At 67.7% G+C, this 47,514-nt stretch carries 45 protein-coding genes and 1 tRNA gene; 20 read left to right on the top strand and 26 right to left on the bottom strand.

The window, feature by feature from the left end:
• From SD626R_RS04535 to SD626R_RS04525, 3 genes are all read left to right on the top strand, one after another.
• The coding region (locus SD626R_RS04535) for an aconitase family protein (RefSeq protein WP_255310060.1) at window positions 1–968 on the top strand (968 nt) is incomplete at its 5' end.
• A gap of 626 nt (window positions 969–1,594) precedes the next feature.
• A complete protein-coding gene (locus SD626R_RS04530; protein WP_092564098.1) occupies window positions 1,595–2,059 on the top strand; it encodes a universal stress protein in 465 nt (154 codons plus the stop codon).
• A 77-nt stretch (window positions 2,060–2,136) separates the two neighbouring features.
• Window positions 2,137–3,417, top strand: coding sequence for a DHH family phosphoesterase (locus tag SD626R_RS04525; RefSeq protein WP_092564095.1), 1,281 nt, complete (start codon window positions 2,137–2,139; stop codon window positions 3,415–3,417).
• Between the two features lie 32 nt (window positions 3,418–3,449).
• On the opposite strand, the gene SD626R_RS04520 is transcribed toward SD626R_RS04525, so the two are convergent.
• Both SD626R_RS04520 and SD626R_RS04515 read right to left on the bottom strand, forming a co-directional pair.
• Entirely contained in the window at window positions 3,450–4,043 is a 594-nt protein-coding gene (locus tag SD626R_RS04520) for a DUF7411 family protein (protein WP_092564092.1), read from the bottom strand.
• Window positions 4,044–4,397, bottom strand: a complete 354-nt coding sequence (locus SD626R_RS04515) for a DNA-binding protein (protein ID WP_092564089.1) — start codon at window positions 4,395–4,397, stop codon at window positions 4,044–4,046.
• Window positions 4,398–4,521: 124 nt separating this feature from the next.
• On the opposite strand from SD626R_RS04515, the gene SD626R_RS04510 reads away from it, so the two are divergent.
• Window positions 4,522–5,628 (top strand): 60S ribosomal export protein NMD3, encoded by a 1,107-nt coding sequence (locus SD626R_RS04510; protein ID WP_092564086.1) that lies wholly within the window; start codon window positions 4,522–4,524, stop codon window positions 5,626–5,628.
• A 623-nt stretch (window positions 5,629–6,251) separates the two neighbouring features.
• Here the strand turns inward: SD626R_RS04510 and SD626R_RS04505 are convergent.
• Entirely contained in the window at window positions 6,252–6,443 is a 192-nt protein-coding gene (locus tag SD626R_RS04505; RefSeq protein ID WP_092564083.1) for a DUF7317 family protein, read from the bottom strand.
• A gap of 285 nt (window positions 6,444–6,728) precedes the next feature.
• Entirely contained in the window at window positions 6,729–8,675 is a 1,947-nt protein-coding gene (locus tag SD626R_RS04500) for a helicase C-terminal domain-containing protein (protein ID WP_092564080.1), read from the bottom strand.
• A gap of 105 nt (window positions 8,676–8,780) precedes the next feature.
• Here SD626R_RS04500 and SD626R_RS04495 point away from each other — a divergent pair, with 105 nt between their 5' ends.
• Window positions 8,781–10,835 (top strand): AMP-dependent synthetase/ligase, encoded by a 2,055-nt coding sequence (locus SD626R_RS04495; protein ID WP_092564077.1) that lies wholly within the window; start codon window positions 8,781–8,783, stop codon window positions 10,833–10,835.
• 39 nt (window positions 10,836–10,874) lie between these two features.
• Here SD626R_RS04495 and SD626R_RS04490 read toward each other — a convergent pair whose 3' ends face one another.
• The 5 genes from SD626R_RS04490 to sucC form a co-directional block, all read right to left on the bottom strand.
• Window positions 10,875–12,185, bottom strand: coding sequence for a tRNA (N(6)-L-threonylcarbamoyladenosine(37)-C(2))-methylthiotransferase (locus tag SD626R_RS04490; RefSeq protein WP_092564074.1), 1,311 nt, complete (start codon window positions 12,183–12,185; stop codon window positions 10,875–10,877).
• A 77-nt stretch (window positions 12,186–12,262) separates the two neighbouring features.
• Window positions 12,263–12,580 (bottom strand): helix-turn-helix domain-containing protein, encoded by a 318-nt coding sequence (locus SD626R_RS04485; RefSeq protein WP_092564071.1) that lies wholly within the window; start codon window positions 12,578–12,580, stop codon window positions 12,263–12,265.
• A gap of 111 nt (window positions 12,581–12,691) precedes the next feature.
• Window positions 12,692–15,385 carry a GAF domain-containing protein gene (locus SD626R_RS04480; protein WP_092564068.1) on the bottom strand — a complete coding sequence of 898 codons (2,694 nt, stop codon included), beginning with the start codon at window positions 15,383–15,385 and terminating at the stop codon, window positions 12,692–12,694.
• Between the two features lie 98 nt (window positions 15,386–15,483).
• Window positions 15,484–16,353, bottom strand: coding sequence for a succinate--CoA ligase subunit alpha (gene sucD, locus SD626R_RS04475; RefSeq protein WP_092564066.1), 870 nt, complete (start codon window positions 16,351–16,353; stop codon window positions 15,484–15,486).
• Window positions 16,350–17,495, bottom strand: a complete 1,146-nt coding sequence (gene sucC / locus SD626R_RS04470; RefSeq protein WP_092564063.1) for an ADP-forming succinate--CoA ligase subunit beta — start codon at window positions 17,493–17,495, stop codon at window positions 16,350–16,352. The genes sucD and sucC overlap by 4 nt, the downstream gene beginning before the upstream one ends.
• Window positions 17,496–17,694: 199 nt before the next feature.
• Here sucC and SD626R_RS04465 point away from each other — a divergent pair.
• Window positions 17,695–17,769 (top strand) — tRNA-Val (locus SD626R_RS04465).
• Between the two features lie 338 nt (window positions 17,770–18,107).
• Window positions 18,108–18,392, top strand: coding sequence for a hypothetical protein (locus SD626R_RS04460; RefSeq protein ID WP_092564060.1), 285 nt, complete (start codon window positions 18,108–18,110; stop codon window positions 18,390–18,392).
• 8 nt (window positions 18,393–18,400) lie between these two features.
• On the opposite strand, the gene SD626R_RS16330 is transcribed toward SD626R_RS04460, so the two are convergent.
• From SD626R_RS16330 to SD626R_RS04395, 16 genes are all read right to left on the bottom strand, one after another.
• Window positions 18,401–18,721: a hypothetical protein gene (locus SD626R_RS16330; protein ID WP_137782588.1), complete on the bottom strand. Its 321-nt coding sequence runs from the start codon at window positions 18,719–18,721 to the stop codon at window positions 18,401–18,403.
• A gap of 99 nt (window positions 18,722–18,820) precedes the next feature.
• On the bottom strand, window positions 18,821–19,120 hold the full coding sequence (locus SD626R_RS04455; RefSeq protein WP_092564057.1) for an Lrp/AsnC family transcriptional regulator: 300 nt from the start codon (window positions 19,118–19,120) through the stop codon (window positions 18,821–18,823).
• 1,157 nt (window positions 19,121–20,277) lie between these two features.
• Window positions 20,278–20,574 carry a hypothetical protein gene (locus tag SD626R_RS17025; protein WP_218054129.1) on the bottom strand — a complete coding sequence of 99 codons (297 nt, stop codon included), beginning with the start codon at window positions 20,572–20,574 and terminating at the stop codon, window positions 20,278–20,280.
• Between the two features lie 321 nt (window positions 20,575–20,895).
• Window positions 20,896–21,039, bottom strand: coding sequence for a hypothetical protein (locus SD626R_RS16705; RefSeq protein WP_158298348.1), 144 nt, complete (start codon window positions 21,037–21,039; stop codon window positions 20,896–20,898).
• Between the two features lie 1,101 nt (window positions 21,040–22,140).
• Window positions 22,141–23,154 (bottom strand): tyrosine-type recombinase/integrase, encoded by a 1,014-nt coding sequence (locus SD626R_RS04450; protein WP_137782587.1) that lies wholly within the window; start codon window positions 23,152–23,154, stop codon window positions 22,141–22,143.
• 192 nt (window positions 23,155–23,346) lie between these two features.
• A complete protein-coding gene (locus tag SD626R_RS04445) occupies window positions 23,347–24,051 on the bottom strand; it encodes an ABC transporter ATP-binding protein (protein ID WP_092564054.1) in 705 nt (234 codons plus the stop codon).
• Window positions 24,048–24,884, bottom strand: coding sequence for an ABC transporter ATP-binding protein (locus SD626R_RS04440; RefSeq protein WP_092564051.1), 837 nt, complete (start codon window positions 24,882–24,884; stop codon window positions 24,048–24,050). Before SD626R_RS04440 ends, SD626R_RS04445 begins: the two co-directional genes overlap by 4 nt.
• Entirely contained in the window at window positions 24,877–26,136 is a 1,260-nt protein-coding gene (locus SD626R_RS04435) for a branched-chain amino acid ABC transporter permease (RefSeq protein WP_092564048.1), read from the bottom strand. The genes SD626R_RS04440 and SD626R_RS04435 overlap by 8 nt, the downstream gene beginning before the upstream one ends.
• Complete coding sequence (locus SD626R_RS04430; protein WP_092564045.1) at window positions 26,136–27,332, bottom strand: branched-chain amino acid ABC transporter permease; 1,197 nt, start codon at window positions 27,330–27,332, stop codon at window positions 26,136–26,138. Before SD626R_RS04430 ends, SD626R_RS04435 begins: the two co-directional genes overlap by 1 nt.
• Before the next feature lie 51 nt (window positions 27,333–27,383).
• Complete coding sequence (locus SD626R_RS04425) at window positions 27,384–28,535, bottom strand: MFS transporter (protein WP_176697269.1); 1,152 nt, start codon at window positions 28,533–28,535, stop codon at window positions 27,384–27,386.
• On the bottom strand, window positions 28,532–30,271 hold the full coding sequence (locus SD626R_RS04420; RefSeq protein WP_092564042.1) for a hydantoinase B/oxoprolinase family protein: 1,740 nt from the start codon (window positions 30,269–30,271) through the stop codon (window positions 28,532–28,534). The genes SD626R_RS04425 and SD626R_RS04420 overlap by 4 nt, the downstream gene beginning before the upstream one ends.
• Window positions 30,268–32,319, bottom strand: coding sequence for a hydantoinase/oxoprolinase family protein (locus SD626R_RS04415; protein WP_092564039.1), 2,052 nt, complete (start codon window positions 32,317–32,319; stop codon window positions 30,268–30,270). The genes SD626R_RS04420 and SD626R_RS04415 overlap by 4 nt, the downstream gene beginning before the upstream one ends.
• A 154-nt stretch (window positions 32,320–32,473) precedes the next feature.
• The gene (locus tag SD626R_RS04410) at window positions 32,474–33,829 is read right to left on the bottom strand and encodes an ABC transporter substrate-binding protein (RefSeq protein ID WP_241996677.1); all 1,356 of its coding nucleotides are present in this window, start codon (window positions 33,827–33,829) and stop codon (window positions 32,474–32,476) included.
• Window positions 33,830–33,969: 140 nt separating this feature from the next.
• On the bottom strand, window positions 33,970–34,524 hold the full coding sequence (locus tag SD626R_RS04405; RefSeq protein WP_176697268.1) for a ribbon-helix-helix protein, CopG family: 555 nt from the start codon (window positions 34,522–34,524) through the stop codon (window positions 33,970–33,972).
• Between the two features lie 138 nt (window positions 34,525–34,662).
• A complete protein-coding gene (locus tag SD626R_RS04400; RefSeq protein WP_092564036.1) occupies window positions 34,663–35,379 on the bottom strand; it encodes an SDR family NAD(P)-dependent oxidoreductase in 717 nt (238 codons plus the stop codon).
• Between the two features lie 64 nt (window positions 35,380–35,443).
• A complete protein-coding gene (locus SD626R_RS04395; RefSeq protein ID WP_241996676.1) occupies window positions 35,444–35,806 on the bottom strand; it encodes a hypothetical protein in 363 nt (120 codons plus the stop codon).
• A gap of 101 nt (window positions 35,807–35,907) precedes the next feature.
• Between SD626R_RS04395 and SD626R_RS04390 the strand changes: the two genes are divergently transcribed.
• The 13 genes from SD626R_RS04390 (at window position 35,908) to SD626R_RS17140 (ending at window position 46,736) form a co-directional block, all read left to right on the top strand.
• Complete coding sequence (locus SD626R_RS04390; RefSeq protein ID WP_092564104.1) at window positions 35,908–36,858, top strand: carbohydrate kinase family protein; 951 nt, start codon at window positions 35,908–35,910, stop codon at window positions 36,856–36,858.
• Window positions 36,859–36,926: 68 nt separating this feature from the next.
• The gene (locus SD626R_RS04385; protein ID WP_092564033.1) at window positions 36,927–37,211 is read left to right on the top strand and encodes a DUF5789 family protein; all 285 of its coding nucleotides are present in this window, start codon (window positions 36,927–36,929) and stop codon (window positions 37,209–37,211) included.
• A gap of 227 nt (window positions 37,212–37,438) precedes the next feature.
• Complete coding sequence (gene phoU / locus SD626R_RS04380; RefSeq protein ID WP_092564029.1) at window positions 37,439–38,113, top strand: phosphate signaling complex protein PhoU; 675 nt, start codon at window positions 37,439–37,441, stop codon at window positions 38,111–38,113.
• Between the two features lie 86 nt (window positions 38,114–38,199).
• Window positions 38,200–38,598: an acyl-CoA thioesterase gene (locus tag SD626R_RS04375; RefSeq protein ID WP_342766127.1), complete on the top strand. Its 399-nt coding sequence runs from the start codon at window positions 38,200–38,202 to the stop codon at window positions 38,596–38,598.
• Window positions 38,599–38,682: 84 nt separating this feature from the next.
• Window positions 38,683–38,922, top strand: a complete 240-nt coding sequence (locus tag SD626R_RS04370) for a glutaredoxin family protein (RefSeq protein ID WP_092564026.1) — start codon at window positions 38,683–38,685, stop codon at window positions 38,920–38,922.
• On the top strand, window positions 38,919–39,455 hold the full coding sequence (locus SD626R_RS04365; protein ID WP_092564023.1) for a cob(I)yrinic acid a,c-diamide adenosyltransferase: 537 nt from the start codon (window positions 38,919–38,921) through the stop codon (window positions 39,453–39,455). The genes SD626R_RS04370 and SD626R_RS04365 overlap by 4 nt, the downstream gene beginning before the upstream one ends.
• A 131-nt stretch (window positions 39,456–39,586) precedes the next feature.
• Window positions 39,587–39,862 carry a DUF7553 family protein gene (locus SD626R_RS04360; protein WP_092564020.1) on the top strand — a complete coding sequence of 92 codons (276 nt, stop codon included), beginning with the start codon at window positions 39,587–39,589 and terminating at the stop codon, window positions 39,860–39,862.
• A 136-nt stretch (window positions 39,863–39,998) separates the two neighbouring features.
• Complete coding sequence (locus SD626R_RS04355; protein WP_092564017.1) at window positions 39,999–40,493, top strand: CBS domain-containing protein; 495 nt, start codon at window positions 39,999–40,001, stop codon at window positions 40,491–40,493.
• Window positions 40,494–40,687: 194 nt separating this feature from the next.
• Window positions 40,688–42,373 (top strand): ABC transporter substrate-binding protein, encoded by a 1,686-nt coding sequence (locus tag SD626R_RS04350; protein WP_092564015.1) that lies wholly within the window; start codon window positions 40,688–40,690, stop codon window positions 42,371–42,373.
• On the top strand, window positions 42,373–43,329 hold the full coding sequence (locus tag SD626R_RS04345) for an ABC transporter permease (protein WP_092564012.1): 957 nt from the start codon (window positions 42,373–42,375) through the stop codon (window positions 43,327–43,329). Before SD626R_RS04350 ends, SD626R_RS04345 begins: the two co-directional genes overlap by 1 nt.
• Complete coding sequence (locus SD626R_RS04340) at window positions 43,326–44,321, top strand: ABC transporter permease (protein ID WP_092564009.1); 996 nt, start codon at window positions 43,326–43,328, stop codon at window positions 44,319–44,321. Before SD626R_RS04345 ends, SD626R_RS04340 begins: the two co-directional genes overlap by 4 nt.
• Before the next feature lies 1 nt (window position 44,322).
• Complete coding sequence (locus tag SD626R_RS17145) at window positions 44,323–45,360, top strand: ABC transporter ATP-binding protein (RefSeq protein WP_092564006.1); 1,038 nt, start codon at window positions 44,323–44,325, stop codon at window positions 45,358–45,360.
• Complete coding sequence (locus SD626R_RS17140; RefSeq protein ID WP_092564003.1) at window positions 45,357–46,736, top strand: ABC transporter ATP-binding protein; 1,380 nt, start codon at window positions 45,357–45,359, stop codon at window positions 46,734–46,736. The genes SD626R_RS17145 and SD626R_RS17140 overlap by 4 nt, the downstream gene beginning before the upstream one ends.
• A gap of 49 nt (window positions 46,737–46,785) precedes the next feature.
• Here SD626R_RS17140 and SD626R_RS04325 read toward each other — a convergent pair.
• Window positions 46,786–47,514: zinc-dependent metalloprotease (locus SD626R_RS04325; RefSeq protein WP_141651421.1), on the bottom strand; the 729-nt coding region annotated here is incomplete at its 5' end.

Below are 47,514 nucleotides of genomic sequence, written 5' to 3'. Positions count from 1 at the left end.
GCTGGACCGCGGAGATGATGGCGGCCGGCGTCAACTTCTCCGAGGCGACCTGCGGCGCGTGTATCGGTATCGGTCACGTGCCCGCCTCCGACTCCGTCTCGCTGCGCACCTTCAACCGCAACTTCGAGGGCCGCTCCGGCATCGAGGACGACTCCGTCTTCCTCTGCTCGCCGGAGGTCGCCACCGCGGCGGCCATCACCGGCGAGATCGTCGACCCCCGCGACCTCGCGGACGACCTCGGCGACCTCGAAGCGCCCGGCCTGGAGATGGGGACGAAGTACGGGCCCGGCATGGGCGAGTCCGACTCCGACATCATCTCGCCCGACGAGGCGATCGACGACGGCCTCGTCAAGGGCCCGAACATCGGTGACGTCCCGCTGAAAGACGACATCGACGTGGACGGCGGTGAAGCCCTCCTCAAGATGGAGGACAACATCACCACCGACCACATCATCCCGGCGACGGCGGACATCCTCAAGTTCCGCTCGAACATCGAGAAGCTCTCCGAGTTCACACTCTCGCGCGTCGACGACACCTTCGCGCAGCGCGCCCTCGACGCCGACGGCGGCGTCCTCGTGGCCGGCGAGAACTACGGGCAGGGCTCCTCGCGCGAGCACGCCGCCCTCTGTCCGATGTACCTCGGTATCGAGGCGGTCTTCGCGCAGAGCTTCGCCCGCATCCACAAGGCGAACCTGTTCAACTTCGGTATCGTCCCGCTCGCGATCGACGCGGAGACGTACGAGAAGATCGAGCAGGGTGACGACCTTGCGATCGTCGACGACGTGCCCGCGGGCGTCGCCTCCGGCCAGGAGGAGTTCACCGTGAGCGTCAACGGCGAGTGGGAGTTCACCGCCGACCTCGACGCCTCCGAGCGCGAGCGCGACATCCTCGCGGCCGGCGGCAAGCTCTCGTGGGTCAAACAGCAGCACGCCGACGGCGGCTCCGGCGCGGCGCCGGCCGACGACTGAGCGCGCTGTTCCGCGACCGACGAGCGGTTCGATTTCTCGCATTTTTCGACGCATCCTTCTCGTAGCTGTGGTTGTGCGGATCGCCGGAGTGCCGCCGATATCGATGTGAGCGAGAGCCGGAGTGGGTATCGTACGGTGGCTGAGGAGTCATTTATATGCGATCGAGTGGTGTTGCCGTCAGCTGGTTATACGTGATCGACACTCTCGCGGTAAACACCTCCAAAGCCCCAGCCGCTTGGCGATACGTTGTTGATATCGGCTCTGCGACGAACATTTCCAAAGCCCCAGCCGCGAGGACGAGTTACGCTCGCTGCGCTCCTCGGTCGGTCGCTTTCGCTCCCTCCCTGTGGTGCTTTCGTCGCCTAACTCGTCCTCGCGGCTGCCCCTTTGAGTCCCGCCCGACCGCACCGCACACGCACCTCACACCTCCCCAGCCTCGCGGCTCCCTACGGTCGCCGCGTCCCTCGCGCGTGCGACTCGCAGCCTGACGGCTGCTCGTCGGCACGCGCCACCGCACCTGCCTCGATCAGTAATAAATGCGGTCGTCGCTCCGCTTTCGGTTCACATCGTCGCATCGCTGCAACCGACCGCCTGTTTTTAACTATCGCCTCGGCGAACGGAGGAGTATGTTCGATACGATCGTGGTCGCGACCGACGGCTCGGAGAGCGTGCGCCGAGCGGTCGATGTCGCGGTCGACGTCGCCGCGCGCTTCGACGCCGAGGTCCACGCCGTCTACGTCGTCGACAGCGGCGAGGTCGAGTCCACGCCCGACGAGGTCCGCGACGACCTCCGCGACGCCCTCGACGACCACGGCGAGTCGGCGCTCGAACAGGTCTCCGACGCCGCGGCGACGCGCGACCCGAGGCTGAACGTGACGGCCGAGGTGCGCGAGGGTCGGCCGGCCGCCGAGATTTCCGACTACGCCCAGGACATCGGCGCCGGCATCGTGGCGATGGGGACGCGCGGGCGACACGGAGAAAATCGGTTCCTCATCGGCTCCGTCGCGGAGCGCGTCGTGCGCACCTGTCCCGTCCCCGTACTCACCGTCCGCCAGCTCACCGACGAGGACCCGCGACGGACGACGGTCTGAGGGCTCGCGACGCGGGGTCGCGCCGTTCGACCGCCCGAGAACGGCGGAGTTTTCCCGCTCCCGCTCGGCCCGACGGTATGGACGACGACCTCATCGACGAGGCGGGGATCCCCCGCTCGCGGTACACGCGGCTGCCCGGCAAGGGCTTCTTCTACCCGGACTCGCTGGACGAGGAGCGCGCCGAACGGCGGGCGAAGGAGGCGATCGAGGGGAGCGAGGCGGTCGTGATCGCCGACGGCGACGCCGACGGCCTCGCCTGCGCGGCGATGGTCCGCGAGGCGTACGACGCCGCCCTCGACGTCGCCGACTTCGAGGCGGCCATCGCGGCGCGGCTCGCGGAGGGCGATGCCGAGAGCGACACGGAAGACGGGGGGGACGACGCGAAGGAGTTCGAAGACACTGACGCGGACGACCCCACCGCCGACGCCCACGCGCGCTCGCCGGTCGGACTGGTCTCGGCGGGCCCGTACTCGCTCGACACCTCGCTCGAACGCGTGCTCGCGTACGCCGACGACGACGTCGACCTGTTCGTCTGTGACCTCTGTCCCGACGACTACGAGTGGATCGCGGAGCCGTTAGAGGCGCTCGCGGAGGAAGCCGGCTCGATCCGCTGGTTCGACCACCACCAGTGGGACGAGGAGACGGCGGCGGCGGTCCGGGAGCTCGGCGTCGACCTCGTGGTCGGCGAGTCCGACGGGGAGTGCACCGCCGACGTGACGCTGCGCTCGCTCGACCACGCGTTCGACGACCGGTGGGCCGAGCTGGCGGCCGTGACGCGCGACCACGACCTCTGGATCAAGGAGGACCCGCGCTCGGACGACCTCGCCGACTACTCCTACTGGGCCGGCGGCGAGGAGTACGCGACGGTCGTTGGCGCGCACGGCGCCGACCTCCCGGAAACCGTCGAGGCGTTCGTCGCCGACCGCCGCGTCGAGAAGGAGGCACGGGTCGACGCCGCCGTCGACCGCGCGGTGACCCACGAGGTCGGCGCGTGGACCGTCGCGGTGACGTACGGCCGGTGCTCGCAGAACGAGGTCGCGGAGGCGCTCCGCGAGGCCGGCGCCGACGCCGCGGTGATCGTCAAGCCCGCCGGTTCGGCGTCGATCCGCGGCTCGGAGGAGTTCCAGTACGCCCACGAGGTCGCCGGACGGGTCAACGGCGGCGGTCACCCGCAGGCCGCCGGTTGCAAGCCGGAGATCTACGACGACATGCTCGACTACGCGCAGCACTGGACGACCGAGGGGCAGGCCTGCAAGCGGGTCATCCTCGCCGCCTTCGAGGCGGTCGCCGAGGAGGTCGCGGCCGCGGACGACGGCGACGAGGAGACGGACGGGAGCGACGAAAAGACGGACGACTGAGCGTCGGCGGGCGAGGCGGAGCGGGCGCCCGCCTAATCGTTCCGGCCGTGGACGTACGTCTGGTCGTGGGCCGGGAACACGTCGTCGACGGTCGCCGCGCCGTGCTCCTCGGCGATGAGCGTCCGGAGCTCGTCCTCGTAGTCGGCCTTCGGCACCTCCTCGCTCGGACCCTGCTGGACGTCGAACGTCTCCTCGACGAGGCGGTCGACGGCGTGGCGCCCGAACCCCGACAGCGGGGAGATGTAGTCGACGCCGTGGCGGTCCTCCAGGCTCTGCGCCTGCGCCCGCGAGACCGTCGGCACCCGGTCGTCCCGGCGGGTGCCGTCGGCGACCGCGTCGACCTCCCGCTCCGCGATCGCCTCTAACGCGTGCTCGTGGACGCGCTGGATCCCGTTTCGGGGGTAGCCGTCGGCGAGCATCGTCTCCGCCGCCTCCTCGGCGACCTCGGGGTCGAGCTCGACGCGCTCGAAGGGGAATCCGAGCTCCGCGGCCGCCCGCTCGGCGTGTTCCCAGTCGTCGGTGAGCCCGAAGCTCCCGGTGACGCAGCGCACGTCGTAGAACCGGTCGAGCAGGTGGGCGGCGAGCGAGGAGTCTTTCCCCCCGCTGTACAGCAGCGCGAGCTCCATCTATCGCCGCTGGATGTCGAAGCTCTGCTGGTCGGGCTGGAGTTCCTTCAGGAGGTCGCGCATCTGGTCCTCGTCGATCTGTCCCTGGATCCGACCGCTCTGCGCGAGCGCCGCGACCTGCTGTTTCACCTTCTCGCCGAACTCCGGCTTCGACATCGCGACCGCGTTGAGCCGCTGGCGCGCGCCGTCCGTGAGGTACTGTTTGAGCACGGCCTCCTGCTGGGCGTCGGCGCGCTCCTGCGCCTCGCGCTGGGCCTCCGCGTCGCCGCCGCCGCCCTGCTGGCGCTCGCGGAGCTCCTCCATCTTCTTCTCTCGCAGTTCCTCCAGCCGTTCGTCGTCGGGGTTCTCGCTCATACGAGGTCCTTCACGGTCCGCGCGAAAAACGATTTCGGAGGGATCGGGCCGGAAGCGCCCCCGGCGGGGTGCGATCGAGGCCGGTCCGCGCCGCTTAAACGGCTCCTAGGCGTAGCGGCCTGCAATGAGCGAGTCGCGGGAGTTCTGTCCGCGGTGCGGCGGTTCGGTTCCGGAGCGGCGCGAGCCGCTCCCCGGCGAGCCGCGCGGACGGGACGCGCTGCTTTGCGACGACTGCTACTTCGAGGACTTCGATCTCGTCGACGCGCCCGACCGGATCGAGGTGCTGGTCTGTTCCGGCTGCGGCGCGGTCCGGCGCGGCGAGTCGTGGCGCGACGTCGGCGCGCGCGACTACACCGACGTCGCCGTCGACGAGGTGGCCGAGGCGCTCGGCGTCCACGTCGACGCCGAGGAGGTCGAGTGGGGCGTCAAGCCCGAGCAGGTCGACGAGAACAACGTCCGGATGCACTGCCGGTTCTCCGGCGTCGTCCGCGGGACGCTCCGCTCCGCCGAGGTCACCGTCCCGGTCAAAATCTCGCGGGGGACCTGCGACCGCTGCGGGCGGATCGCCGGCGGCTACTACGCCGGGACGGTCCAAGTGCGCGCCGACGAGCGCGATCTGACGGCCGCGGAGCGCGCCGAGGCGCTCGACATCGCCGAGTCGTACGTCGCGGCCCAGGAGGCCGACGGCGACCGCGAGGCGTTCGTCACGGAGGTGAAAGAGACCGACGACGGCCCCGACATCAAGCTCTCCTCGAACCGGCTCGCGCAGAACGTCGCGACGCGGATCACCGACGCGCTCGGCGGGAGCTTCGAGTCGTACCCGACGCTCGTCACCGAGGACGGCGACGGCAACGAGGTGTACCGGGTGACGTTCGCGGTCCGGCTCCCCCGGTACGCCGAGGGCGAGATCATCGACCCCGAGGACGGCGACGGCCCCGTCTTGGTCACGGGCGTTTCCGGACGCCTGCGGGGCGTCCGGCTCGCGACGGGCGAGGCGTACGTCTCCGAGTTCTCGGAGGCGGAGGCGCCCGACGCGACCCGGCTCGGCACCCGGGACGACGCCGCGGAGACGACGGTCGTGACGGTGGAGGACGAGAACGCAATCCAGGTGCTCGACCCGGTCACATACGAGGCGAAGACGGTGCCGAACCCCGACTTCGTCGACGGCGACGCCGACAGCGTCCTCGCGTTCGAGCACGGCGGCGAGGTCCACCTCGTCCCCGAGAAGTAGTCCGGCGGCGTCGCTCACTCACTGACGCAACCGTGGGAGGCGATAGCCAGTGAAAAAGCCGCGCGGTGGCGCGTGCCGACGAGCGGCCATCGGCCGCGAAGTCGCACGCGCGAGGGAGCCCGCGGTCGCCCCCGGCGACCGCGGCGAGGTTGGGGAGGTGAGAGGTGCCGCGCGGAGCGGTGCGGGGTGGGACTCAAACGGGCAGTCGCGATTCCCGGGAGCGGAGCAAGCGGGAAGACGAGAGACGAGGTCTCTCGGAAGGACGACGCTTGGCGACGCAAGCAGCGTGGCGCTACGCGCCACGAGCAGCCGGCGGCGAAGTCGCCGGCGACACTGGAAGGAACGGGCGTCGCGAGCGACTGAAGCGCGCAGCGAGCCACGCGAGTCATCGCGACTGGGGCTTTGGCGGTGTTCACCGCAGAGCCGCCGATCGCTTGTAAATTACAGACCGCGACACTTCGATCCGGCGTCTAAACGACCAAGCAACCGTGCTGACACGCGTACCGCGCTCTCGATCGAGGCGCATCGTTCTGTGGCCGACGTCTCAGCGAGGATAGTTCTATGGAACGGCAGAAAATCAGATTCGAAAAATCAAGCTCCGCGATTCCGTGCGTCGCCGTCGATCAGTCGGCGCGAGCGGTCGACTCGTTCCCGAGCGCGGCGGCGCGCTCCGACTCGGTCACTTCGATGCCGCGGCGCTCCAACTGGTCGATGAACTCGGCTTCGCTAAGCCCCGCCTGTGCGGCCGCCTGAGAGAGTGTCAGCGTTCGCGCACCGTACAGCGTCAGCGCACTCGAGAGGCCCTTCGTTGCCATACATCCAGTAGACGCGTGAAGGTTTATGAAGGTTACTAATTGATCGAGGTTCCTGATACACCTTATACGATATATATTGACGATCGATCAGTCGAGCGGTGTATAACCACTACCGGCGACGGCCCGCAGGAATTATGCTGCTCTGTGGCGCACGGGAGGTATGAACAGACAACAGATCTTCGCGCTGTTCTTCGCGTTCCTCATGGTGAGCTCCATGGCCGCCTGGGGAATCACGCTGCTGTAGGCGCCGATAGCACGATCCGGCGCCCCGTGTGGCGCGCCGTCTCAGCCGTCGCCCCAGACGTCGGAGAGCGGGTGGTCCTCCCGCTTCTCGGCGTCGGCCTCCGAGCGCGTCCGCGTCTCTCCGGTGCCGCCGCCGGACTCGGTGCCGCCGCCGGACTCGGTGCCGCCGCCGGACTCGGTCCCGCCGCTCGATCCCGTCGCGTCGGTCCGACCGCTCGCGGAGCCCGCGGATTTCGACGAGGCGGAGCCGCCGCGCTCGCCGCGCCCGGATCCGCCCGCGCGCCCCCGTCCCGCTCGTGAGGGACCGGACGGGTCGGCGTCGATCCCGGCGAGCGCGGCAGCGGGGTCGAAGTCGGGGAGGTCGGGCGTCGTCATCGCGTCGATCTGATCCCGGAACCACGGCGGCGTATCGGCCTGCGCCCTGTCGAAGAGGTCCAGCAGGGAGTCGTCCGCGAGGTACGTCGCCCCGTAGTCGTCGGGCGACCGGACGACGCGGCCGCACGCCTGGATCACGGTTCGCAGCGCGGTCCGGTGGTACCAGGCCCACTGGTCGTCGGCGAGGCGCCGGGCGACGCGGGAGTCGTTGGTGTTACGATACGGCGCCTTACACACGACCTGCCAGCGGCAGAGGCCGCCCTTCAGGTCCAGCGCCTCCTCCATCTTCACGGAGACGAACACCTCCGGGTCGTCGCTCGCCTTCCACGCCGAGAGCTCCGCGTCGCGGTTCTCCCGGTCGTGACGCCGGACGCGCGCGGCGACGCCGAACTCGCCCAGCAGCTCCGTGAGCCGCCCGGCGATGTCGTACGAGTGCGCGTGAATCAATCCCTTCTCGTCCGGGTGTTCGGCCATCAGCCGGACGATCAGGCGGGCGATCTCCGGCACCGTCTCGTCGCGGTCCTCGTACGTCATCGATCCGCGCGTCACGTCGTACAGCGGGCGGTGCTCCAGCGGGAACGTGTGCTCGACGTCGACGAGCGCGACGGTCGACGGGTCGAGGCCGATCCCGCGGCAGAACGCCTCCTTCGAGAGGATGGTGGCCGACAGCAGCGCGAACCGGTTCCCGCGGTCCCACACCGTGTGCCGGAGGTAGCGGGCCGGGTCCAGCGGCTTGATCGCGATCGGTGACCCCTCTCCGCCGGACTGGTCGACGACCCACGTCGTGGGCGAGTCGAGGTCGCGGTAGTCCTCTAGGAACCACCCGAGCTCGCTGGTCAGCTCTTGGAGGCGGTCGCGGCGCGCCACCTCTTCGCGGTCGAGTTCGGGGCGACCCGTCAGCTCGTCTTTCGCCCGCTTCGCGACGTCGCGGAGGGAGGCGACGAAGCGGGCGGTGCGGTCGAGCGCGTCCTCCTCCGGGCCGGCGTCGGCCTCGACATCGGGGACGCTCACGTCCTCCCAGACGGGGACGCGCTCGGGCGAGAGCTCGATCGTCGCGTACATCTCCGCCCACTCGGCGAGCCCGTGCGCCTCGTCGATCACGACGACGTCGCGCTTGCGGAACACCTCCGACCCGGCGGTGCGCATGAAGTACGCCAGGGTCATCGCGGCGTAGCGGTTCCCGGAGGCGATGGCGCGATCGGAGAAGTACGGACACCGGTGTTTCACCGAGCAGTCGAACCCCTGCTGGCGGACGCAGGGCGCGCGGTTGACCGGCGTGTCGTGCTCGCCCGGGAGGATGCAGTCGTAGTTCGACTTCCCCCGAATGACCGCCAGGTCGTCGAGGAGGTCGTCGGCCTCGACATCGTCGATCTGCGACACCTGCGGGGTCGTGTAGTAGGCGCCCGTCGCCTCGCTCGGCGCCGTCTCGTCGACCGTCGCGGCCGCGCCCATCACCGCCCGCGCGAGCAGCGACTTCCCGCTCCCGGTCGGCGCGCGCACCAGCACCACGTCGTTGCCGGTGGCGAACGCATCGCGGACGTCCGCGAGCGCGCGCTCCTGCGCGCCGCGGAAGCTCGGGGCGGGGAACTCGCCGGGGATCCGGTCGGGGTCCACAGGGGTCCCTCGCCCCCTCCCGGGATTAAACCCTCGCGTTCCGGCACCCCCGAGTGAACTCGAAACTACCCGGCCGTTTATTACGTTCCGGCGGGTCGGAGAGGTATGCACTGGCGGGAGGCGGAGCGGGCGTTCGCGGACGAAGTCGTCGCCCGGGAGACGCTCCCGCGCACCTTCGAGCGGTCCGCCGAGCGCAACGCCGACCGGCTCGCACAGCGGTATAAGGGCGGGATCCGCGACCGGTCGCTGGTCGCCGAGGGCGTCCTCCCGGCCGCGCCCGACGGCGAGTACGCCGGGCTCACCTACGACGAGATGCGCGGTGTCGTCCGCCGGCTCGCCGCGGGGTTCCGCGAGCTCGGCGTCGACGGCGACACCCGCGTGGCGCTCTACGCGCAGACCCGGATGGAGTGGGCTCAGACCGACTTCGCGGCGCTGGCCGCGGGCGCGGTCGTGACGACAGTCTACGCCTCCTCGTCGCCGAGCCAGGTGCGGTATCTGCTGGAGGACCCCGGCGCGACGGTCGTCGTCGTCGGGGACCGCGACCGCTTGGACGAGGTGCTCGCCGTCGCCGGCGACCTCTCGCGCGACCTCGACGCGGTCGTCTCGTTCGACGACGTGGACGCGGGCGAACTCGACTTCGGCGGTGACGGCGACGCCGCCCTCGGCGTCGACGACGTGTACACTCTCGGCGAAGTCCACGAGCTTGGCGCCGACGCCTTCGCCGAGGAGGAGTACGAGGGATGGCTCGACGCGAGCGATACCGACGACCTCGCGAGCCTCATCTACACCTCCGGGACGACCGGGAAGCCGAAGGGCGTCCGGCTGACCCACGCGAACTTCCGGGAGAACGTCACGCAGTGTTACCGACGGTTCGCCGACCGCCCGGACCGCGACCCCGACGTGCCGGGGATCTCCGCCGAGTCGACCACGCTCTCGTTCCTCCCGCTCGCGCACGTCTTCGAGCGCATGGCGGGCCACTACATGATGTTCGCCGCGGGCGCGACGGTGGGGTACGCCGAGAGCCCGGACACGCTCCGCGAGGACTTCGGGCTGGTGCGGCCGACGACGACGACCAGCGTCCCGCGCGTCTACGAGAAGCTGTACGACGCGATCCGCGAGCAGGCGGGCGAGTCGCCGGTGAAAGCGCGGATCTTCGAGTGGGCGGTCGACGTCGGGCGGGCCCACCACGAGACGGACGACCCCGGCGCGCTGCTCGACGCGAAGCGCGCGGTCGCCGACCGGCTCGTGTTCTCGTCGGTCCGGGAGGCGCTCGGCGGCGAGGTCGACTTCTTCATCTCGGGCGGCGGGTCGCTGTCGGCCGAGCTGTGCGCGCTGTACCATGCGATGGACCTGCCGATCTTAGAGGGCTACGGACTCACGGAGACCTCGCCGGTGATCAGCGTCAACCCGCCCGAGGAGCCGAGGGTCGGAACCATCGGGCCGCCCGTCGCCGATACCGAGGTCGCGGTCGACGGCACGGTCGTCGGCGAGGGGGCCCCCGACCTCGCGGGCGACGCCGGCGAGCTGCTCGTCCGCGGCCCGCAGGTGACCGACGGCTACTGGAACCGGCCGGAGGCGACCGCCGAGGCGTTCGCGGCGCCCGACCGGCTTCCCGAGGGCGTCGTCTTCGCGGGCGCGCCGCCGGCGGAGCGCGGCGGCGACCCCGACGCGCCGTGGTTCCGCACGGGCGACATCGTCCGACTCCGGCCGGACGGGTACGTCGCCTTCCGCGAGCGCGCCAAGCAGCTACTTGTGCTCTCGACCGGGAAGAACGTCGCGCCGGGACCGATCGAGGACCGGTTCGCCGCCAACGAGTTCGTCGAGGGGTGCGTCGTGCTCGGCGACGGCCGGAAGTTCGTCTCCGCGCTGATCGTCCCGAACTTCGAGCGGGTGGCGGCGTGGGCGGACGACAACGGGATCGGCCTCCCCGACGACCGGAAGGCGGTCTGCCGCGACGACCGGGTCCGCAAGCGAATCGGGGAGGAGGTCGACCGCGTCAACGAGGCGTTCGAGCCGTACGAGCGCATCAAGCGGTTCCGGCTCGTCGAGGAGGAGTTCACCGAGGCGAACGACCTACTCACGCCGACGATGAAAAAGAAGCGGCGGAACATCCTCGACCGGTTCGCCGAGGAGGTCGAGATGATCTACGCGGAGTCCTGATCGGCGCGGTCGGCGGGTCGCCGTTCGCTCGTCGCCCGGTCAGTCGTCGCTCGGGACCGCTCCCGCCTCGTCGACGCCGGCGGGACTGGACCGCGTCTCGCCGACCGGATCGCCGAAGGCGTAGACGGTGTTGTGGCCGGTCACCTCGACGGTGAGGAAGTCACCCACCTCGACCCCGCGTTCGGTCGCGTTCTGGACGATGATCTGCCGGTAGGCGGAGTCCCGGCACTTCACCGAGTCGCCGGTCCCCTCCTCGACGACGAGGACCTCGAACGTCTCGCCGACCATCGACTCGTACGCCTCGGCGACGACCTCCATCTTCAGCTCCGACATCGCCTTCGAGCGCTCCTTCTTGACCGTCCCGCCGAGCCCCTTCATGTCGGCGGCGTCGGTGCCGGGGCGCTTCGAGAAGCGGGTGACGTTGATCTTCTCTGGGCGGACCTCGGCGAGGAGCTCCATCGACCGCTCGTGGTCGGCCTCGTCCTCGGTGGGGAAGCCGACGATGAAGTCGGTCGAGAGCGTCCAGTGGTCGAGCCGGTCGTCGAACGTCGCGACGACTTCACGGAACTTGTCGACGCGGTGCTGCCGGCGCATGTCGTCGAGCACGTCGTCGGAGCCGGACTGGACCGGCGCGTGGATGAAGTCGTACAGCTCCTCGTTCCCGGCGAACACCTCGGCCAGCTCCTCGTGGATGCCGTGGATGCCGCCGGGGTTCGCCATGCCGAGGCGAACCCGGAACTCGCCGTCGATGTCGCAGATGCGGTCGAGGAGCTCCGGGAGCTTGCGCTTGCCGTCGTCCCAGCCGTAGACGCCGGTGTCCTGCCCGGTGACGCGGATCTCCTTCGCGCCGGCGTGGACCAAGGCCCGCGCCTTCTCGACGTTCTCCTCGACCGGAGGAGAGTCGACCCGCCCTGTCGCGAACTTCGTGATGCAGTACGAGCAGTTGCTCATGCAGCCGCGCGCGATGGGGAGGAGGCCGACCACGCCGTCGAGGACCGGCTCGGCGTCGGGCGTGGTCGTCGGGCACTCGCCGTTGAGCGCGTACGAGGGCACCTCGTCCCAGTGGAGGATCTCGGCGTCGACGCCGGCCTCCTCGAACGTCTCGCCCTGAGCGAGCGCCATACAGCCGGTGACGACGAGGTCGGCCGCCGTCTCTTCGAGTTCCTCGGCGCGGCGGAGCATGTTCCGCTCCGTCTTCTCGACGACCGTGCAGGTGTTGAGGATGGCGACGTCGGCGTCCTCGGGGCCGTCGGCCGGGCGGTGGCCGCCGTCGCGGAGCGCGCGCTCTATCTCCCGGCTCTCACCCCGGTTCGAACTGCAGCCGTAAGTTTCGATGTGATACGTCGCCATCGGGTGGGCTCACTACCGGTCCCGCGGGCAAAAGCGCGACGGATCGGGGGCGGTGTGAGGATTCGGTGACGGCGTCCTCAGTCCTCGGCGACCGCGGCCGCCGTGGGGGCCTCGGCGTCGGGCTCCGAGGCGGCCTCCGGCTCTGCGTCACCGGAGCGCTCCGACTCGGGAACCGCCGCGTACACCGATCGCCGGGCGTCGCGGGGGCAGAGCCCCTCCTCGACGAGTCCGACCTCGGTGAGCTTCTCGACAGCGAACCGGACGGTTCGGGTGGAGAGACGCGTCTCCTCGGCGAGCCCGGTCTGGTCGAACCGGCCCTCCTCGTCGAGAACGTAGTAGACCAGTTTGGCGCTCGGCGGGAGCGGCGCGAGCAGCTCGCGGGCACTGTCGTCCATACCTTGTTTACACGGGCGAGTCGGGTATAACCGTGGCCCGGGTGTGTACTCTCCCCGCACAGCTCCCCGTTGTTTTATATATGAAGTTGAGCGCGTCGCCGCGGTGCGCCGTTACCCGTCGGTGCGGAACTCGAACCGCGCTCCGTCCGCGTCGTCGACCGAGAGCGTCCACCCGTGGGCGGCCGCGATCTCGCGGACGATCGCGAGTCCGAACCCGGTGCCGCGCGGGTCGTTCGAGGTCCCGTATTCGAGCGCCTCCTCGGGGTCGATATCGAACCCGTCGCCGTCGTCCGCGACGGCGAACCCGTCCGGGAGCGCGGCGACCGTGACGGTGACGCCGGGACCGGCGTCGGCCGGATCGTCGTCGGGTTGCGCCCGGCCGCTGGTCGAGCCGTGCTCCATGCTATCGCCGGACTTCGTCCGGCTGTCAGTGGAGCCGTGCTCCACGCTGTCGTCGGGCTCCGCCCGACTGTTCGTGGAACCGTGTTCCACGCTGTTCGCGAACAGATTCTCCAAGAGCGTCCGGAGCCGCTCCGGGTCGGCGTCGACCGTGACCGACCCGTCGGGCGCGTCGAGCGTCGCGCCGGCGGTGTCGACGGTGCGCCACGCGGTCGCCGCCGCCTCGGCGAGGTCGACCGATTCGAGGTCGTCGACGGTCCGGCCCTGTCGCGCCAGCGCCAGGAGGTCGTCGATGAGCTGGCTCATTCGGTCGTGGGCGTCGCCGACCCGATCGATCTCGTCGAGCGCGTCCGGGTCGTCGACGAACTCCCGCGCGAGTTCGAGCCGGCCGTCGGCGACGTTGAGCGGGCTCCGGAGGTCGTGAGAGACGAGCCCGGCGAACTTCTCCAGTCGGTCGATCTCGCGCTGGAGCGCGTCGTCGCGGTCCCGGAGCTGCGCCGTGCGCTCGGCGCCGTCGAGCGCCACGGTGACGTTGGCCGCCAGCACCCGCGCCAGCTGCGTCGCCGTGTCGTCGAAGAACCCCGGTTCGACGGAGCCGAGCGGCATGACGCCGTGGTCGCCCAGCGGGACGACGAGCAGGCTCCGGTGGTCGCCGTAGCCGACCGAGGTGTCGACGTCGTCGAGGTCGTCGACGCGGATCAGCTCGCCGGTCTCGAACGCCTCCCAGACCCGACCGTCTCCGGGACCGAACGCGGGGCGTTCGCCCAGCGCGGCGGTCGCCTCCTCGCTGATGGCGGTCGGCAGCAGCTTCCCCGCGTCGGGGTCGTACAGCCGGACGCCGCTGCTCGGGAACTCGAGGATGTCGATCGCGGCCCGCGTCGCGAGCTCGGCGAGCTCGTCGCGGTCCTCGCCGCGGAACATCTCGCGTGTCGTCTCGTGGAGGCGACGGAGGGTTCGCTCGACCCGCTTCTGCTCGCCGATGTCGGCGTAGACGCTGTAGACGACCGTCTCCACCGGGCGTCGCACGGGGATCACGTGTAGGATGAAGTCCCTGAGCCCGTCGGTCGTGCGGCGGCGCACCTCGAGGCGGGGCGTCTCCTCCGCGTCGAGGATCGTCTCGGGATCGGGGGGGTCGGCGTCCTCCGGAATGATCCCCTCGCGGATCTCGCGGTAGCCGTGGTCGGCCGTCGAGTAGCCGAACGTCCGCTCGAACGCCTCGTTCGTGGCGTCGAGGCGACGCTCGCCGTCGCCGAGCGCGACCGTCCTCGCGGCCGGCAGCGGGAGGTCGTCGAACAAGGCCGTCAGTCGGTCGCGCTCGGCCCGCAGCGCGTTCTCCGTCTCGATCTGTTCGATCGCGTCGGCCGCGTGGGCGGCCAGCAGCTCCGCGAACTCGACGTCGCCGTCGTCGAACGCGGCGTATCCGTCGGAGAGGGCCTGTAACACGCCGTACGATCCGATCGGAACGCTGATCGCCGAGCGGACGTCGTCGACGACCGGTTCGGCGACCGCGCTCCCGTCGGCTCGGTCGGGGTCGTCGAGGGGGTCAGAACCGTCGAGTCGGTCGGGGTCGCCGGAGGGATCCGCGCCCGGGCGGTCGCAGTTCTCCGGGTCCTCCAACTGGTCCGGATCGGCGGGGTCGACGCTGACGTTGTCGACGACCATCGTCCGCCCCTCAGCGGCCGTGGTGCCGGCGACCCCCTGGCCGACCTCGAACGCGCGGACCTCGTCGTCGGTGACGCTCTCGGAGAGCGCCGCGGGGACGAGCAGGTCCCCCTCGCGGCGGGCCGTGACGCACCGGTCGAACTCCAAGACGCTCTCGGCCGCGGCGACGGTCCGCTCGAACACGTCGTCGACGCGCTCGCAGGCGGCGACGTCCGTCGCGAACTCGTGGAGCGCGGTCACCTTCGCGTTCACCTCGCGGAGGTCCCGCTCGGCCCGGCGCCGCTCCAGCGCGTTCACGACGCTGTTCGCGAGCATCTCGTACCGGTCCCGGCCGGCGCCCTTCTGGAGGTAGTCCGTCACGCCGGCGGAGATAGCCTCGCTGGCGATCTCCTCGGAGCCCTTCCCGGTGAACAGCACGAACGGGATCCCGGGGTCGACATCGCGGATGTCGGTGAGCAGTTCGAGCCCGTCGCTGCCCGGCATGTCGAAGTCGCTGACGACGCAGTCGACGCGCTCCGTCTCGACCGCCGCGAGCGCGTCGTCGGGGGCGGTGAACGTGACCGTCTCGATGCCCTCGACCAGCCGCTCGACGTGGGTCGCCGCGAGGTCGGCGGCGCCGGGCTCGTCGTCGACGAAGAGCACCCGTCGGGGACCGCCGCCGGCCGGATCGGATCCGCGGAATGCGTCGGCATCGGGGCAGTCGCCGCCGGTCCCCGAAGCGGCGTCCCCCGAAGCGGTGTCCATGCGTGCCCGTCACGCTACCGGTAATTTTAGCTTACGCTCCGATGACCAGGACTGAGAACCGGAGCGGCGGCGGTCGGGGTGGCCCCGCCCGTCGACGACTACAGGAAGTCCTCGACGTGGTCGGCGACCTCCTCGGGGGTGTCGCCGACGGGGACGCCCGCGTGGTTGAGCGCGTCGATCTTCGACTGCGCGGTGCCCGTGCCGGAGCCGGAGACGATGGCGCCCGCGTGGCCCATGCGCTTGCCCGGCGGCGCCGTGCGCCCGGCGATGAAGCCCGTGACCGGCGTATCCATGTACTCGCCGATGAACTTCGCGGCCTGCTCCTCGTCCTCGCCGCCGATCTCGCCGCACATCACGACCGCGTCGGTCTCGTCGTCGGCCTCGAACGCCTCCAGCGCGTCGACGAACGAGGTCCCGATGATCGGATCGCCGCCGATGCCGATGGCGGTCGTCTGCCCGATGCCGCGCTCGGTGAGGTTGTCGACGACCTGGTACGTGAGCGTGCCGGAGCGGGAGACGAGCCCGACGTTCCCGTCCGAGAAGATGTTACCCGGCAGGATGCCGAGCTTCGCCTCGCCGGGGGTGATGATCCCCGGGCAGTTCGGGCCGAGCAGGCGCGTGTCGGTCTCGCCCAGGCGCTTGTTCACCTTCGCCATGTCCTGGGTCGGGATCCCCTCGGTGATCGCGACGGCCAGGTCGAGGTCGGTGTCGAGCGCCTCGAAGATCGCGTCGCCCGCGAACGCCGGCGGGACGAAGATCACCGAAGCGTCGGCGTTCTCCGCCTCGACCGCCTCGTCGACCGTGTCGTAGACGGGGACGCCGGCGACCTCCTGGCCGCCCTTGCCCGGCACCGCGCCCGCGACGACGTTCGTGCCGTACTCGATCATCTGGCCGGCGTGGAACTTCCCTTCCCCGCCGGTGATCCCCTGCACAACCACCCTGGTGTCGTCGTCGACGAAAATGCTCATTGGGTCACCTCCTCCGCGTTCTTCACCGCGCGCTGGACCGCCGCCTCCAGCGTCTCCTCGACCTCGATCAGGTCGGTGTTCAGGATCTCCATCCCCTCCTCGGCGTTGGTCCCGGCGAGCCGGACGACGACCGGCTTCGGGATCTCGTCGAACTCCGCGAGCGCCTCGTTGATCCCCTTGGCGACCTCGTCGCCGCGGGTAATCCCGCCGAAGATGTTGAAGACGACGCTGTCGACGTTGGGGTCGGAGAAGACCATGTCGAGCGCCTGCGTGACGCGCTCGGCCTTCGCGCCGCCGCCGATGTCGAGGAAGTTGGCGGGCTTGCCGCCGTAGTAGTCGACCAGGTCGAGCGTCGTCATCACGAGCCCGGCGCCGTTGCCGATGATGCCGACGTTACCCGAGAGGCGGACGTAGTCGAAGCCGTACTCGCCCGCCTTCCGTTCGAGGTCGTCCTCGTAGGACGCCTCGGCCATCTCGGCGAGGTCGGGCTGGCGGAACAGCGCGTCCTCGTCGATGTTCATCACGGCGTCGGCCGCGATCACGTCGCGGTCGCCGGTGATCATGACGGGGTTGACCTCGATCTCGGAGGCGTCGCTGTCCTCGTAGAGGTCGTACAGCGTCGAGAGGATCGAGGCCACGTCGAGCGCCACGTCGGCGTCGACGCCGGCCTCGTAGACGACCTTCCGGGCCTGGTACGGGTGGAGCCCGAACGCGGGGTCGACGTGCTCGCGCGCGATCGCGTCGGGGTTCTCCTCGGCGACCTCCTCGATGTTCACGCCGCCCTCGGTCGACACCATCAGGACCGGCTCGCCCTCGCCGCGGTCCATGGTGACGCCGACGTACAGCTCGTCGACGAAGTCGACGCCGGCCTCGACGAGCACCGAGTCGACCGTGTACCCCTTCAGGTCCATCCCGAGGATCTCCTCGGCGTACTGCTCGGCCTCGTCGCGGTCGGTCGCGATCTTGATGCCGCCGGCCTTGCCGCGGCCGCCGACGTGGACCTGCGCTTTGATCGCCGCGGGGTAGCCGATCTCGTCGACGGCGTCGAGGGCCTCCTCGACGGTCGTCGCGAGCCGGGAGTCCGGCACCGGGATCCCGGCGTCCGCGAAGATGGTCTTCGCTTGATGTTCGTGTAGTTTCATCCGTCTCGAACGGGGACCGATAGCGGCTTAAATGGTGTCGATTCGGCGCGAGCGGGAGGCACGGCACCCGAGCGGACGGACCGGGTGTGCGATCGCGGACACGCGCTCTCGGACCGGTAATGACCCGACGCCGTGGCCCTCCGACTGCAACGCCGTAAGATAACTCTTAAGTCCGGAGGTCGGGTACCTAGACACGAGCGGGTTGGTGGTCTAGCCAGGTTATGACGGCTCCTTCACACGGAGCAGGTCGGCGGTTCGAATCCGCCCCAACCCACTTGCCTTCTTGACGGAGCGAAAGGACAGGACGGCAGTGGTACGCTTTTAAGCCACCTGTCCAAGCGCCCCCTCATTCGGCCAAGTCTCCGATTCGACTCACGCGAGCGCTCCGCTTGGACAATACTCAGGCAGGGGCAAAAAAGTTTGGGAGAAACGCCATTAGAAAACCTTAGAGGCTTTTTTATAGTCCAAGAATCCGTTTTGGAGGTAATCAGGACCGGGGGCTGAGAGAAAATATCTCAGTTATACGGTAGCGGTTCCGGGTTTGTAAATTGTTAACAAACATATAATGTCTGGCGACAGAACATTTATTTTTCCGCATCCACAAGCATTTATATGAGCGTTGCTGATTCAGGCACGGCTTGGCTCAAAGCGGTGCTAATGGCCCCGTTCGTAGCTATTCTATTTGGGGCAGTAGGGAAGGTGATGATTACAGTCTACCAAGCAACGCAAATAGAGGGGAACGGAGAGCTTGCACAAACTCAAGACTCTGTATTCCACAATGGGATGCTGGCGCTTGACTTGCTTGAGTTGGCTTCCTCGATAGAAACGTGGATTCTCTTCGGTGCATTTCTGCTTGCCATCTATGCGGCTGTACAATCACTCTCTTCTGATTTCTAACGCTGGGTTCAAATCCCAATTGCTTGGTAAATAATATATCCAATTGCGCTTACTATCGCAAATATTCCAATTATTTCCAATAGAATACCGATTATATCTGTATCTCGTGCTTTCCAGCTAAGCTTTCCTCCCGGAACAAACTGAGTATGTGTCTTCTGATTCTTCCAGCGTCCAATACCATAGAGAAACATCCCAAACCCAATAGTAGTCATTACTTCATTGGATACGCTTTGCAATTCCACAGTTAGAGACAGAATCAGAACAATTCCACCAAGATATGTCACCGCCTTAAACCACGTATCAAGCTGAAGGTTGTCAAAATATCCCATATCGGGAGATTACTACCTTCCGACTAATCAGTTTCCGTCCTTTGCTTGGGCCTGCGGCCCAAACGAATGAACACACTCGCTCCTTGCTCAGAGACGGCGTCAATCCTGAAAGCTCCACTTCGACGTGTCGGAGCTACCACTGTCACCAGAGAGAGTAACATCTACTCCCTTCCCTTCTTGAAGCTGTTTCAGCATAGCACCTTCCCACCGGCTCCGTCGTTCAATGTCGTGCTTATCCATCCACTCTTTCACTGTCGGGGCACTTACGCCAAGCCGCTCTGCCATTTCCCGAAGCGATAGTGCGGCTTCGTAGTAGAGGGTTCGCAGAATCTCTTTATCCCGGTGGGGGTTGTCTGCCTGTTCGATGCGCCGGTAAACCGATGGGGCTTTGCTACTCATAGTTACGTATAAGTAGTGCCTTCTAATACATAAATGTTTTGCAATTACTTATAAGTCTAACCCAAAGTTATTATAGTAGTAAGTCGAGCTTTTACCTGAGGTAAGGGAAGTGAACACAGCCGCCGCCAGTTATTATCAGATGATCTATACCCAAAGTATATTATTTCTTATGTTTCGACGTGCTTCTGTGGTGCTTACGATAGGCGCAAAAAGTTTTCACACTTTCAAAAAGACTGTTTGTAGAATAGTGTATTCTCTGTAGTTACCTACAAGAAGTATTGTGTAGACTACAGCCTACTGTTATCCCCTACATAGCTGTCTATACTTAAGCTCACAGAGCATATCACTCTTAATACGTTCGCTGGCTGTGATGCTGTTAGGAGTCGCTGTGTTCACCGGCACGGAGTGTATACTGTCGATATAGCTATCAGAGCTACCACAAGTGCCGCTAATACCCACTGCCGACAGTAACCTCTACTCTCTCAAGCTACACGCTTCCACAATGAGCCGTCTGCTGTCGCTTGTGAGTGGCTTCGAGGGTAGAGGGAAGGGGAAGTCCTTTCCTGACTGTGACGGCTCACAGGCCCCCTGACGCTTCGCAGAGCGGGTTCCCCTGCCGTCTGGTGGTTTATCCCTGCGATTATGTCGGCTCAGGATAGAGCATATGCGGCTTTGGCAGTGATATGTGGGGAATGGTGGCCTACAGTTTGCTCTCTAAGCTCTGTGAGTGGGACCACAATCTATTTGATTTTCTTCCGAGGGAGAAACATCATCTTAGCGCAGAAATCGCTCTGACGCTAATCTGAGGCTTGAAAAAGGAAATGAAAAAAGTGACGGCTGAATACCCTGAGACTGTAGATTACAGTCTATATCAGGCTTCTTATGCGAAACAAATCAGATTGATTATGTCCTACGCTCTTCAAGCGGGACAGGCTCGCCGGGTTCGGTGGCCCCATCAGCCTGCCGTACACGGGTTTTGTCGTTGTCGGGGCCAATGACAACCACCTGTCCCGTTTGCTCATCGTAGTGAGCCGTATAGTTGTCGGATTCATACACTTGAACCTTTGGATTCAGCAACCCGTTCGGGAAATATTCACTCGAATATTCAAGAATCTCGCCGTTAAACTCAAACTCTGTATTTAGTGGTAGCATAGTTTTTACTCTCCGTTAGCAGTAAAATTACCGTTTTCGTCCCTGTCCCGTACAATTTCGAGGCTTCCGGTTTCCGAAGCCTCAAGTTCGGCTCCGTCTGCCCACCGCTCCGATAAATCAGATTCGTTACCAATGAGTACCTGTAGGATATGCTCACCTACGGGGCCATTTTGAGCAAACGTGCCGTCACTGCTACGCTGTCGCGTAAATTCGAGCTTTCCAATATCTGAAAGAATTTCGTCGCGTAGCTTCTCGAACGTTTCACGGGGAATGTCAACTTGTATAGACTCTCGACGTGCCATTGTGATACCTCAATTAATTAAAGTGTTTGTCGCGTAGCTCTTCCTGCTTTGCCTGTACGTCGTCACACACACTATCAGAGCGGCGTCTGTGTTCACTCGTCTCTGCCACCGACGTATCCCCGTCGTCAAGTCCCAAGCGGCTCAGGGTACGCTCTTGAGCCTCTGAGACACGGCTGTTATGTTCGCTTACGTCGTCAATATGAGCCTCAAGAGCCTCGAATAGTAGTGAGACGGGATTATCGTTGTCAGACGCTTTACGTGCCAATTCTACCAATTCCGCTAACTGCTCCGGGTTGTCAACTTTTACTTTTCTTGTCATAGTTATGAATCCTCCTGATATTCGCTAAGTAGTGCTTCTACGCTCTCTCCGTTCGGGATTGAGGTAGAGCCGAAATACTCTTCTTGGAAGTATTCGAGAGCCTGATATGTCTCAGGCTTTAGGGCAATATGCTTGTATTCAGCCATTTGGGATACCTCCGTTATCCCTAACCGATTTGGACAGCAGCAAACACGCTACTGCCCAAATTCGGGGAATACGGTATGAGGTATACGAGCGATGAACCGCTCGAATCCCGATAGTGTCGGAGCCGGTTACAAAGCCACCGGCAGGGCCAAACACTATGTCGAGAGATTACCGAGCCTGAGTGAGCTACGGCAGAGCTTGAGGGACACGTCTTAGAGTCGTGCGAGTCCAATGCTGTGGTTGATTGACGCCCACAGCAGGCGTCTGATAGAGTCGTGTCGGACGATAGTAGACTGACTCTGTGAGACTACTCCGGCAGAGCCGTTTCGTCTCATAGTGCCTGTAATCAGAAAGACGGTTTAAAGGAGTAGTAAGAATTTTGAAATATAGAAAAGCGGCAGTAGAGCCGATAGCTGGCTCAAGAATCGGCAATACCCCGGCAATTCGGGGAAAATATATGACACAACTTAATACTCTGGAACTATTCTATGAAGCCAAGTAATACCGCAATACGGCGTAAGGACAAAGCCCCGACACGTCTTTGGGGAGTGGGGTATGACTGTCGGATAATGAGCAACACATTCGTTTGCTGGTTCTGTGGTGAGCAACGGGACGAGTCGAAGCGCGTAGGAGAATCAGACGAGTGGCTCTGTTGAAATCCTTAGGAAGTGACACATTCTGCCCCGGGTGTGGTCAATATAGACGAAGAAGACCTCAACCGCGTCTGGTGGTTTTAATATTGTTGTCAGGAAATGAACTAACGTGACTCCACAGAAGATTCTTACAGTATATATTGCCCTTCCTTGCCTCCTATACGGTGTGTTCTTTGTCTTAGCCCTCACATGGTATTCTGAGATGATTGTGACAGATACACTGCGAACCGCGCACGCAGTATTTGGCAGTTATATCGCTCTCATTCTCTACACAAAACGAGACCAACTGACCGCTGAGTAAGCACTTTTCAGCGACCAGACGTTTCAGGCGATAATATGTCTGAAGAATAGGATTTCAACAGAGCCAGACGAGTGTGTCGAATGCTACAGCCTGAGAGCGAATAGATAAGCAGACAGGGGGCGCGTGTGTTCGCCCCAAGAAGGGTTTAGCTACAGATTGTCAAGATACTGTGCCCTGTTCTGACGTTTCTCTTCGGCTGTGCGAGCGTCATAATGCTCTTCCAGCGTATCCACACTAACGCTCATTCGCTCGGAAGCGATTTCCTTCGGAATATCTTTGTTCAGATGTGCGGTGATAGCTCCCCGTCGCACAGGGTGGGGAGAAAGGCTTGACGGACAGCTTGAGTATCCGCTTGCCTGCGTTCCCTCGCAGTGGTCAATCTCCCGATTGTGTGGACACTTCCCTGCGTAGAAACAGGGCCGAGTAACCTTGTAGACGTGTTGTTGAATGCTGTTCCCCGAGATACGTCCGTTCCGAGTAGTGAACAGTGGTTTCCGTCCGTGTTCGTCCGTCACGTCGTGCCTGTTCTCTGCTATGTAATCGTCAAGCGACTGTGCGAGCCTGTCATTAGAGACTGTGACGTGCCGCTCACCGTCGTCCTGTAGCTTGAGGGGCGTATCCGTCTCGGGGCGGTGACGAAAGGCAAGATACCTGTCCTGTGGGTGCCAGTCGTCCAAGTCAAGCGCGTGTAGTGCCCCGCGCCGACAACCAGTATGCCAGAGAGTGTGGAAGATAACTTGCGAGAGAGACGCATACTCGAATCGGTGTAGATAGTCGATTATCGCGTCTGCCTGTTCGTTATCGACGTGTTCCTCACGGACTTTCTCACCCTTCGAGACGCGGGGGACAATAATCTTCTCTGCCGTACCCTGTTCGACAGCATCAACACTCTCGCACCAACGCACAAACACGCGGAAGGTGCGAAGGTGCTGTTCGAGGGTAACGCTATTAATATCGCATTCAGAGATTCGCCAATTCTTGAAGCGTTCTGCGAGCCGTCCGGTAAGCTCATTCATATTGTCCAACCCGGTTTCGTCGGCCCATTCGAGGAACTGACGCAAGCGGTAGCGGTGATTCCGAACGGTGCTTGCGGAAGCATCCTGTTCTCTTGATTTGAGGTACTGTTCGACTGCCGTATCCGGTGCGAGTGGTTCGAGCGTCATTGGTGGTGCCTCACAGCTTATGCGTGTGGAGACGCTCGGAGAATCGTCGGCCAGTCGGCGCGTTCCGAATCCGCCCCAACCCATCCGCTTTCCTGACGCTTCTGAAGGAGACCCCAAACAGACCGGGGGTTCCGTCTCGCTCTCCTCGGTGGGAACGAGGAGTCCGATCCGACCGAGATTCGACGTGACCGATTATCCGCCCAGGAACCGCTCGCGGACCTCGGGGTCGTGCAGCAACTCCGTGCCCGGCCCCTCGTACGCGTTCTCGCCGTTGACGAGGACGTACCCGCGGTCGCAGCGCCGCAGCGCTCGCTTCGCGTTCTGCTCGACCATCAGGACGGCCGTGCCGGCGTCGTTGATCTCGTCGATCCGGTCGAACGTCTCCTCGACGAGCTCGGGAGCCAGGCCCGCGGACGGCTCGTCCAGCAGCAGGACGTCCGGGTCGACCATCAGCGCCGACCCCATCGCGAGCATCTGCTGTTGGCCGCCGCTCATGGTCCCGGCGCGCTGCCGCTGCCGCTCCCGCAGAATCGGGAAGCGGTCGAGCACGTCCTCCAGTCGGTCTTCGGGGACCTCGGGCAGGCTGAACGCGCCCATAATGAGGTTCTCCCTGACCGTCATCGACGAGAACAGGTTGTCGCTCTGCGGCACGTAGCTCACGCCGCGGTCGATGATGGCGTTCGTGTCCATCCCCTCGATGGACTCCCCGTTGAGCGCGATCGATCCGCCTATGTGGGTCACCAGCCCGAGGACGGCTTTCATCGCCGTGGACTTCCCCGCGCCGTTCGGTCCGACGATCGTCACGTACTCGCCGTCGTCGACGGTCAGGTCGACGTCCGAGAGGATCTGCAGGTCGCCGTAGCCCGCGTCCAGCCCGTCGAGTTCCAACACCGTCACACGTCGTCACCTCCGAGGTACGCCTCGATCACGCGCTGGTCCGACTGTACGTCCGCCGGGGACCCCGTCGTCAGGACCTCGCCCCGGTGCATGACGATCACGCGCTCGCAGTTGTCCATGATGAGGTCGATGTCGTGTTCGATGAGGAGAAACGAGTAGCCGTCTCTGACGAGCTCTTCGATCCGACCGAGGATCTTCCGTTCGAGGGTCGGATTCACGCCGGCCAGCGGCTCGTCGAGGAGCACGATGTCCGGATCGGTCAGCAGTACGCGGGCGATTTCGAGGAGCTTCCGCTGGCCGCCCGAGAGGCTGCCGGCGGGCTCGTCGAGCAGGTGGTCGATCTCGAAGAACGCGGCGATCTCGCGGGCGCGGTCTCGGATCGCCAGCTCCGCCTCGACGAACCGGTCGCCACGGGTCCACGCGCCGCGGAGCCGCTCGGCGTGCTGGTGCATCGGGGCCAGCAGCAGGTTCTCGAACACGGTCATCTCCGCAAGTTCGCGGGGGATCTGGAAGGTCCGAACCATGCCCTGCTGCGCGACGGCCGGCGGCTCGTCGCCGGTGACGTCCGCGTCGTAAAGCCTGACCCGTCCCGCGTCCGGCTCGTGGAAGCCGGTGAGGCAGTTGAAGAGGGTCGTTTTCCCGGCGCCGTTCGGACCGATGAGTCCGGTGAGTCCGGGGTCGACGGCGAGGTCGACGCCGTCGAGCGCGGTGATCCCGCCGAACCGCTTGGCGAGCCCCTCGACCCGGAGGATCGGGTCGCGGTCGTCTCCGATTTCCGGGCTGTCTGTGGGCGTTGCGTCGGTCGTCGAGGTCGGTGTGTCTCGTTCAGACATCGTCGGTCCCTCCGGAGCCGTCCCGCGACGGGAGCGGGATCTCGTACTCCTGTTCGCCGAGGAGTCCCTCGGGTCGGTAGTACAGGACGAGCATCAGCACGACGCCGATCAGCATGAGTCGGGCCGCCGCGAGCTGGATGGAGTACTGCGACGGGACGTCGATGAACCGCGTCCCGTTGCGGACGCCCCAGAAGAACGCGGTCCCGAGGATGACGCCTCTGTTGTTTGCGGTGCCGCCGACGATGACGGCGGTGAAGGCGTAGAACGTGATCGTCGCGGCGAACTGGTCCGGGGCGATGAACCCGATGTTGATCGCCCACAGCGCCCCGGCGGCCCCCGCGAGCGCCGATCCGAGCATCAGCGCCTGGATCTTGTACCGGAACGTCTCTTTACCGAGCGCTCGGGGGACGTCCTCGTCCTCGCGGATCGCTCGCAGGACTCTGCCGTACGGGCTGTTGATCGTCCGTTCCACGAGCCAGTACCCGCCGGCGAGCGCCGCGAGCGACAGCAGGAGGACGAACCGGTCGTAGTCCATCCCGCCCTCCGGACCGGCCGTGGGGTCGAACAGCCAGAGCGCGTTCCGGGTGAGTTCGACCGTGCCGCCGCTCAGCGTCGGGAGGACGAAGTACCAGACGGCGACGAGCGGGACGAGGACGCCGAGGACCGCTCTCCCGCGGCGACCTCGGCGTCGGAACACCCTCGCGATCCAGTACCCGAGGAGTCCGAAGGCGGCGAGCGAGAGGACGCCGAAGACGGCCATGTTCAGCGTGAAGTCGCCCAGGCCGACCGGGAAGACGTCGCGGAGCGGCGCGTGGACGGTGTTGATGCCGAACGGCCCGTTGAACAGCCACTCCTCGTCGTTCACGACGGTCGTGAGGATCGTGGCGATCCCGAGCGCGGTGATCGCGAGGTAGTCCTCGCGGAGCCGCAGCGTAGGGATCCCGACCGCGAGCGAGACGAGCGCCGCGGCAGCCATGCCGCCGGCGACGCCGAGCACCCAGCCGAGGAAGCTGCCGAGCGGACCGAGCGCGCCGAACAGCGCCGGGAGCGCGAACCCGCCGATCCCCCCGTACCCGGCGGGGCCGGCGGGCATCGTCAGGACCACGGTCACGTACGCGCCGATCATGAAGTAGGCGACGTGGCCGAAGTCGATGAGGCCGGTGAACCCGAACTTGAGGTTCAGCCCGAGGCCGAACAGGCTGTAGATCGCGACGAACGTCAGGAGCGTGATGACGAAGTCGGCGACCGCCATCAGACGTCACCCCAGATGCCGTCGGGTCTGACGAGCAGGACGCCGATCAGGATGACGAACGCGATCGCCACCCGGTACGTCGACGAGCCGGGTATCAGGTAGACGCCGACGTCCATGCTCAGTCCGATGATCATCGCGCCGGCGACGGCCCCGTAGGGGGAGGAGATCCCGCCGAGGATCACGGCCGCGAAGATCGGCAGCAACAGCGCGAACCCCATGTTCGGCGTGAGGTTCGTCGCGAACCAGCCGGTGAGGATCCCGGCGAGCGCGGCGAGCATCGCGGCGACGACCCAGACGACGAGCTGGACCCTGTCGGCGTCGACGCCGCGGACCTCCGCGAGGTCCGTGTTGTCCGCGGTTGCCCGCATCGCGCGCCCGAGGTCGGTCGTCTTCAGGAGCACGTTCAGGACGAACATCGCCGCGACGACCACCGCGAGTATCGTGATGTGCTTGACGTTCAGGCCGATTCGCGTGCCGAGGACGTAGTCGGTCCCCTGCGGGCCGAGTCGGACGAAGGCGCCGACGAGGAGGACGGTGGCGACGCTCCCGGCGGCACCGAGAATTCTCGGCGGAACCAGGTAGACCGTGGTGAAATCCTCCTCTTCGCGGTAGAGCGCGAATATCGCGTAGCCGACCCCGACGGCGGCGAGCAGCCCGGCGACGACGAGCCACCACGGGTACCCCCACTCGCCGGTCGTGACGAGTTCGCCGGCCCGCCGTTGGGTCGTGACGACGGTGACGCCGCCCCGCGTGAGCAGGAAGTCGAAGTCGGTCGTGACGACGCTCTGCGTCCGGTACTGGATGTTCTTCGACCCGACGAGGAACAGCACGGCGTTCCGCAACACCAGCGCGAGTCCGAGCGAGACGATCACCATCGTGATCAGGTCCGCGTCCCTGTGTCGGAACTTCCGGAAGATCGCCAGCTCGTACGCGGCGCCGAGTCCCCCGGCCAGCGCGACTCCGAGGACCGCGGCGAGCGCGAACGGCACGGAGCCGAACGCCGGGAGGAACGGGATCGCCGCGGGGTTGTTGAAGACGAGCGCGAGGTACGCGCCGACGGTGATCATGTCGCCGTGGGCGAAGTTCGGGACCTCCGCGATGTCGTAGATCAGCGAGAGCCCCAGCGCCCCGCCGGCGATCACGGCGCCGGTGATCAGTCCCTGGACCGTCGCGTCCAGCAGGCCCGCGCTAACCATGGCGCGCACCTCCGCGGGGGAGACGAGTCCGACGCGGCGGTGAGCGTCGGGTCATCGGCGCGTCCGTGCGATGAGGACCGCCGACCCGATCGCGAGCGCGTTCAGTCCGACGAGCAGCGCGAACGCGCCCTCGTACCCCCCCGTGGCGTCCCGGATCGAGCCCGTGACGGCGGGCAACGCGAGCGCGACGAGGTTGCCGATCGCGATGACCGTCGCCAGCGCGCTGCCCTCCGCGGCGGTCGCGTCGGCGGCGACGTTGTATATCGCGCCGAACGGCAGCGACACCGCCAACATGACCAGCACCGGCAGCCCGACGCGGAGCGGACCCGACGGGGCCGCGGCGAGCGCCCCGAACCCGAGCGCGGCGACCGCCGACGCGCCCGCGATGATCCGCGGATCGGTGACGGCGAGGCCGACGACGGCGCTCCCGCCGGCCGCCCGACCGAGGGTCGCGACGCCGAGCACGAGCGCGTTCAGCGGCCCGCCGATCCCGACGTCCTCGAAGTACGAGGTGACGAACGCCGACAGGGTCAGGTACGACCCGATGGCGGCGACGTAACAGAGCGAGGCGAGGAGCACGACCCGGTCCGTCAGTACCGACGCGCGGGCGGCGTCGGCGGCCGTTCCCGACGGGGCCGTCAGTCGGTCGCCCCGGTTGCGGTAGAGCGCGCCGACCGCGGGAACCGCGATGAGCGCGCCGACCGCGTGGACGCCGATCCCGTTCGTCGCCGCCGCGAGTCGGGGCGCGATCAGGAAGCCGAACGCCCCGCCGAGCGTCAGCATGCCGCCGTAGACGCCCTGTTGCCGGCTCGCGGCGTCGCCCTCGTAGAGGCGGGCGACGTGCGTGGCGCCGACGCTGAGGACCAGCCCGGCCGCGAGCCCCCAGACGAACCGGAGGCCGAGCGCCGCCGGGAACGTCGGGGCGAGGTCCACGGTCGAGGCGAGCGCCGCCTGGGCGACCGTCGCGCCGGTCAGCAGGCGTGTCGTCGTGGTCCGCTCCACGAGCCTGCTGGCCGGCCACTGCACCAGGACGAACGCGAGCAGCGTCGCCGAGAGCATGAGGCCGAACGAGGCGTAGCCGATGTCGTACCGACGCAGGTAGAACTCCGGGACGCCGGCGTACCCGAACATCACGTACCCCATGCTCACGACGGCGAGGTGGGGCGCGACGCGCAGGCCGAGCGGCGGTTCGGTCCGGGTCATTCATCCGGTCGCTCACCGCCGTTCTCGGGGTCAGTGTTCGGTTCGCCGATCTCGTCGATGGCGGCGTCGCCGTACGCCTCCCTGGCCCGTTCGACCGAGAGCTTCCCCGCGCGCAGGTCGCGCTCGATCGCCGCCGTCGACCGGGCGGAGGGGTCGCCGTAGCCGCCGGCCCCGGGCGTCCGGATACTCACCGTCGTCCCCGGCGGCAGCGCGTGCGTGGACTTCTGGGGGAGGCGCTCGGCGTCGCCGTCGGGGTCGATGCGGACCGCGCTCCCGGACTCGCCGTCGCCGCCGCCGAACAGTCCGTACGGCCGGTGGGTCTGCCGGTCGGCGAGGAGGCTGAACGTCGCCGTGTGGTCCCTGACGGTGATGTCGCGACGCAGCCCGAGCCCGCCGCGGAACTCCCCCGCGCCGCCCGAGTCGGCGCGGAGCTCGTAGCGCGCGACGCGCAGCGGATACGCGGTTTCGAGCACCTCCGCGGGCGTGTTCATCGTGTTCGACATGTGGACGTGCACGCCGTCGAGCCCGTCCTTCCCGGCGCGCCCGCCGAACCCGCCGCCCTGGGTCTCGTAGAACGCGTACGGCTCGTCCGACCGCGGGTCCCGCCCGCCGAACGTGACGTTGTTCATCGTGCCCTGCGAGCCCGCGACGACGCGCTCGGGGACGACCTCGGCGAACGCGCCGAGCACGACGTCCGTCACGCGCTGCGAGGTCTCGAGGTTCCCGCCGACGACGGCGGCGGGCGGATCCGGATTCACGAGGCTCCCCTCTGGGGCGTCGATCGTGACCGGGCGGTAACAGCCGTGGTTCGGCGGGATCTCCGGGTCGGTCACGCACCGAACGGCGTAGTACGTCGCCGACGCGGTCACGGCGAACACCGCGTTGACCGGACCGGCGGTCTGGTCCGCGGTGCCGGCGAAGTCGACGCGGATTTCGTCGCCGTCGATCGTCAGCGCGACCTCGACGGGAAGGTCGACGGTCCCGGCGCCGTCGTCGTCGAGCACGTCCGCGAACGAGTACTCCCCGTCGGGCAGCGACTCGATCTCCGACCGCATCCGGCGTTCGGAGTAGTTCTTGATCTCTTCGAGCGCGGCCGTCAGCTCGGCGGTCCCGTACCGCTCGGCGAGTTCAGCGAACCGCCGCCGGCCGGTCTCGTTCGCGGCCTCCTGCGCGCGGAGGTCGCCCCGGCGCTCGTCCGGCGTCCGGACGTTCGAGAGGATCATGTCGAAGACGGCCTCGTTCGGCTCGCCCGCCTCGAAGAGCTTCACCGGCGGGATCCGGAGCCCCTCCTGGTAGATCTCGGTCGAGTCCGCCGAGACGCTCCCGGCGTGTGACCCGCCGACGTCCGCGTGGTGCGCGCGGTTCGCGGTGAACGCGACCAGCTCGCCGTCGTGGTATACCGGCGTGACGAGCGTGAGGTCCGGGAGGTGCGCCCCGCCGTAGAACGGGTCGTTGAGCAGTATCGCGTCGCCGGGCGCCAGCGACTCCCGCGGGAACCGGTCGACGGCGGCCCGGACGGAGAACGGCATGGAGCCGAGGTGGACGGGCATGTTCTCCGCCTGCGCGATCATCTCGGCGTCCGCGTCGAACAGGGCGCACGAGCAGTCGCGGCGCTCCTTGATGTTCGGCGAGTACCCCGTGCGGATCAGGTTCGCGTTCATCTCCTCGCAGACGGCCGCGGCCGCGTTCCGCGTCACTTCGAGGGTCACGGGGTCGACGACGGGGTCGTCGCTCATTGCCCGACCTCCACGACGAGAGTGCCGTACTCGTCCACCTCGACCGTCTGGTCCGGGCGGACGACGACTGTGCTCTCCGCGCCCTCGACGACCGCCGGCCCGGTGAACGCGGCGCCGGTGGGAAGCCGCTCCCGCCGGTAGACGCGCGTGTCGCGCACGTCGCCGTCGAAGTGCACCGGACGCTCCTCGGCGACCGCGTCGGCGACCTCCCCGATGACCGCGTCCTGTCGGAGATCGGGCGTCTCGACGACGCCGCGGGCCCGAGTGCGGAGCGTGACCAGCTCGACGGGTTCGTCCTCGTAGGCGTGGCCGTACCGCTGCCGGTGCCTGGCGTGGAACCGGTCGCGGATCGTCGCCTTCGTCTGCGAGTCGATCGGCCCCTCCGGGACCGGGACGGACAGCTCGAAGGACTGCCCGGCGTACCGCAGGTCGACCGACCGCTCGAACCGCGTCTGCGACGCCGACAGGTTCTCGTCCGCCAGCTGCTCGCGGCCGCGGGCGACGAACTCGTCGAAGGTCACCCGGAGGTCGGTCGGGTCGACGGCCTCCCAGCTCCGGACGCGGGAGGTGCTGTAGTCGTAGAGGACGTCGCTGATCAGCAGTCCGAGCGCCGAGAGCACCCCGGCGGTCCGCGGGACGAGCACCCGCGGCACGTCGAGCTCGGCGGCGAGCGCCGTCGCGTGGAGCGGCCCGGCGCCGCCGAAGGCGACGAGCCCGAAGTCGCGCGGGTCGTGGCCGCGCTCGACCGACACCACGCGCAGGGCCCGCTCCATGCTCGCGTTCGCGACGTCGAGCACGCCCTGGGCCGCGGCCTCGACGGACTTCCCGAGCGGGTCGGCGAGCTCCCGCTCGAAGATCGCTTCGACGCGATCCACGTCGACCGACAGCTCGTCCGAGAGGAACGCGTCGGGGTTCAACCGTCCCAACAGGAGCTGCGCGTCGGTGATCGTCGGACGCGTCCCGCCGCGACCGTAGCAGATCGGCCCCGGCTCGGCCCCCGCGGACCGCGGCCCGACGCGGAGCGCGTCGCCGTCGTCGATCCACGCGATCGACCCGCCGCCGGCGCCGACGGTGTGGACGTCGATCATCGGCACGTTCACGGGGTACTCCCCGACCTCGACGTCGGTGGCGACCATGGGGTCGCCGCCCTCGACGAGCGAGACGTCGCACGACGTGCCGCCCATGTCCATCGTGATGAGGTCCTCGACGCCGGCCAGTCCGGCGACGTAGCTCGCGCCCTGCACGCCGGCCGCCGGGCCCGAGAGCAGCGTGTTCACCGGGCGGGTCCGCGCCACGTCCGCGGTGATGATCCCGCCGTTCGACTGCATGATCTCGAGGTCGGAGCGAATGCCGAGGTCGGCGATCTCGCTCTCCAGGTTCCCGAGGTACCGGTCCATCACCGGTTTCAGCGCCGCGTTGAGCGTCGTCGTCAGCGTGCGCTCGTACTCGCGGATCTCGGGTAACACGTCGCTCGACAGCGAGACCGACGCCTCGACGCCCTCGGACTCCAGTATCTCCCGAACGCGCCGCTCGTGCGCGTCGTTCTCGTACGAGAAGAGGAGGCTGACCGCGACGCTCGACACGTCCGCCGCCGCGAGTCGCGCCGCCACGTCGCGGACGGCGGCCTCGTCGAGCGGCGTCGAGACGTCGCCCCGCTCGTCCACCCGCTCCGGGACCTCGTACCGGCGGTGTCGCGGCACGACGGTCGGGGGCTTCTCCGTCTGGAAGTCGTAGATGTCGGGGCGCGCCTGCCGCCCGATTTCGAGCGCGTCGCGGAACCCCTCGGTCGTGACCAGCGCGGTCTCCGCCCAGTCGCCCTCCAGCACCGCGTTCGTCGCGACCGTCGTCCCGTGCGCGAAGAACCCGACGTCGTCGAATCGGATCCCGGTCGCCTCCCGCGTCCGTTCGAGTCCCTCCGTCACGCCGACCTCGGGCGCGTCGGGCGTCGAGGACGTCTTCGTGACGTCGAGCGTCCCGTCCGTGACCGTGACGAGGTCGGTGAACGTGCCGCCGATGTCGACGCCGACGCGGGCGCCGTCGCTACTCATTGATCCCCCCGCCGCGGGAGGAGCCGATGCGCGCGCCGTGTGTGGCTGTGAGTCGTTCCGGTGTGGCTGCGAGTCATCCGAGTGTGGCTGCGAGTCATGTGTGGGTATGAGAGTGCGCGGGCGTCCCGTAGCGGGGCCACGGGACGCGAGATCGTTAGATCAGGTCACCGGCCGGGACCGTCTCCCTGTCGACGAACTCGCCGTCCTCGACCTGCACGATGACCATGTCGCTGGCGACGTCGCCGTTGTCGTCGTAGTTCACCTGGCCGCTCGGCCCCGAGTAGTCGATCGCCGCGCCGTCGTCGATCAGGTCGAACCCGTCGCCGACCTCGGCGTAGCTCACGGCCTCGCCGTCGGGGTTCGAGACCGGCCGCATGCTCTCCTTGACCGCGTTCGGATCGGTCGTCTCGGCGTGGTGGACCGCGAGGGCGTACGAGACGAGCGCGTCGTAGGAGTTCCACGAGTACGGCGAGAACAGGTCTGCGTCGGGGTACGCGTCGGCGTACTCCTCCTCGAAGCTGCTCGTCGCGTCACCGGTCGGGGGGAGCGTCCGCACGCCGTACATCCCGTTGAGGATCTCCGCGCCGACGTTGTTGAGGAAGTCCTGCGAGAGGAGGCTGGTGTGGAGCACCCAGTTGCCGCCGTACCCCTCCTCGTTCCACTGGTTCAGGATCGTGGTGCCGCTCTCCGGGTAGCCGGCGTACGCGATGAACTCCGGATCGTCGGCGTACAGCTCGGACAGCGCCTGCTGGTATGAGGACTGTCCGGACTCGTACCCGACCGTGGCCGTCGTCGTCCCGCCGAACGTCTCCTCGAACGTGTCCGCGAGCGCCGCCCCGAAGTCGTTGTTGATGTAGAGGACGGCCGCGGAGTCCGCGCCGTCGTCCTCGATGATCTGCGCCATGACCTGCGCGATGAACCGGTCGTTCGTCCGGGTCCGGAACACGAGGTCGTCGTCGTCCAGCGTGCTGATCGTCGGCGACGACGACGCCGACGTGATGTGCAGGATCTCGTTCGGGATCGTCACCGACTGCGCGATGCTGATCGTCACGCCGCTCGACACCGCCCCGATCAACCCCGATACGTTCTGCGTGTTCACGAGGGAGTTCGCCGCGTTGACGCCGGCGGTCGAGTTCGTCTCCGAGTCCTCGTCGAACAGCTCGATCTCCCGACCGAGCGGCCCGCCGGCCGCGTTGATGTCCTCCTGGGCCATTCGCAGCCCGTTCAGCATCGGCTGCCCGAAGTCGCTGAGGTCGCCGCTGAACGGGATCACGACGCCGACGCCGATCGGGTCGCCGCCGGACGACTCGCCGTCGTCGCCGTCTTCGGAGTCAGAGCCGTCACCCGAATCCGAGCCGTCGGACGAGTCGGAGCCGTCGGACGACCCGCCGTCGCCCTGGAGCTCCTCCTGACTGCTACACCCCGCCAGGGCGGCCGCGCCCGCGGCGCCGCTCAGGCGGAGGAAGCGACGCCGCTTGATCCGTTCCGCGAACGTGGTATCATTCGACATGACTACACGTGTCATATGTATCTCGATATAAATATGTGGTTGCGAGGAATTCACACGCAATGCACGTCTCGATGCCCTCGTGTGAACCGGTGTGAACGTCGCATACGATCGAATATCGTCGCGCCGACCGGGGGGCTCGCTCAGTCGTCCGGCTCCGTCTCCGTGATGAGGACCTTCGTCAGCCCCTCCTCGATGGCGAGGTCGAAGGGGAGGTTCGCCGCGCTCCGCTCGATGAACCGGGTCATGAACCACCGGATCTGATCTGAGGGGAACACGACGTGATACCGATCGTCGTCGCTCCGGCGCACGCTCAGGAACCCGCACAGCGAGAGCCATTCGAGCAGCTCGTCGAGCGACTCGAACTCGCCGTCGTACTCGTGGGCGTGATACTCGGAGACTTGGTCCGCTTTCGCCAGGAAGTCGGGGTCCGGCTCGTCGTCGCTGTCGGAGACGTAATCGAGGAAGCAGTGGAGGAAGTCCACGTCGAGCAGGACGTGCTCGCCGCCCGAGAGCATCTTGTGGTAGTCGCCGAGCTTCGTCCCCGCGTCGGTGGTCGCCGCCTGGTAGTTCGCCGCGTAGAACGTCAGCGCGCGCCGGAACAGCTCGCTCTGTCCGTGTCCGGTCCGTTCCGTGAGATCGTCGAGCGCCCCCTTCGCGTCCTCGTCGAGTGAGACCGTCACGCGGTCGATCGCCATAGGCCACTGCGGGCGTCCGGGACGTGAATAGCCAACGGTTCTCACAGCCGTCCGCCACGGCTGAATAATTCGGGACCGGCGCCGGCTACCTTCGGGACCGCCCCTCGCCTACCTTCTGGGTCGGCGCCCGCCCCCCAGCTACCACGGGATCCGCTCCCTGTCCTTCCAGAGGTGGCCGGCCGGACTCCCCGGGGCGAACCGCGAGAGCCAGACTGGCGTCTCGGAGCCCGTCGACGGCGACCGCGGTGCCCGTTCCCCACCCATGTCCGTGTTGACCCACCCCGGTGAGACCGCGTTCGCGACGAGCCCCCGGTCGCCGTACTCGCCGTCGAGGTACGCGGTCAGTCCCCCGACGCCGACCTTCGAGAGCCGGTAGGCGGGGTAGTCGCCGCCCATCTGCCCCTCGGTGAACTGGCCGAGCCCGGACGAGAGGGTCACGACGCGGCTCCCGGTTCGGTCCAACAACAGCGGCAGGGCGTGCTTGGTCACCATCACCGGACCGCGGAGGTTGACGGCCGTCGTCCGGTCGAAGTCGGCGGCGTCCATCTCGTGGAGCGGTCCCGACCGGGGGAAGACGCCCGCGTTGTTCACGAGGACGTCGAGCGACCCCGCCTCTCGGCGGATCCGATCGACCGCCGCCTCGATCTCGTCGTCGTCGGTCACGTCCAATCTGACGGCGCGCTGGTCGGTCGCGGTGACGTCGTCCGGGTCCCGCGCGCCGGCGTACACGGTCGCGCCGAGGTCGGTGAGCTTCGCGGCGATCTCGGCGCCGATGCCGCGGGTCGCGCCCGTGACCAGCGCGACGTCGTCCGTCAGGTCGGGCTTGAGTTCGACCCCCGAGGGTCCGTCTGCCATACCGGCGGTTGGGTCGCGTCCGCAATAGACCCACGGTCCGACGGCGGCGCCGACCCCGCGAGGCTCACTCCCCGGAGACCCCCGCGACCGTCACGTACAGACCGAACGTCGCGATCACCGTCCCGCCGAGCTGGGTGCCGGCGGTCGGGAGGAACCCGACGTCGGGGTACAGGAGGGGCGCGAGCATGAACCAGCCGCCGAAGATCGTCGTCAGGACGGCCGGCGGGAGGCTCGGCGTCCCCGCGGCCCGCAGCAGCTGGAGGTTCCGCGCCGCGAACACCAGTCCGAGGACCGCGCTCGAACTGACGCTGCCGGTGAACGCGCTGGACGAGCCGAGCAGGGGCGGGATGACCGCGACCGCTGCGCACGCGACGACGCAGACGACGGTCGACACCAGGATGAACCGAGACGGTTGCTGATCGGTCACGTGTTCACCTCGGGACCGCCTCAATTAATTCCTCTGGCGGCGAAGGGGATGACGATGGCGTGGATCGAACGCGCGGCGGCCGGGGCCTCGGCGGTGAACCGATGAGCGAGCCCCCGGACGGGACGCTCGTCGTCGGCGACACGACGATCGACCTGTACCCGGTCGGCGGGGGCCCGACCGAGCCGGGCGGTCGCTTCGAGTGGCACGTGGGCGGGACGGCGACGAACGTCGCGCGGTGGCTCGCCGCGCTCGACGAGGGCGTCACGCTCGTGACGAACGTCGGGACCGACCGGGTGGGGGAGCTGGCCGCGCGGCGGCTCGACGCGGGGCCGGTGGGGACCGACCGCGTCGCCGCCGTCGACGCGGCGTCGCCGCTCACGCTGTACGTGCCGGCGGCCGACGGGGACCGGTGGGACGCCTGGGTCGAGGGGAGCTGTTACGGCTTCACCCCGCCGGACGACCCGGCGTCGCTCGTCGACGGCCACGAGCGGGTTCACCTGGAGGGCGTCACGCTGCCGACCGCGGTCAACGGGGCCGACGTTCGACGGCTCGCGCGGGCGGCCGCCGAGGGCGACGCCCGCGTCTCGTTCGACCTGAACGGACGCGCGAACCAGTGGCGCGGGCCGGCGGCGTACCGGGCGGCGCTTCGCGAGGTCCTCCCGTACTGCGATCTGGTGTTCGCGGGAACCGACGACCTCGCCGTCGCGGGCGTCGAAGAGAGCCCCGAGGGCCTCGCGGCGTGCCTCCCGGCGGACGGCTCGGCGGTCGCGTTCCTCACGGACGGCGCGTCGCCGACGATCGGGTTCCGCGTCGGCGACGGGGAGATAACGGAGCGGGTCGCGGTGACGCCCCCGAGCGTCGCGGTCGCGACGACCGCCGGCGCCGGGGACGCCTTCGCCGCCGCCGTTCTCGCCGCACGCGGCGACGGCGTCGCCGACCTGCGCGAACTGGCCGAGATCGGCAACGCGGCCGGCGCCGCCGCGGCGACGACCGTCGGGTCGTTCGAGGCCGACGCGGCGGAGACGATGGCCTCGCTGCTCGACGGCGACTGAGCGGCGGTCGGATCGCTGACGATCGCGTTTGGCAGCAGCCTTTTTACAGTCCCACACGAAAGTTGAGTATGGATGTCGAAACGGCCTTGAACGACGTCTGTGACCATCAGTACCCCGTCGCCTTCGACACCGTCGTCGAGGAGTGCGACGAGGCCACCGTCGAGTTCGCGAACGGGGAGGCGATGCCGCTCTCGGAGATACTCGGCGTGGTCGACGACGAGCCCGACGCCTTCCGGTCCGAGGCCGAACTGGAGGAGTTCGTCACGTCGCTGCTCCCGGAGGACGCGGTCGGACGGAAGGGGTACGACGACCGCGGGAGCGCCGCCACCGAGGCGGACGAGACCTCGTTCTGAGCGTCCCAACCGACGGGCTGGGCACTCACGGGGCAGACCGAGTATCTGACGGCGGACGCGTTACCCCGCCGCGTTTCCCGCGGTCTCTCTCGTCGCGTTTCCCGCGGTCTCCCTCGCCGAGAGGTCCCCGTTCGTTCCGGGATTTTTCGGCGTCGGGGCAGCGGAAAACCGATCGGTCGGTCGCCGACGTGTTTTTGTACGTCCGGTGAGGCGGATACGCCAACACGATGCCACGCGAACAGTACCAATCGAAGCTGGAGTCGCTCCGGGACGACGTGCTCTACATGAGCGAGGTCGTCGCGGAGCGGCTCCGAATGGGGCTCGACGCCCTGGAGACGCAGGACGGCGAACTGGGCGAGGAGGTCATCACCGGCGACGCCGAGATCAACGACCTCTACCTCGAACTGGAGGGCCGCTGTACCGACCTCATCGCGCTGCAGCAGCCGGTGGCGGGCGACCTCCGGTTCATCGCCGCCTCGTTCAAGATCATCACCGACCTCGAACGGATCGCGGACCTGGCGACGAACCTCGGCGAGTACGCGAAGCGGGCCGACCGCGAGGTCTTCCCCGACGTCGACGTCCAGCGCATCGGCGACGACACGCTGGCGATGTTAGACGAGGCGATGGAGGCGTACGCGGAGTCGGACCCCGAGCTGTGTCACGCCGTCGCCGAGGCCGACGACGAGATCGACGCCGCCTGCGAGGCGGCGAGCGACCTGGTCGTCCGCGACCTCATCGAGCGCGACGAGCTCCGCGAGGAGGCGGACGTGGAGGGGACGATGCGGAACGTCTCGCGGCTCCTCCTCACGATCCGGGACCTCGAACGCGTCGGGGACCACGCCGTCAACATCGCTGCCCGGTCGCTGTACATGATCGAGAACGACGACGCGCTGCTGTACTGACGGCGCCCCCGTTTCGCTCGGTCCGTCCTCGGTGGTCCGCCGACCGATCCCGACGCCTACAAACCCCTCCTCGCGGACGACCCCTCATGAGCACGTACACGGCGGAGATCGACGTCCGGTTCCGCGACATCGACGCGATGGGCCACGTCAACAACGCGGTCTACGCGACGTACCTCGAACAGGCCCGCACCGAGTACTTCCGCGACGTCCTCGACGCCGACCTCTCGCGGGTGTCGACGGTGCTCGCGTCGCTCTCGCTCGACTTCCGCCGGCCGGTCGAGCTGACGGACGGGACCGTCGCGGTCGACGTCGACGTCGCCGAGCTCGGCCGCTCCAGCGTGACGATGACCCACGAGCTGCGGGCCGGCGACGCGGTGGTGGCCGAGGCCGAGGCGACGCTCGTCAGCCTCGACCCCGACTCGGGCGAGCCGGCGCCGATCCCGCCCGCGTTCCGCGAGGGAATGACCGCTTACCACGACCTGTAGCCCCGCGGTCCGCGATCGGCCGGTTCCGCGGCGAGCGGCTCGTCGAGGCCGTACCTTCTTGCCGCCGCGCGCCGATCGGTCGGTATGGCGATCCGACTCTACGCCCTCGACGGCTGCCCGTGGTGCGAGAAGGTGTCCGACGCGCTCGACGACGCCGGGATCGAGTACGACACCGAGTGGGTCGACGCGCTCCACTCCGACCGGAACGCGGTGAAGCGGGTCAGCGGCCAGCGCGGCGTCCCCGTCCTGATCGACGAGGAGCGCGGCGTGGCGATGGCCGAGAGCGCGAACATCTTGGAGTACGTCGACCGGACGCTCGCATGACGACGATCTACACCGGCCGCGGCGACGAGGGCGACACCGACCTCCGGGACATGAGCCGCGTCTCGAAGTCCAGCCCGCGGATCGAGGCGTACGGGACGGTCGACGAGGCGAACGCGCTGATCGGCACCGTGCGCCCGACGGGCCACGACGACCTCGACGAGCTGCTGGAGGCGATACAGAACCACCTCCACGTGGTGCAGGCGGACCTCGCGAACCCGGACCCCGACCCGGACGACCCGCAGGTCGAGCCAGACCTCGTCGAGACGCTCGAAGACCGGATCGACGCGCTCGACGAGGAGCTGGAGCCGCTGACGGCGTTCGTCCTGCCCGGCGGCGGCGAGTCGGGGGCGCGCCTCCACCACGCCCGGACCGTGACCCGCCGCGCCGAGCGCCGGGTCGTCGAGCTCGCGCGTTCCGAGCCGATCAACGAGACGGTCGTCTCCTACCTCAACCGCCTCTCCGACCTGTTGTTCACGCTCGGTCGCGTCGCGAACGCGCGCGACGGCGAGCCCGAGGAGTCGCCCACGTACTGACGGTCTTTTGATCCCCCACGTTACACGCGACGCCGGCCGGAGAGCGGCAGCGCCGCGTCCGGGGCGGCGGACAATCCTGTCGTCTCGGCGCGGCCACAAAGAATATATCCGTCGGCGCCCAAAGGACAGATATGAGTAAACACTTCGAGGACGCACGGTACTACCTCGGTCGCGCGGCGGAGCACGCGAAGGCGGGCGTGAAAGAGGAGCTGGAGCCCGTCGAGGCCCGCGTGAAGGAGCTCGTCGGCGCCGAGGAGGAGGAGGAGCCGGAGCCGTCGCGGCTGGACCGGATCCAGGCCGACCTGAAGGGGTTAGAGGAGCGCGCGGAGGGCGAGGCCCGGGAGGCGGTCGCCTCCGCCCGAGCGCGCGTGAAGGAGTACCGCGGCCACGACGCCGCCGAGCAGTAAGCTCAGTTCTCGCGGTGTTCCGCGGTCACCGTCTCGGTAGCGACGCGCCCGTCGGCCGGGGCTGCGGCGCGCTCGGCTCCCGCCCCGAACGCCGCCGGTCGAAACGCCTAGGGGGCCCGGCCGCGACCGCGACGGTATGCAAGCCCGCGACCTGATGGAGACCGACGTGAAGACGGTCGACGACGACGACGACGTCGCCGACGTGTTCAGGAAGTTCGCCCGGTACGAATTCAGCGGGTTCCCCGTCGTCGACGGGGACGACCGCGTGGTCGGCGTCGTCACCGAGTCGGACCTCGTCGACCTCTTCGAACCCGACGACGAGACGCTGTGGATCCCGATCGGCCTCCCGCCGTTCGTCGACACGCTCACGTATCAGGTGAAGCCGCCGTGGGCCGACCTCGACCTGGGCGTCGACATGGTCAGGAACGCCGACCGCCCGGTCTCGGACGTGATGAGCACCGACGTGGCGACGGTGACCCCCGACGCTCCCGTCGACGAGGTGCTCGACCTGCTCGTCGGCGACGACCCCGACATCAATCGGGTCCCGGTCGTGGACGGAGACGGCCGGATCGTCGGGATCATCGCCCGTCAGGACGTCATACGGGCGTTCCGCGGCAAGCGACTGGCGTAGCGACCGGCGGGGCGAAGCTGGCGCGGGCGCCCCGAACGATGGTCCTGCCGGGCGACGAGGAGCGGAGCCGCGAACGCGGAGCGGCGCGGCCGTGACGCCGCGGCCGTACGCGAGCCGCCGACGTGCGCTAACGACCGTGAGATACGGATATATCCGGCGTCAGGGTTAACAGGATCCGCTCGGTATCGTTCCCCATGTCACCGGATGACAACGAATTCGAGAACGCCGTCGAGGGCCCGGTAGTCGACCGGCGAACCACGCTGTCGCTGCTCAGCGCCGCGGGGCTGGGCGGGCTCGCGGGCTGCGCCGGCGGCGGCGACGGTGGAGACGGCGGAGACGGCGGCGACGGGGGCCAGGGGGAGGACGGCTCCGACGGGTCGTCCGGAAGCCAGGAGATCTCCACGGGCGGCCGGCTGCAGGCCGGCTGGTTCACCGGGAGCATCGACACGCTCGACCCGCCGTACATCAGCGTCGGTCAGTACTTCCAGCTGGCCGCGAACGTGTTCAGCGGCCTGACGAAGCTCGGCCCGGACCTCCAGATCGAGGGCGACCTCGCGGAGGACTGGTCGGTCGCGGACGGCGGTGCGACGTTCACGTTCACCCTCCGAGACGACGTCACGTTCCACAACGGGGCCGAGTTCAGCGCGGACGACGTGGAGTACACCATTCGGCGGACCATCGAGGAGGAGGCCCCGGCGGCTTCGAAGCTGTCGAGCCTCCAGCCGATCGACGACGGCGGCGTCGAGGTCGGCGGCGACTACGAGGTGACGATCCGGTGGGAGCAGCCGAACGTGACCTCGCTGGTGTACCTCACCCGCGGCCCGGGCCGCGCGGCGACGATCGTCAGCCAGGAGGCCATCGAGGAGATGGGGGCGGACCAGTACAACGTCACCCCGGTCGGGACCGGGCCGTTCGAGGTGACGGGCCACGAGGTCGGCAACAGCGTCACGCTCGACGCCTACGACGACTACTTCGAGACCGACGAGAACGGGACCCAGCTCCCCTACCTCGACGGCATCGACGTCCAGCCGATCCCGGAGCCGTCCTCCATCGTGAACGCCCTCCGGAGCGGGGACATCCAGTTCGCGAACCTGCTCCCCTTACAGAACCTCGATCAGCTCGGGAACGACGCCGAGGCGAACACCGACGTGGCGCCGGGCATCAACTGGTACGGCCTCGCGATGAACGAGGAGCGGGAGCCGTTCGGCGACCGGCAGGCCCGCCGCGGTATCGCGAAGGTCATCGACAACGAGCGCTTCGTCGAGACCGCGTACTTCGGTAACGCGCTGGCCGACACGGGCGTCATAAACAGAGGGACCGGATGGGTCTGGCGCGAGGACAAGCCGAGCGACCAGGACTACGCCCCCGAGGAGGGACAGGAGCTGCTCGAAGAGGCCGGCGCCACCGGTGCCAGCTTCTCGATCCTGGCCAACGAGGGCGGCACGCGGGAGGCGGAGGCGATGCGCCAGCAGCTCAACGAGGCCGGGTTCGACGTCGACATCGAGCAGGTCACCAGCTCGACGTACTGGACGCGGTACGAGGAGGGCGACTACGACACCACGGTCGCCGGCAGCATCATCGACCCGGACCCGGAACAGTCGCTGTGGAACTTCTACCGGCTGCCCGACGAGGGCGGCGTCTGGAACTGGGTCCGGTACGAGAACGAGGACGTCCACGAGCTGCTCGCCGAACAGCGGGCCGAGACCGACCGGGAGGCGCGTCGTGACCTGCTGTGGGAGATCGAGGACACGCTCATCGCGGACGCCCCGCACGCGTACCTGGTGCACCAGGACGACATCGCCGGGGTCCGCAGCGAAGTGGGCGGCTTTAACCACCTCTCCGGACTCCGGAACTTCCACACCGTGTACTTGAACGAGTGATGTGGCGGTACATAGCGAAACGCACCGGCCACGCGTTCTTCGTGATGTGGCTCGTGGCGACGACGGTGTTCGTCGGCTTGCGGTCGGTGCCGGGCGGGCCGGTCCGAGCGATGCTCGGCCAGGAGGCGACCCCGGAAGCCGTCGCGAGGCTCCGAGCCGAGCTCGGCCTCGACCAGCCGCTGTACGTCCAGTACGTCGAGTGGTTCTCCGAGATGCTGGTCGGCGACTTCGGACAGAGCATCACGTCGAGCGAGTCCGTGGGGGGGCTCATCGCGGCGGCGGCCCCGCGGACGCTCTCGATCGCCGCCTTCGGCGTGGTGCTCGGCCTCGCCGTCGCGATCCCCGCCGGCATCATCGGCGCGACGAAGCGGAACCAGCTACAGGACTACGCCGCGACGATCGGCGCGTTCATCGGGATCTCGATGCCGGCGTTCTTCGTCGGGATCCTGCTGGCCATCGTCTTCGGAGTGCAGCTCGGCTGGTTCCCCGTGGTCGGCTACACCCCGATCTCGGAGGGCGTCGTCCCGTGGCTGCGCAGCATCTTTCTCCCGGGCGTCGCGGTCGGGCTGCCGTACGCGGCGGGCGTCACGCGGATGATGCGGTCCTCGCTCATCGAGACGCTCGACGAGCAGTACATGCGCACGGCGGTCGCGAAGGGCGTCAGCTCTCGAATCAGGCTGTACAAGCACGCGCTCCAGAACGCGCTGATCCCGGTGGTCACGATCGCGGGGATCCAGTTAGCGCTCATCCTCGGGGGGAGCGTCACCGTTGAGATCGTCTTCGGCATCCAGGGGCTGGGTCGGCTACTCGTGAACTCCATCCTCGAACGCAACTACCCCGTGACGCAGATGACGATCCTGCTCATCGCGGGTATCTTCGTCTTCATGAACCTACTCGTCGACATCGCGTACACCGCGATCGATCCGCGGATCCGGTACGGAGGGGAACAGGCATGAGCGACAAGAACGCGGGTACACCGGAGTTCGCGCGGCACGCCGGCGAGTTCGGTCCGGGCGAGGTCCCCGAAGAGTACCGCACCGAGGAGACGGTCGAGGAGTACACGACGACGCGCGAGCGGATCGTCCGCGTCCTGAAGCGGGACAAGCTCGCGCTCCTCGGCGCGCTGGTCGTCGTCGGCTTCATCCTGACGGCGGCGTTCGCGCCGTACGTCGCCCCGCACGGACCCGAACAGCAGTTCGGCTTCATGCAGGAGCCGATGAGCGAGTCGACCGGCGACTTCGACGGCGACGGACAGCGGGAGACCGTGACCCATTACCTCGGGACCGACTCGTTCGGCTACGACATCCTGACGCGGATCATGTACGGGGCGCAGATATCCCTCTTGGTGGCGTTCGCGACCGTCGCGTTCGCGTTCACCGTCGGGACTGCGCTCGGGACGCTCGCCGGCTTCTACGGCGGGAAGATCGACTCGGTGATCATGCGCGGGATCGACTTCATCTGGGCGTTTCCGACGATCATCCTCGGCGTCGGGATCATCGCCGTGATGGGCGGACTCGGCTGGCTCAACGTCGTGATCGCCATCGGGATCGCGTTCGTCGACGACTTCGCCCGCATCGTGCGCGGGGAGGTGCTCTCCATCAGGCAAGAGGAGTACATCACGGCCGCGCAGGCGGTCGGGATGAGCGACGTCCGGGTGATGTTCAGGGAGATACTGCCGAACGCGGTGTCGCCGATCATCGTGCAGGCGACGCTGATGATCCCGCTGGCCATCCTCGGGGAGGCCGCCCTGTCGTTCCTCGGGCTCGGGGTCAAGCCGACGACCCCCACGTGGGGGCTCCTGATCTCGGACGGCCGGCAGTTCATCTCGCAGGCGTGGTGGATCTCGGTGATGCCGGGGCTGGCGATCATGACCGTCGTGCTCGCGTTCAACACGCTCGGCGACGGGCTCAGGGACGCGTTCGACATCTCGGAGAGCGAGGTGAACTGAGATGTCGACGCCGGTCCTCTCGGTCGACGACCTCCGGACGCAGTTCCCGACGGACCGCGGCGTCGTCCGCGCCGTGGACGGCGTCAGCCTGTCCATCGAACCCGGCGAGATCGTCGGACTCGTCGGGGAGTCCGGGTCGGGGAAGAGCGTCCTCGCGGAGAGCGTGCTCGGCATCGTCGAGGAGCCGGGCGAGATCGCGGGCGGCGACATCCGCTTCGACGGGCGGTCCCTGCTGGAGATGACCGACGAAGAGCGGCAGTCGATCCGCGGCGGGCGGATGTCGATGATATTCCAGGACCCGATGAACAGCCTCAACCCGACGCTGACGGTCGGCGAGCAGATCGCCGAGACGGTGCGGCTGCACCAGGACACCGGGGAGTCCGTCACGCTGTCGGCGGAGCTGAAACGCAAGATCGTCGGGGCCGCGAAGAACGGGGAGGCGTGGCGGCGCGCGATCGAGATGCTCGAATCCGTGCAGATCCCCGAGCCGGAGGCCCGGGCCGACGACTTCCCGCACCAGTTCTCCGGCGGGATGCGGCAACGCGCGATGATCGCCATGGCGCTCGCCTGCGAGCCCGACCTCGTCATCGCGGACGAGCCGACGACGGCGTTAGACGTCACGATCCAGGCGCAGATCCTCGAAGAGCTCGAAGAGCTGAAAGACGAGTTCGACACCGCGATCCTCCTGATCACGCACGACCTCGCGGTCGTCGCCGAGACCTGCGACCGAGTCAACGTCATGTACGCCGGGGAGATCGTCGAGCGGGCGGAGACGCGGGAGCTGTTCTCCAACCCGGAGCACCCGTACACGCAGGGGCTCATCGCGAGCACGCCGCAGCTGGAGAATCCGGACGCCACGCTGGAGCCGATCGAGGGGAACGTCCCGGACCTGATAGACATCGAGTACGCGTGCCACTTCGCGCCGCGGTGTCCGGAGGCGGAGCGGGAGTGCTTCGAGCGCCCCCCGGAGTTCCGGTCGGTCGGCGACGACCACGAGGCCGCCTGCCTCCGTCGCGGTCCGGCGGGTGATCGGTTATGAGCCGCGAGGCGGCCGCCGACGCCGCGACCGACGCCTCGCAGGAGGCGGCGGTCGCGAACGAGGTCATCCTGGAGACGGAGGGACTGAAGAAGCACTTCGACCAGAGCGACGGGTTCTTCGATCGGCTGTTGAACGCCGACAAGTCGGTGAAGGCCGTCGACGGGGTCAGCCTTGAGCTTCGAGCGGGAGAGACGCTGGCCGTCGTCGGCGAGTCGGGGTGCGGGAAGTCGACGCTCGGCCGGACGCTGTTGAACCTCCACGAGCCGACCGAGGGGACGGTGCGGTTCCGGGGCGAGGAGATCGGCGGCCTCTCAGACCGCGAGATGCGGCCGTACCGGTCGGAGATCCAGATGGTGTTCCAGGATCCGCTGGCGTCGCTCAACCCCCGACAGACCGTCGGCGACATCGTGACCGCCCCGATGGAGGTCCACGGGATCGGCGACTCCGACGCAGAGCGGACGCGCCGGGCGAAGGAGCTCCTCGAGCGCGTCGGGCTCAAGCCGTCGTACATCGACCGCTACCCCGGCCAGTTCTCCGGGGGGCAACAGCAGCGGGTCGGCATCGCCCGGGCGCTTGCCGTCGAGCCGGACGTCATCGTCGCCGACGAGCCCGTGAGCGCGCTGGACGTCTCCGTGCAGGCGCAGATACTCAACCTCCTGAAGGACCTCCAGTCCGAACTGGGGCTGTCGCTCGTCCTGATCGCGCACGACCTCTCCGTGATCCGGCAGGTGGCGAGCCGGGTCGCGGTGATGTACCTGGGGAAGATCGTCGAGACCGCGCCGGTCCGGGAGCTGTTCGAGGAGCCGAACCACCCGTACACGAGGAGCCTGCTCTCCGCGGTCCCGCGGATCGACCCGTCGGCGCGGACCGACCGCGTGGTGCTTCGCGGAACCGTCCCGTCGCCGATCGACCCGCCGTCCGGCTGCCGGTTCCACACCCGGTGCCCGGCCGTGATCCCGGGCGAAGACTGGGACGGGAGCCAGGCGGCGTTCCGTCGCGCATTCACCTTCCGAACCCGCGTCGAGGGCGGCGACGTCGACGTGGACGCGGTCCGTCGGCAGATGGAGAACGCGAACGGGGGATCCGCGGGCGACGAGGCGGTCTCCGAACGGATCGTGGAGACGACGCTGCCGGGGGAGCCGCGCTCGCTGCCGGACGACGCCGCCGAGCGGGTCCGGGAGGCCGCGCGCCTGCTCGTGGACGGCGACGCGGCCGGGGCCGACCGGACCCTCGGGGAGCTGTGCTCGTCGCCGTGCGCCGCCGACGAGCCCGCGCGGGTGGACACGGGCGACGACAGGTGGGCGGCCTGTCACCGCGTCGATCCGGAGTACGACGCCTCCGCCAAACCGATGGAGGGGACGGGCTCGTCCGGGTGAACCGCCCCGGTTCGGAGGCAGCCGATCGCGTTTCGGAGTCGACCCGCGTTTAGGGGTCGACCCGCGTCAGCCACGCCTCGGGGTCGTCGAGCTCGGACCCGGTCGGGAGGTTCTCGGAGCGTTCCCAGACCGCGCCCGCGGCCTCGATCCCCCGAGCGTCGGCGACGTGGCGGAAGAAGGCGGCGCCCCGCTCGTACTGGCGTCGTTTCATCCCCAGCCCGAGCAGGCGCTGCGCGAGCTGTCGAACCGGGCCGCCGCCCCCGCGGCGCTCGTCGAGCTTGCGCCGCAGGTCGGCGTACTCGTCGTCGAACGCGCGATCCATCAGCACCTCCGCGTACCCCTCGACCGCGGTCATGGCGGCCTGCAGCTCGCCGAACGCCGCCGAGTCGAACCCGCCGATCGTCAGTTCGCCGGCCGTCAGCCCCTCCACGCCGCGCTCGACGCGCGATTCGAGGTACTCCGGGAGCCACGGCGCCGCGCCGAACTCGGCCGCGTGCGTCACCTCGTGGAAGGCGATCCACCGCCGGAACCGGGGGTAGTCGACGTCGAGCGACGCCGCGACGGCGACGATGTTCGGGTGGACGAAGTAGAGCCCGTGCTCTGCGTACGGCTCGTCGGCGAGCAGCAGGGGATCGTACTGGCCGAGCACGTTCCGCGCGAGGAAGCCGAGGGCGAACGCCATCGTCCCGGTGTTGGCGATCCGCGAGACGTCCCGCGAGAACGCCGCGGCGGGGTCGTCGAGGCCGGCGGGAGCGCCGAGGCCGTCGGGACCGCCGCC

This window comes from Halorubrum sp. SD626R, assembly GCF_001261915.1.
GTDB lineage: Archaea > Halobacteriota > Halobacteria > Halobacteriales > Haloferacaceae > Halorubrum.
Note: the sequence above shows the minus strand (reverse complement) of the source record. Positions and strands in the feature narration are given on the sequence as shown.

Excerpts from the sequence above, each read along its gene's own strand:
- SD626R_RS04385 (WP_092564033.1), top strand. The coding sequence starts at position 36,927 with ATGGATGTCGAAACGGCCTTGAACGACGTCTGTGACCATCAGTACCCC.
- SD626R_RS04365 (WP_092564023.1), top strand. The coding sequence starts at position 38,919 with ATGACGACGATCTACACCGGCCGCGGCGACGAGGGCGACACCGACCTC.
- SD626R_RS17025 (WP_218054129.1), bottom strand. The coding sequence starts at position 20,574 with ATGGCACGTCGAGAGTCTATACAAGTTGACATTCCCCGTGAAACGTTC.
- SD626R_RS04435 (WP_092564048.1), bottom strand. The coding sequence starts at position 26,136 with ATGGCGGTCGCCGACTTCGTCATCACGCTCCTGACGTTCGTCGCGATC.
- SD626R_RS04440 (WP_092564051.1), bottom strand. The coding sequence starts at position 24,884 with ATGTCTGAACGAGACACACCGACCTCGACGACCGACGCAACGCCCACA.
- SD626R_RS04450 (WP_137782587.1), bottom strand. The coding sequence starts at position 23,154 with ATGACGCTCGAACCACTCGCACCGGATACGGCAGTCGAACAGTACCTC.
- SD626R_RS04525 (WP_092564095.1), top strand. The coding sequence starts at position 2,137 with ATGGACGACGACCTCATCGACGAGGCGGGGATCCCCCGCTCGCGGTAC.
- SD626R_RS04390 (WP_092564104.1), top strand. The coding sequence starts at position 35,908 with ATGAGCGAGCCCCCGGACGGGACGCTCGTCGTCGGCGACACGACGATC.
- SD626R_RS17145 (WP_092564006.1), top strand. The coding sequence starts at position 44,323 with ATGTCGACGCCGGTCCTCTCGGTCGACGACCTCCGGACGCAGTTCCCG.
- phoU (WP_092564029.1), top strand. The coding sequence starts at position 37,439 with ATGCCACGCGAACAGTACCAATCGAAGCTGGAGTCGCTCCGGGACGAC.
- sucC (WP_092564063.1), bottom strand. The coding sequence starts at position 17,495 with ATGAAACTACACGAACATCAAGCGAAGACCATCTTCGCGGACGCCGGG.
- SD626R_RS04455 (WP_092564057.1), bottom strand. The coding sequence starts at position 19,120 with ATGAGTAGCAAAGCCCCATCGGTTTACCGGCGCATCGAACAGGCAGAC.
- SD626R_RS04405 (WP_176697268.1), bottom strand. The coding sequence starts at position 34,524 with ATGGCGATCGACCGCGTGACGGTCTCACTCGACGAGGACGCGAAGGGG.
- SD626R_RS04515 (WP_092564089.1), bottom strand. The coding sequence starts at position 4,397 with ATGAGCGAGAACCCCGACGACGAACGGCTGGAGGAACTGCGAGAGAAG.
- sucD (WP_092564066.1), bottom strand. The coding sequence starts at position 16,353 with ATGAGCATTTTCGTCGACGACGACACCAGGGTGGTTGTGCAGGGGATC.
- SD626R_RS04375 (WP_342766127.1), top strand. The coding sequence starts at position 38,200 with ATGAGCACGTACACGGCGGAGATCGACGTCCGGTTCCGCGACATCGAC.
- SD626R_RS04520 (WP_092564092.1), bottom strand. The coding sequence starts at position 4,043 with ATGGAGCTCGCGCTGCTGTACAGCGGGGGGAAAGACTCCTCGCTCGCC.
- SD626R_RS04355 (WP_092564017.1), top strand. The coding sequence starts at position 39,999 with ATGCAAGCCCGCGACCTGATGGAGACCGACGTGAAGACGGTCGACGAC.
- SD626R_RS04400 (WP_092564036.1), bottom strand. The coding sequence starts at position 35,379 with ATGGCAGACGGACCCTCGGGGGTCGAACTCAAGCCCGACCTGACGGAC.
- SD626R_RS04340 (WP_092564009.1), top strand. The coding sequence starts at position 43,326 with ATGAGCGACAAGAACGCGGGTACACCGGAGTTCGCGCGGCACGCCGGC.
- SD626R_RS04510 (WP_092564086.1), top strand. The coding sequence starts at position 4,522 with ATGAGCGAGTCGCGGGAGTTCTGTCCGCGGTGCGGCGGTTCGGTTCCG.
- SD626R_RS04530 (WP_092564098.1), top strand. The coding sequence starts at position 1,595 with ATGTTCGATACGATCGTGGTCGCGACCGACGGCTCGGAGAGCGTGCGC.
- SD626R_RS04430 (WP_092564045.1), bottom strand. The coding sequence starts at position 27,332 with ATGGTTAGCGCGGGCCTGCTGGACGCGACGGTCCAGGGACTGATCACC.
- SD626R_RS04460 (WP_092564060.1), top strand. The coding sequence starts at position 18,108 with ATGAGCGTTGCTGATTCAGGCACGGCTTGGCTCAAAGCGGTGCTAATG.
- SD626R_RS17140 (WP_092564003.1), top strand. The coding sequence starts at position 45,357 with ATGAGCCGCGAGGCGGCCGCCGACGCCGCGACCGACGCCTCGCAGGAG.
- SD626R_RS04370 (WP_092564026.1), top strand. The coding sequence starts at position 38,683 with ATGGCGATCCGACTCTACGCCCTCGACGGCTGCCCGTGGTGCGAGAAG.
- SD626R_RS04490 (WP_092564074.1), bottom strand. The coding sequence starts at position 12,185 with ATGGCGACGTATCACATCGAAACTTACGGCTGCAGTTCGAACCGGGGT.
- SD626R_RS04480 (WP_092564068.1), bottom strand. The coding sequence starts at position 15,385 with ATGGACACCGCTTCGGGGGACGCCGCTTCGGGGACCGGCGGCGACTGC.
- SD626R_RS04345 (WP_092564012.1), top strand. The coding sequence starts at position 42,373 with ATGTGGCGGTACATAGCGAAACGCACCGGCCACGCGTTCTTCGTGATG.
- SD626R_RS04410 (WP_241996677.1), bottom strand. The coding sequence starts at position 33,829 with ATGTCGAATGATACCACGTTCGCGGAACGGATCAAGCGGCGTCGCTTC.
- SD626R_RS16705 (WP_158298348.1), bottom strand. The coding sequence starts at position 21,039 with ATGGCTGAATACAAGCATATTGCCCTAAAGCCTGAGACATATCAGGCT.
- SD626R_RS04415 (WP_092564039.1), bottom strand. The coding sequence starts at position 32,319 with ATGAGTAGCGACGGCGCCCGCGTCGGCGTCGACATCGGCGGCACGTTC.
- SD626R_RS04425 (WP_176697269.1), bottom strand. The coding sequence starts at position 28,535 with ATGACCCGGACCGAACCGCCGCTCGGCCTGCGCGTCGCGCCCCACCTC.
- SD626R_RS04350 (WP_092564015.1), top strand. The coding sequence starts at position 40,688 with ATGTCACCGGATGACAACGAATTCGAGAACGCCGTCGAGGGCCCGGTA.
- SD626R_RS04420 (WP_092564042.1), bottom strand. The coding sequence starts at position 30,271 with ATGAGCGACGACCCCGTCGTCGACCCCGTGACCCTCGAAGTGACGCGG.
- SD626R_RS04495 (WP_092564077.1), top strand. The coding sequence starts at position 8,781 with ATGCACTGGCGGGAGGCGGAGCGGGCGTTCGCGGACGAAGTCGTCGCC.
- SD626R_RS04360 (WP_092564020.1), top strand. The coding sequence starts at position 39,587 with ATGAGTAAACACTTCGAGGACGCACGGTACTACCTCGGTCGCGCGGCG.
- SD626R_RS04485 (WP_092564071.1), bottom strand. The coding sequence starts at position 12,580 with ATGGACGACAGTGCCCGCGAGCTGCTCGCGCCGCTCCCGCCGAGCGCC.
- SD626R_RS04505 (WP_092564083.1), bottom strand. The coding sequence starts at position 6,443 with ATGGCAACGAAGGGCCTCTCGAGTGCGCTGACGCTGTACGGTGCGCGA.
- SD626R_RS16330 (WP_137782588.1), bottom strand. The coding sequence starts at position 18,721 with ATGGGATATTTTGACAACCTTCAGCTTGATACGTGGTTTAAGGCGGTG.